51 protein-coding genes and 2 pseudogenes (1 of these 53 cut by a window edge) are annotated in these 57,358 nt (G+C 63.9%); 29 read left to right on the plus strand and 24 right to left on the minus strand.

Features of this window, described 5'->3' with window-relative positions; genetic code table 11:
- The first annotated feature begins 176 nt into the window (after window positions 1-176).
- The 5 genes from mobC to AC1MFL_RS21095 all read left to right on the plus strand — a co-directional run bounded on the left by mobC (window position 177) and on the right by AC1MFL_RS21095 (window position 5,700).
- Window positions 177-569, plus strand: coding sequence for a plasmid mobilization relaxosome protein MobC (gene mobC, locus AC1MFL_RS21075; RefSeq protein ID WP_479815944.1), 393 nt, complete (start codon window positions 177-179; stop codon window positions 567-569).
- On the plus strand, window positions 569-2,128 hold the full coding sequence (locus AC1MFL_RS21080) for a relaxase/mobilization nuclease domain-containing protein (RefSeq protein WP_479815946.1): 1,560 nt from the start codon (window positions 569-571) through the stop codon (window positions 2,126-2,128). Before mobC ends, AC1MFL_RS21080 begins: the two co-directional genes overlap by 1 nt.
- Window positions 2,129-2,145: 17 nt before the next feature.
- Window positions 2,146-2,934, plus strand: coding sequence for a hypothetical protein (locus AC1MFL_RS21085; protein ID WP_479815948.1), 789 nt, complete (start codon window positions 2,146-2,148; stop codon window positions 2,932-2,934).
- A 628-nt stretch (window positions 2,935-3,562) separates the two neighbouring features.
- Window positions 3,563-4,609, plus strand: coding sequence for an adenine-specific methyltransferase EcoRI family protein (locus AC1MFL_RS21090; RefSeq protein WP_479815950.1), 1,047 nt, complete (start codon window positions 3,563-3,565; stop codon window positions 4,607-4,609).
- Entirely contained in the window at window positions 4,606-5,700 is a 1,095-nt protein-coding gene (locus tag AC1MFL_RS21095; RefSeq protein ID WP_479815952.1) for an HNH endonuclease family protein, read from the plus strand. Before AC1MFL_RS21090 ends, AC1MFL_RS21095 begins: the two co-directional genes overlap by 4 nt.
- Window positions 5,701-5,773: 73 nt before the next feature.
- Here the strand turns inward: AC1MFL_RS21095 and AC1MFL_RS21100 are convergent, their stop codons facing one another.
- The 9 genes from AC1MFL_RS21100 to AC1MFL_RS21140 form a co-directional block, all read right to left on the minus strand.
- Window positions 5,774-6,847, minus strand: coding sequence for a DUF3644 domain-containing protein (locus AC1MFL_RS21100; protein ID WP_479815954.1), 1,074 nt, complete (start codon window positions 6,845-6,847; stop codon window positions 5,774-5,776).
- 170 nt (window positions 6,848-7,017) lie between these two features.
- Window positions 7,018-7,407 (minus strand): DUF4913 domain-containing protein, encoded by a 390-nt coding sequence (locus AC1MFL_RS21105; protein WP_479815956.1) that lies wholly within the window; start codon window positions 7,405-7,407, stop codon window positions 7,018-7,020.
- A 58-nt stretch (window positions 7,408-7,465) separates the two neighbouring features.
- Window positions 7,466-9,235, minus strand: coding sequence for a type IV secretory system conjugative DNA transfer family protein (locus AC1MFL_RS21110; protein WP_479815958.1), 1,770 nt, complete (start codon window positions 9,233-9,235; stop codon window positions 7,466-7,468).
- The gene (locus AC1MFL_RS21115; protein ID WP_479815960.1) at window positions 9,235-10,827 is read right to left on the minus strand and encodes an ATP/GTP-binding protein; all 1,593 of its coding nucleotides are present in this window, start codon (window positions 10,825-10,827) and stop codon (window positions 9,235-9,237) included. The genes AC1MFL_RS21110 and AC1MFL_RS21115 overlap by 1 nt, the downstream gene beginning before the upstream one ends.
- Window positions 10,827-12,338: an SCO6880 family protein gene (locus tag AC1MFL_RS21120; protein WP_479815962.1), complete on the minus strand. Its 1,512-nt coding sequence runs from the start codon at window positions 12,336-12,338 to the stop codon at window positions 10,827-10,829. Before AC1MFL_RS21120 ends, AC1MFL_RS21115 begins: the two co-directional genes overlap by 1 nt.
- 1 nt (window position 12,339) lies before the next feature.
- Complete coding sequence (locus AC1MFL_RS21125; protein WP_479815964.1) at window positions 12,340-13,689, minus strand: TrbL/VirB6 family protein; 1,350 nt, start codon at window positions 13,687-13,689, stop codon at window positions 12,340-12,342.
- Entirely contained in the window at window positions 13,689-14,414 is a 726-nt protein-coding gene (locus AC1MFL_RS21130) for a DUF8175 domain-containg protein (RefSeq protein ID WP_479815966.1), read from the minus strand. Before AC1MFL_RS21130 ends, AC1MFL_RS21125 begins: the two co-directional genes overlap by 1 nt.
- Before the next feature lie 14 nt (window positions 14,415-14,428).
- Window positions 14,429-14,716, minus strand: a complete 288-nt coding sequence (locus AC1MFL_RS21135) for a hypothetical protein (RefSeq protein ID WP_330193820.1) — start codon at window positions 14,714-14,716, stop codon at window positions 14,429-14,431.
- 14 nt (window positions 14,717-14,730) lie between these two features.
- Window positions 14,731-15,324, minus strand: coding sequence for a DUF6668 family protein (locus AC1MFL_RS21140; RefSeq protein ID WP_479815968.1), 594 nt, complete (start codon window positions 15,322-15,324; stop codon window positions 14,731-14,733).
- 188 nt (window positions 15,325-15,512) lie between these two features.
- On the opposite strand from AC1MFL_RS21140, the gene AC1MFL_RS21145 reads away from it, so the two are divergent.
- From AC1MFL_RS21145 to AC1MFL_RS21170, 6 genes are all read left to right on the plus strand, one after another.
- Window positions 15,513-15,767, plus strand: a complete 255-nt coding sequence (locus tag AC1MFL_RS21145) for a helix-turn-helix domain-containing protein (RefSeq protein WP_479815970.1) — start codon at window positions 15,513-15,515, stop codon at window positions 15,765-15,767.
- A 24-nt stretch (window positions 15,768-15,791) separates the two neighbouring features.
- Window positions 15,792-16,862 (plus strand): CHAP domain-containing protein, encoded by a 1,071-nt coding sequence (locus AC1MFL_RS21150; protein ID WP_479815972.1) that lies wholly within the window; start codon window positions 15,792-15,794, stop codon window positions 16,860-16,862.
- Between the two features lie 11 nt (window positions 16,863-16,873).
- Window positions 16,874-17,389, plus strand: a complete 516-nt coding sequence (locus AC1MFL_RS21155) for a hypothetical protein (protein WP_479815974.1) — start codon at window positions 16,874-16,876, stop codon at window positions 17,387-17,389.
- 6 nt (window positions 17,390-17,395) lie between these two features.
- Complete coding sequence (locus tag AC1MFL_RS21160; RefSeq protein ID WP_479815976.1) at window positions 17,396-18,802, plus strand: MinD/ParA family ATP-binding protein; 1,407 nt, start codon at window positions 17,396-17,398, stop codon at window positions 18,800-18,802.
- A 578-nt stretch (window positions 18,803-19,380) separates the two neighbouring features.
- Window positions 19,381-20,415, plus strand: coding sequence for a hypothetical protein (locus AC1MFL_RS21165; RefSeq protein WP_479815978.1), 1,035 nt, complete (start codon window positions 19,381-19,383; stop codon window positions 20,413-20,415).
- Between the two features lie 454 nt (window positions 20,416-20,869).
- The gene (locus tag AC1MFL_RS21170) at window positions 20,870-21,940 is read left to right on the plus strand and encodes an IS110 family RNA-guided transposase (protein ID WP_479812340.1); all 1,071 of its coding nucleotides are present in this window, start codon (window positions 20,870-20,872) and stop codon (window positions 21,938-21,940) included.
- Window positions 21,941-21,957: 17 nt separating this feature from the next.
- Here the strand turns inward: AC1MFL_RS21170 and AC1MFL_RS21175 are convergent, their stop codons facing one another.
- The gene (locus AC1MFL_RS21175; protein ID WP_479815980.1) at window positions 21,958-22,665 is read right to left on the minus strand and encodes a hypothetical protein; all 708 of its coding nucleotides are present in this window, start codon (window positions 22,663-22,665) and stop codon (window positions 21,958-21,960) included.
- Between the two features lie 235 nt (window positions 22,666-22,900).
- Here AC1MFL_RS21175 and AC1MFL_RS21180 point away from each other — a divergent pair.
- The 5 genes and pseudogenes from AC1MFL_RS21180 to efeB form a co-directional block, all read left to right on the plus strand.
- A pseudogene (locus AC1MFL_RS21180) lies at window positions 22,901-22,990 on the plus strand (adenylate kinase); the annotation flags it as partial.
- 399 nt (window positions 22,991-23,389) lie between these two features.
- Window positions 23,390-25,603 (plus strand): catalase, encoded by a 2,214-nt coding sequence (locus AC1MFL_RS21185; RefSeq protein WP_479815982.1) that lies wholly within the window; start codon window positions 23,390-23,392, stop codon window positions 25,601-25,603.
- Window positions 25,604-25,838: 235 nt separating this feature from the next.
- Complete coding sequence (gene efeU / locus AC1MFL_RS21190) at window positions 25,839-26,702, plus strand: iron uptake transporter permease EfeU (protein ID WP_479815984.1); 864 nt, start codon at window positions 25,839-25,841, stop codon at window positions 26,700-26,702.
- Window positions 26,703-26,740: 38 nt separating this feature from the next.
- Window positions 26,741-27,928, plus strand: coding sequence for an iron uptake system protein EfeO (gene efeO, locus AC1MFL_RS21195; protein ID WP_479815986.1), 1,188 nt, complete (start codon window positions 26,741-26,743; stop codon window positions 27,926-27,928).
- Window positions 27,925-29,238 (plus strand): iron uptake transporter deferrochelatase/peroxidase subunit, encoded by a 1,314-nt coding sequence (gene efeB, locus AC1MFL_RS21200; RefSeq protein ID WP_479815988.1) that lies wholly within the window; start codon window positions 27,925-27,927, stop codon window positions 29,236-29,238. Before efeO ends, efeB begins: the two co-directional genes overlap by 4 nt.
- A gap of 317 nt (window positions 29,239-29,555) precedes the next feature.
- Here the strand turns inward: efeB and AC1MFL_RS21205 are convergent, their stop codons facing one another.
- From AC1MFL_RS21205 to AC1MFL_RS21215, 3 genes are all read right to left on the minus strand, one after another.
- On the minus strand, window positions 29,556-30,041 hold the full coding sequence (locus AC1MFL_RS21205) for a cupin domain-containing protein (RefSeq protein WP_479815990.1): 486 nt from the start codon (window positions 30,039-30,041) through the stop codon (window positions 29,556-29,558).
- A 614-nt stretch (window positions 30,042-30,655) separates the two neighbouring features.
- Window positions 30,656-31,063 (minus strand): hypothetical protein, encoded by a 408-nt coding sequence (locus AC1MFL_RS21210; protein WP_479815991.1) that lies wholly within the window; start codon window positions 31,061-31,063, stop codon window positions 30,656-30,658.
- Window positions 31,064-31,214: 151 nt separating this feature from the next.
- On the minus strand, window positions 31,215-31,643 hold the full coding sequence (locus AC1MFL_RS21215) for a Fur family transcriptional regulator (protein ID WP_479815993.1): 429 nt from the start codon (window positions 31,641-31,643) through the stop codon (window positions 31,215-31,217).
- A gap of 428 nt (window positions 31,644-32,071) precedes the next feature.
- On the opposite strand from AC1MFL_RS21215, the gene AC1MFL_RS21220 reads away from it, so the two are divergent.
- The 3 genes and pseudogenes from AC1MFL_RS21220 (at window position 32,072) to AC1MFL_RS21230 (ending at window position 37,047) form a co-directional block, all read left to right on the plus strand.
- The gene (locus AC1MFL_RS21220) at window positions 32,072-32,644 is read left to right on the plus strand and encodes a recombinase family protein (protein WP_479815995.1); all 573 of its coding nucleotides are present in this window, start codon (window positions 32,072-32,074) and stop codon (window positions 32,642-32,644) included.
- Window positions 32,645-32,722: 78 nt separating this feature from the next.
- A pseudogene (locus tag AC1MFL_RS21225) lies at window positions 32,723-35,680 on the plus strand (Tn3 family transposase); the annotation flags it as partial.
- 74 nt (window positions 35,681-35,754) lie between these two features.
- Complete coding sequence (locus AC1MFL_RS21230; protein WP_024366175.1) at window positions 35,755-37,047, plus strand: IS256 family transposase; 1,293 nt, start codon at window positions 35,755-35,757, stop codon at window positions 37,045-37,047.
- Between the two features lie 67 nt (window positions 37,048-37,114).
- On the opposite strand, the gene AC1MFL_RS21235 is transcribed toward AC1MFL_RS21230, so the two are convergent.
- Window positions 37,115-38,185 (minus strand): IS110 family RNA-guided transposase, encoded by a 1,071-nt coding sequence (locus AC1MFL_RS21235; RefSeq protein WP_479812340.1) that lies wholly within the window; start codon window positions 38,183-38,185, stop codon window positions 37,115-37,117.
- A gap of 369 nt (window positions 38,186-38,554) precedes the next feature.
- Window positions 38,555-38,836 (minus strand): hypothetical protein, encoded by a 282-nt coding sequence (locus tag AC1MFL_RS21240; RefSeq protein ID WP_479815997.1) that lies wholly within the window; start codon window positions 38,834-38,836, stop codon window positions 38,555-38,557.
- A gap of 387 nt (window positions 38,837-39,223) precedes the next feature.
- Between AC1MFL_RS21240 and nrdH the strand changes: the two genes are divergently transcribed.
- The 6 genes from nrdH to AC1MFL_RS21270 all read left to right on the plus strand — a co-directional run bounded on the left by nrdH (window position 39,224) and on the right by AC1MFL_RS21270 (window position 42,708).
- A complete protein-coding gene (gene nrdH, locus AC1MFL_RS21245; RefSeq protein ID WP_479815999.1) occupies window positions 39,224-39,493 on the plus strand; it encodes a glutaredoxin-like protein NrdH in 270 nt (89 codons plus the stop codon).
- Window positions 39,494-39,522: 29 nt separating this feature from the next.
- Complete coding sequence (locus tag AC1MFL_RS21250) at window positions 39,523-39,927, plus strand: hypothetical protein (RefSeq protein ID WP_479816001.1); 405 nt, start codon at window positions 39,523-39,525, stop codon at window positions 39,925-39,927.
- 54 nt (window positions 39,928-39,981) lie between these two features.
- Window positions 39,982-40,938: a DUF3560 domain-containing protein gene (locus AC1MFL_RS21255; RefSeq protein WP_479816002.1), complete on the plus strand. Its 957-nt coding sequence runs from the start codon at window positions 39,982-39,984 to the stop codon at window positions 40,936-40,938.
- 143 nt (window positions 40,939-41,081) lie between these two features.
- Window positions 41,082-41,897, plus strand: a complete 816-nt coding sequence (locus AC1MFL_RS21260; protein ID WP_479816004.1) for a ParA family protein — start codon at window positions 41,082-41,084, stop codon at window positions 41,895-41,897.
- Between the two features lie 4 nt (window positions 41,898-41,901).
- On the plus strand, window positions 41,902-42,315 hold the full coding sequence (locus AC1MFL_RS21265; protein ID WP_479816006.1) for a hypothetical protein: 414 nt from the start codon (window positions 41,902-41,904) through the stop codon (window positions 42,313-42,315).
- Between the two features lie 27 nt (window positions 42,316-42,342).
- Complete coding sequence (locus AC1MFL_RS21270) at window positions 42,343-42,708, plus strand: hypothetical protein (protein WP_479816008.1); 366 nt, start codon at window positions 42,343-42,345, stop codon at window positions 42,706-42,708.
- A gap of 19 nt (window positions 42,709-42,727) precedes the next feature.
- Here AC1MFL_RS21270 and AC1MFL_RS21275 read toward each other — a convergent pair whose 3' ends face one another.
- The 8 genes from AC1MFL_RS21275 to AC1MFL_RS21310 form a co-directional block, all read right to left on the minus strand.
- Complete coding sequence (locus tag AC1MFL_RS21275) at window positions 42,728-43,666, minus strand: DUF4238 domain-containing protein (protein ID WP_479816010.1); 939 nt, start codon at window positions 43,664-43,666, stop codon at window positions 42,728-42,730.
- 261 nt (window positions 43,667-43,927) lie between these two features.
- On the minus strand, window positions 43,928-44,239 hold the full coding sequence (locus AC1MFL_RS21280; protein ID WP_479816012.1) for a thioredoxin family protein: 312 nt from the start codon (window positions 44,237-44,239) through the stop codon (window positions 43,928-43,930).
- On the minus strand, window positions 44,236-44,637 hold the full coding sequence (locus tag AC1MFL_RS21285) for a hypothetical protein (RefSeq protein ID WP_479816014.1): 402 nt from the start codon (window positions 44,635-44,637) through the stop codon (window positions 44,236-44,238). The genes AC1MFL_RS21280 and AC1MFL_RS21285 overlap by 4 nt, the downstream gene beginning before the upstream one ends.
- 56 nt (window positions 44,638-44,693) lie before the next feature.
- Window positions 44,694-45,464 carry a MerR family transcriptional regulator gene (locus AC1MFL_RS21290; protein WP_479816015.1) on the minus strand — a complete coding sequence of 257 codons (771 nt, stop codon included), beginning with the start codon at window positions 45,462-45,464 and terminating at the stop codon, window positions 44,694-44,696.
- Between the two features lie 82 nt (window positions 45,465-45,546).
- Entirely contained in the window at window positions 45,547-46,542 is a 996-nt protein-coding gene (locus AC1MFL_RS21295; RefSeq protein ID WP_479816017.1) for an arsenic resistance protein, read from the minus strand.
- A 249-nt stretch (window positions 46,543-46,791) separates the two neighbouring features.
- Window positions 46,792-47,682, minus strand: coding sequence for an AAA family ATPase (locus AC1MFL_RS21300; protein ID WP_479816018.1), 891 nt, complete (start codon window positions 47,680-47,682; stop codon window positions 46,792-46,794).
- 18 nt (window positions 47,683-47,700) lie between these two features.
- Complete coding sequence (locus AC1MFL_RS21305) at window positions 47,701-49,152, minus strand: transposase (protein ID WP_479816019.1); 1,452 nt, start codon at window positions 49,150-49,152, stop codon at window positions 47,701-47,703.
- A complete protein-coding gene (locus tag AC1MFL_RS21310) occupies window positions 49,149-49,736 on the minus strand; it encodes a recombinase family protein (RefSeq protein ID WP_479816020.1) in 588 nt (195 codons plus the stop codon). The genes AC1MFL_RS21305 and AC1MFL_RS21310 overlap by 4 nt, the downstream gene beginning before the upstream one ends.
- 650 nt (window positions 49,737-50,386) lie before the next feature.
- Here AC1MFL_RS21310 and AC1MFL_RS21315 point away from each other — a divergent pair.
- The 3 genes from AC1MFL_RS21315 to AC1MFL_RS21325 all read left to right on the plus strand — a co-directional run bounded on the left by AC1MFL_RS21315 (window position 50,387) and on the right by AC1MFL_RS21325 (window position 55,895).
- The gene (locus AC1MFL_RS21315; protein WP_479816021.1) at window positions 50,387-51,676 is read left to right on the plus strand and encodes an MFS transporter; all 1,290 of its coding nucleotides are present in this window, start codon (window positions 50,387-50,389) and stop codon (window positions 51,674-51,676) included.
- 5 nt (window positions 51,677-51,681) lie between these two features.
- Window positions 51,682-52,530 (plus strand): amidohydrolase family protein, encoded by an 849-nt coding sequence (locus tag AC1MFL_RS21320; RefSeq protein ID WP_479816022.1) that lies wholly within the window; start codon window positions 51,682-51,684, stop codon window positions 52,528-52,530.
- A 521-nt stretch (window positions 52,531-53,051) separates the two neighbouring features.
- On the plus strand, window positions 53,052-55,895 hold the full coding sequence (locus AC1MFL_RS21325) for an FAD-binding and (Fe-S)-binding domain-containing protein (RefSeq protein WP_479816023.1): 2,844 nt from the start codon (window positions 53,052-53,054) through the stop codon (window positions 55,893-55,895).
- A gap of 142 nt (window positions 55,896-56,037) precedes the next feature.
- Here AC1MFL_RS21325 and AC1MFL_RS21330 read toward each other — a convergent pair whose 3' ends face one another.
- A complete protein-coding gene (locus AC1MFL_RS21330; protein ID WP_479816024.1) occupies window positions 56,038-56,748 on the minus strand; it encodes a GntR family transcriptional regulator in 711 nt (236 codons plus the stop codon).
- 48 nt (window positions 56,749-56,796) lie between these two features.
- Here AC1MFL_RS21330 and lhgO point away from each other — a divergent pair, with 48 nt between their 5' ends.
- Window positions 56,797-57,358, plus strand: partial view of an L-2-hydroxyglutarate oxidase gene (gene lhgO, locus AC1MFL_RS21335; RefSeq protein WP_479816025.1) — the 5' end (the start) only. The gene runs 668 nt beyond the window's last position; only the first 562 of its 1,230 coding nucleotides appear in the window; it begins with the start codon at window positions 56,797-56,799; its stop codon lies off the right edge, out of view.

Raw genomic sequence — 57,358 nt, forward strand, 5'->3', positions numbered from 1 at the left:
CCTCACCGTCTAGACAGGTGAGTTTCCTCAGCTCTGGCCACCGGACGGAGCAAGCTATACATTTATGTGCCATAAGTGGGCCTGATCCTCGACTTCGTGCTGAGGATGCGTCACACTTGACGTGTGATCCCGGAGATTCCGGGGCGCTGCGCTGGGCATGGAAAGGCGGTACTGCAATGGCTGAGGAACGGAGTTCCAGCCGTCGCTTGAACCGTCGTCGTCGTGCGAACATCGACGGGGAAACCCAGTACGTGCGTGTCTCCATGTCGGAGCAGGAGCGGACCCGTCTTTACGTACTGGAAGAACAGACGGGGCGCAGCCCATCCGAGATTCTGGTCAGTGCTGCGCTTTACGCCCAGTCCTCCGATTCGCTCGCCGAGCGTCGCGCTCTGGCTACCGAGTTCATGGCGGCACGCCGCTACCTGGCTGCACTGTCCAACAACGTGAACCAGCTGGCGAAGCATGCCAATGCCACGGATGAGTTTCCCGAGGAAGCCCGCGTAGCCCTGGCACGTGTGCGTGCGATTGCCGAACGCATGAATGGCATCATCGACGGACTGGCCGGCTGATGATTCCGAACATCACCAAGGGCGACCGCATGGCTGGTCTGTTGGTTTATCTGGCCGGTCCTGGCCGGTCCAACGAACACACAGACCCGCACCTGGTGACCGGCTCCGCGCCCATCATGGCGTGGCACAATGACGACCAGCTGAACCGCGATGCAGCTCTGTCGATTGCGCATCAGCTCGACCAGGCAAAGAACGTTCTTGGTGTGGAGGTCAAGGGCGGCCATGTCTGGCATTGCTCGCTGAGTTTGCGCGCGGAGGAAGGCGGCCTCACCGACCAGAGCTGGGCCGAGATCGCCAACGAGTTCATGGATGAAATGGGCTTCACCGAGGCCAGCGGCAAGGCCCCCGTGTCATGGGTGGCGATCCGCCACGGGCATAGCAAGGCCGGCAATGACCACATTCACATTGCGGCTTCCATGGTGCGCGAGGACGGCACAAAATGGAGCAGCCACCTGGACTACAAACGTGCCCAGGAAACGGCCCGTGCGCTGGAGAAGAAGCACGGCCTGGAAGAGCTTTCTCCCGTCTACGCCATGCGTGGACTGCGTCCCGGTGAGCGCGAAGCAGCCGAGCGTCGCGGAGTGGAGGAACCGGAACGCCGTTCACTTGCCCGCAAGGTTCGGGCTTGCGCCACTGCCGCCCAGGACGAGGCTGAGTTTGTCCGTCGCTTCCGGCGCACGGGTGCCATGATCAAACCGCGTTACGCAGCTGGTCGTGATGACGTCGTAGTTGGCTACTCTGTTGCCGAACGTCCGCCCAAGGGAGGCCGGCCCGTATGGTTCGGCGGGGGCCACCTGGCCAAGGACTTGACCCTTCCGCGACTACGCGGAGCGTGGGCCGACAGTCCCGAGCTGGCAGACGGAGCTGTGGCCGAATGGGGAGCAGCCGCCCGTGGCCGGCGGCCCATCAATATCGGCCGTGAGGCGCACGAGCCAGATCCCCAGATGTGGGAGCAGTACAGCAACGAAGTAGCCCGGCTGCGGGAGAGCTTGCGAGCTGTCCCGATGGATGACCACGCGACCTGGGCGCAGGTTGCCAGGGAGACGTCCGGGGCGTTTGCAGCCTGGTCAACTGCCACGGAATCGACACCTGGACCGCTGGCAGCTGCGGCCGACGAATTGTCCAAGACGGCACAGCTGCGGCGATACCCCGCGCGACCGGTCCGCAGCGTCGGCCCGTCCGCCAGGGGCGCGTCACTGGTTCTCATGGCGGCCACCATGGGAGGAACCGGAACGGACGCGCAAGCGATCATGCTGCGCCAGCTGCTGAACGTGGCGAAGGCCGTCCATGACATGCACAAGGCGTCCAACGACCTGCGCAGGGCACGCCAGATCAGTGACCTGGTGAAGACGCAGCTGAGCCAGGTGGCAGCCGCGCTGCCTAGCGTCCCCGCATCAATGCCGGCGGTAGGCGGCGAGGCGGCGGAAGCTGTGCGGACGAGCGCGGCCGGCCAGACTCCGGCACGCTCCGCTGGCTCGGTGCTGCCGCCGAAGTACGAGCAGGCACGCACCCACGCAACCACCCGTGGCGGGACCACCCGCCCGGACATCGAGAGATAACACCAGGAGGGGGAACCATGAGTGAATCTGACGGCATTGACGAGGCTATTGAGGGAATGTCGCGCGTCGGGCTGACTGTCGCCGGCCGGCTTGGTGAGCAGGTGGCCAGGGCGCGCGAGCAGGCCTTGCGCCGCGCCCAGGCGATCGAGGAACAGCAGGCCCGTGAGTTGCAGGCCCGGTTCGACGCAGAGCGCGCAGCAGCCCGTGCACAGCTTGCACCAGTGATGGACAACCGGTGGTGGGACACGGCCAGTGGCCGCGACGTCGAGAGGGTGCACGAGGCGGCCACCGCGTGGAAGGACCACGACCCGGCGGCGCGCAGCGCGGCCGAGGTAATCCGAGACCAGGTGCAACGCCGCTACGGCTTGGACGTGGACAACCTGGGCGCCGACGATGTGTCGGTGGCTGCTGCCCTGGCGAAGGCCGAACGGGACCGCGAGCAGGCAGAGCAGGAGCGCAGCGCCGGCCGTGACGAGAACACCGAGGCCGCGCAGCTGCTGGCTGAGGCCGCCCGGGAGGACCAGGACCGCGAACAGGACGCGACCGAAGAGAACCAGCGGCCCGAGGCGTCGGCCGAAGAGGCAGGCATCAAGTACGACTCGGCCGAGCGCCGGCAGGAGCTGGCCGCCAGTCTGGAAGGCGTGGCCGACCGTGAGGCGGTCCAGGCACGGCTTAGCGCCGACCAGGACCAGGGCACCCCGCCCAGCGCGGCCGTGGCCACCGCACCCGGGCGCAGCCCGAAGGCCCGCAAGACGCGTGGAGCCAACGGCAAGACAAAGCTCTTGCAGAAGGGCCTGAGCCGCTAGGACTTCAAGGAGCAGGGGAAGGGGCCGGCACCCCCTTGGTGCCGGCCCCTTCTTGCGTGTCTGTCGTTGTTACGTCTGGTCCGGGACGTTCGTGGCTCTATCAGTCGCGTCCTTCTTGATGCTCCTGAATGTGGCAGCCATGGCCCGCATCGCCTCCGGGTCTTCGTCCCAATGGCGTCCGTTCCGGCTACAGGCACGGAAGGAGGTCACCTGGGACTCTTCCATAGCCTGGCGCAGTTCCATGCGCGCCGCCTGCAGATCGGCCTGCTGCTCAGGCGTCAGCGGTTCGCGTGGAGTGGCCCGAACCGCAGGGGCCGCTACTACCGCAGCTGGCGTCCGACGCCTTCTGAGCAAGTTCCGCAGCCCCATGTTCACCTCTCCTGATAGCAACAGCGTCCCGCCTTGGGATTAGGGAAACCATGCGGGACAACCCACACACTAGCAATCCGCTCTGACAACGACTCACCCCTTACATACACCGGAGCGCAGAACGCGTGGGGCCAAGGGCCAGACAAAGTTTCTGCAGAAGTGCATGAGTCGCGGAGGCTAACCGGATGGGCCGATGTTGACCATTAGGGTAGGAGAGGGCATTCCATGTGGGGAGCGCCTTTGTCAGGACAGGAGTGGAATGGCCACCAAGGTGTTGAACAGCAACCTCGCTGCTGCCAGGAAGGCACGGCAGGACGAGTTCTACACTCAGTTGCCGGACATCGAGCGCGAACTCAAGCACTATCGCAAGCATTTCAAGGGCAAGGTCGTCTACCTCAACTGCGACGACCCACGCGAGTCCCAGTTCTTCCAGTACTTCAGCTTTAACTTCGAGAAGCTCGGGATAAAGAAGCTGATCGCCGCGTGCTACAAGAGCCAAGACGTGGAGCGGTTCTCGAAGAGCGACAGCGAACGAGCCGTCTACTTGGAATACAGCGGAGACAAGGACGGCAATCGGATCCCCGACCTCGATGAGGTCGAAGTGAGGCACTTTGAGGGCGACGGGGACTTTCGCTCAGCGGAGAGCATAGCGCTGCTCGAGCAGGCTGACATCGTCGTCACTAACCCGCCGTTCTCGCTATTCCGGGAGTACGTCGCGCAATTGATCGATCATGACAAGAAGTTCATCATCGTTGGCCCCAAAGGCGCGGTGACGTACAAGGAGATCTTCCCCCTCATCATGCTCAACAAAATGTGGGTTGGTTACGGGTTCCAGTCGGGCAATGCCTACTTCAAGACTTCGCACTCGACCGACTACGCTAAGGGCGTCTTTGACGAGCAGACCGGGCTTGTGAAGTTCCGAAACGTAACGTGGTTCACCAACCTCGACATCTCCAAGCGACATGAAGAGCTCACGCTGTTTAAGCCCTACGACCCCGATCAGTCGCCGATGTATGACAACTACGACGCTATCGAGATCAGCCGAGTAGCTGACATTCCTGCCGACTATGACGGCGTGATGGGTGTACCGATCACCTTCCTAGACGCCTACAGCCCAGCACAGTTCGAGATCGTTGGGATCACCGACCGGGGAAACGAGTTTGGCCTCAAAACCAGGGAGTACACCAAGGCTGATACTCCCAACGCCGGTGATCTGAACCGACGCGCAGCGATCAAGCAGTCCAATGGCGTCCTCAAGAGCACTTATGCTCGGCTTCTCATCCGCCGCAAGGGAGCGACAGCATGAAGATCGAACTCCAGAAGATCCGGGTCCGAGACCTCGTGGAAGGCTACGAGGACAACGATGAGCTTGGCGTTCGTGCGTACGAGGGCAAGCTTGATGTGCGACCGCCTTACCAGCGCGAGTTCGTCTACAAGGACCATCAGCGCGACGCAGTCATCGAGACACTGCGTCGTGACTTCCCGCTGAACCTCATGTACTGGGCGGTTCGCGAAGACGGAACGTTCGAGGTCATTGACGGCCAGCAACGCACGATCTCGATCTGCCAGTACGTCGAGGGCGACTTCTCTATCCCAGTGAACGGGCATCAGCTCTCGTTTCACAACCTGCAGTCCGACCAGCAGGATCAGATCCTGGACTACGAACTCATGGTCTACCTGTGTGAGGGCAAGGACTCGGAGAAGCTCGAGTGGTTCAGGACCATCAATATCGCAGGCGAAGAGCTCACGGACCAGGAGCTGCGAAACGCGGTCTACCATGGCCCGTGGGTATCCGCCGCGAAGAAGTACTTCTCAAAGAACGGCTGCCCTGCCTATGCCATCGGCTCTGCCTACCTGACCGGAACTCCCATCCGCCAGGACTACCTCGAAACCATCATCAAGTGGGTGAACGGCGGTGATGTCGATGGTTACATGGCTGCGCACCAGCACGACTCGAACGCCAACCCGCTGTGGCTGTACTTCCAGAACGTCATGGCCTGGGTGAAGGCGACCTTCCCTAAGTGGCGCAGGGAGATGCGTTCGGTGCCGTGGGGGCTGCTCTACAACGAGTACAAGGATGCCAGCCTTGATCCAGTGAAGCTCGAAGCCGAGGTTGCCGCGCTGATGGCCGACGAAGACGTGACGAAGAAGCGCGGCATTTACATCTACGTTCTCAACGGCGAAGAGCGCAACCTGAGCATCCGCGCTTTCACCGATAACCAGAAGCGCGAAGCCTACGAGCGGCAGAAAGGCGTCTGCCCCGTCTGCACAAAGCACTTCGAGCTTGCTGAGATGGAGGCCGATCACATCACGCCATGGCACGCGGGGGGTAAGACAGAGGCCTCAAACTGCCAGTTGCTCTGCCGTGATGACAACCGCCGCAAGGGCGGAATCTAGCACTCTCCTGAGAGCTGTTTATGAGTTGAAGGCAGGGGTGCTGCAGCGAACACGTGGTCTGCCCTGGCCGTAGTTACTTTTTCTGCTTCGCTAAGGGATGTTGCTTCTGCTTAGGCGGGGAACCGGGCGCCTCCGGAGCCCTTCCCAAGGCAGCTTCGTGCCGGACAGGGTCGCGCAGTTCCTGGATCAGCGCGGCAATGTAGGCCTGCGTATAGACATGGTTGTTGTGTGCCTTGCTGTAGATACACCGTGAGCCGTCGGCATATTCAGCCGATGGACCCTGGCCCTTCTTTGGTCCGACGCTGTCCCTGTGGCGCATCTTGGTGAAGTCGTTAACTGAAAACCTGAACTTGGTTTGTTCTTCAATTGCGGCGGCTGCATTTTTCGGCAGCATCTCGTCGGCAAAGCCGCTGGCTTTGAGTTTTTCAATGATGAGGACTTTGCCCTGTCGTCCCTCGGCGTGTTTCTCTTCAAGTTCTTCCGGTGAGAGGTCCTTGGCATTGATGAACTTGAACGCGAGGTCTGCCTCGGACTTTGGTCCGATGATCGGTTGCAGCTGGATCCTGTATTCATAGCGCGGATCGTCACGCACGTTGTCGGGAAGACGGGCTTCGAACTCCGTGATGTAGGTCATCGCCTCCAGTGGAAGCCCCTTCCGGAGGGCCCGCTGAGCGTCCATCCCTTCCGGTGAGAGCGACTGCACAAAGACCGGAAAGCGGAGTTCCTCTGCGAGGGTTTCCTCCTTCCCGAACAGTCGGGTTAACTCGGCCTCGAAATTGATGACGTATGCATGGGCGAGGGCTGCCGTGGCGAGGACGAGGCTCCGGTCGTACCTGTGTTCCACGGAATTGCGAAAGTTGATGAAAAACTCGATGTTCACCCTGATGGGATCCTCGGGCGCGTAGACCGTGTCTAGGCAGGTTTGGAGGTCCCAAGACTGCTTTTGCCCGTACTTGTCTCGCTTGTAGAGGCGGCTGGCCTTCTTCTCACGAAAGTAGATGTTGGTCTTTTTCTGAATCAAGTGAGCGTGCATGAGGTTCTGCCATGCCAGGTGCATATGCACGACAAAATCCCCGAGGCTCTGGCGCTCACCCGGCCTGTTGTAGAAGTCAACGGCAACACAAGCCTGCCGGCGGGCCTCCTTCATCGTGTGCCACCAGTTATGTCGCGGCGCTATGGTGTCCCCCTCGTCCCAGATGCGGCCCCTTTGGCACCACATCTCTTATTCTCGCTGGTCAGCGATCACTAAGAGCGGATATTCATCACACGGCGAAAAGTACTGGCAGATGACCTCTCCTGGTCCCCGGTGGAGAGGTCCTAGAAAAGGCCTGCGGGTGGTTCCTCACACGGAAGCGGGACGAGCTTGGAACGGTGACCCTCGTCCGGGCTGCAGCCTTTGAATGGCCCATCGGCTGAGAGCAGCACGGACATGTGATGGTCTGCATGGTCGCGCCACCAAACGCTCATTCCCGTGGTTCCGTCCAGGCGCAGAAACTCCCATGCCCGCCAGAGAGCTTCCAGACGGCTGATCGCTTCCCCGTGTTTCCACCATTGCGGGCACCAGGTCACTCCGCCTTGCACGTTGAGCTGCCGGCGGTAGGTGGTAGCCAGCTTGTCCCTGACGAACTCTGCCACGTTCGGATAGAACAGCTCCGGCGCGGCCGCGTCGTCCTCAGATGGCTCGGTGGAGTCCTCTTTGTCGGACATCCCGGGGACGTTCCACAGGGGACCGCCTTCCGCCTCGTCGTCCCACTCCCCTAGGCCCTCACTCATCGGAGGCACCCGCAGCGATCCATCGGTTGCCGGCAGGGGCTGCCGGCCGGTTGGCCGGATCGTGTGCAGCGATTGAGGCCCGCACCGCTTCTGCATGCGGGCCGCTCATCCAAGGCACAGATTCCAGCAGTGCAGCGGGGGCACCCGAGGCGAACATGATTGCGCGGCCCCGAGGGAAGGAGGCCAGGTCCGAAACGTCCAGGGTGCGTTCCTTGCGGTCATCATCGTGGCTGTAGGAGGTGCCCTGCTTGGACCGGCTTTTGGTCATGTTGGAGTACCGGTACTCCCCCACCAGCTGCGCGAGCTCGTTCAGGAACTCGGCTTCGGCAACGCCGCCGCCGTAGACCTTGATGTTGGCTGCGCTCCACAACTTGCGCATCCCATCACGGCCCCAAACCTCCACGCCCTGGGACCAAGACTGGAGGATGGTCATCAGAACGATGCCCCGAGATCCGTAGTGGCTGTAGAGGTTCGGCAACTCGCGCCAGCGGCAGACGTTGGCCGCTTCGTCCAGGACGCCGATCATGGGCGTGCCCAACCGGCCGCCAGTTGAGTAAACGGCCAGCTCTTCGGCCGCCTCGACCGTGGCCACGGTCAGCGCCGTCACCAACGGGCCGGCGGTGCCCTTGCCCTCCTTGGAGAGGCTGTACAGCGTGCCCTTGGACCGGACGAACTCTGCCGGATCGAACTGCGGCCGCTCGTCGTTTTCGCCCTGCGGAGTCACCCACCGAGCGACTTGGCGGTTGGTAAGGCACGATGCCATTTGCAGCGCCGTACCGTACACGCCGCCACGCTGCTTCTCAGGCGCGTTGACGACGCCGCCGACCGCGTTGGAGGTCTGGAGGAATCCGTGGGCCTTGAGAATGTCCACCGCTTCGTCGTCCGCCGGCCTGGTCAGCCAGGTATGAACCTGCGTGATCGGCCGGCCGTCGAGAGCGGCCGCGAGCAGCAGGCCGGCCAGGAGATCCTGGCCGGCAGGATCGAAATAGGCATCCGTTTTTGCATCCGGGCCACGGGAGCCGGCGGCGAAGTGGTCAGCCAGGCGGGCCGCCCGCACTTCGTCCGTGACGTAGCTGAGAGGGTTCCACCACCAGCTGGGTTCCTCGAGGGCGACCGCCTGGGGATCGAAGACCCACACCGGCCCATCAGCGGCCCGGACGTCGCGCGTGCCGTCAACGATGTCCCGCTTGTTCGAGGTCACCAGGGCAGCTCCCGGGGCGGCGAGGATTGCCGGGATTGCTCGGGAGGTTGTCTTGCCCGTCCGGGGCCCCCAGACATCGATGTGCATGTCTTCCCAAGAGCCGTAGACCATCTGCCCGCCCAGAACCGTTTTGCCGACCGGGACACCAGGTGAGCCTTTGACGCCCAGGCGCTCGGCCGTTGCCGTCGCCCCTCGCAGGCTCAGCGCCCGCAGATCCCGGCCCTTGGCCATGTGCTGGGCGGCGACGTCCACCCGCGTTCGCTTGGAACGGCGGCGCAGCACGGCGCGCACCACCAGGACCGCCAGAGACACGATCACGAGGCCGAAGCCGATCAGAACGCCTGTGGCGGCCGCCGGCCAGGTGACCTTGTGCGTAAACAGGCTGATGACCAGTTCAAAGGGGTTGGCAGGCAGCTTCTGGCCGTCGCCAGCAATCATCGACCCCAGGTGAACGGCCCCGGTCACCGAGCCGACCCCCAGCACGACTACGGTGATGAAGATCCAGAGCAGGATCGTCTCACCGGTGAGCTGGGACCGCTTGCCGCTGTTTGGTGCACCCATCAGTTTTCCCCTTCGTCGTGCCAGCGCTTGTTCGTGTCGTGCAGGGATTCCTCCACGCTGGTCAGCTTGAGTGCCACCGGGACACCTGGGCGGCCGCCGACTTTGAAGAGGAACTTTCCCAGGCCAGGGCGGACGCGCTTGCGCGAGCCGCCGACGTCCGTCCACGACCCGGGATCGGCCCAGGAGATGAGACGGGCCTGCTCGGCACGCGAGAGCGTGACGGCCTTGTTCAGCTTCTCCATTTCGCCGCCGGGCAGTGCCCCGCAAACGACCATGCCCGAGCGTTCCACGAAGCCGCGGGCCTTCATCCGCTCGGACTCGCTGGGCAGGGCTTCCAGGTCACTCATGGTGTGCGTGATCATTGCCTGGCCAACGCCCTCGGTCCGGTTGAGGCGCGTCAGCGAGTCAACGCGGTCCACCATGCCTTCACCGGAGCGCAGCGCCCGCCACAGCTCGTCCATGACGACGAAGTAGTTGCGACGTGGCTCCAGGCCGGCGTCGGCCAGAGTGTGCGCTACCTGGACGGTGGCGAACCCGGTTGACCAGCAGGCCAGCAGCGAGGCTGCCTGAATGTCCCGCTGCGTGTCGGAGATCCCCGAGAGGTCGAAGACGACCGGCTTGGTGAGGTCCATCGGCTGGTCGGTGGGCTGGGAGAACATGTCCGAGAACCGGCCCGAGCCGTCCAGCGAGTACAGCGACTGGCGCAGTTGGTCCGTCGCGTCCAGGTATCGGCTCATGTCGCCACGGTCCAGGGCAATTGCGCGCAGCTCGTTGGGAGCATCCTTGATGACCTCGATCAGATCCCCGATGAGGGGCACCCGGTCCAGGCGCTCGTCCAGGATGTGCAGTGCGCGGTCGATTAGAGATTCCTCGTGCGCGCTGGGCTTGGCGTTGCGCACAATCGTGATCAGTGCCGTGATCATGTTCAGGCGACGGTTGTGCGAGTCCGCCATGAGCTGTTCGGCCAGCTTCTCCGCCTTCACAGCTGCAGCGAGCAGCTGCGCGGCCGCTTCCTGGTCTCTGGCCCGGCTGGCTTTTGCCCGGTGTTCTTCGGCCGAGGCGAGCAGCCGGACAGCCGCGCCCGTGGCTTCGCCAGGGTCCAAGACGTTGAGGTGACCACGGCCCGGCCCCAGGCTGATGACCTGGCCGCCGAGCGCACGGATGAGATCAACATAGTCCGGCTTCAAATCGCCCAGGATCAACGGGTTGATCTCCCGACCAGCAAGACCCAGGACGATGTGCCGGACCAACGTGGACTTGCCGTAGTGCGGCAGTCCGAGGACGAACATCGACGGATTGTTGATCATGCCGTGCATGAACCAGCTGATGGGATCTCCCCCGAAGGGCGCCCCGGTGTCGGTGTGGACGCCGATCGGCACGCCCACAATGGGCGTGCCGCTGCCGCCCACGAAGGGCCACAGCCCGCAAACCTGGACGGAGGTGCCGCGCCACTCGTCGGCGGCCGTGACGTATACGGCTTCGCCCTGCCCGCGTCCGCGCCAGCCTCGAAGGCCTGGCCGGCGAACGACGGCGGCCGGCAGAGTGCGGGTGCCGGCGGGAGTGTGCTTGTGCTTGGTCTTGCTACCGAACATCACATGGCCTCGCGGATCTCTTCGGGCACCTTCAAGTGCTTGGGCAGGACCAAGCCAAGCGGCAGGGATGCGGCAAAAGCCGAATCCTGGGAGCCGTAGACCCGTCGCAGCAGCAGGCGGGCTGACGGGCCGAGGTTGCCCTCTACGACGGCCACAGCGTCATCCAGAGCGCTGGAGGAAAGCACCGTCGCCGTGACGACCATGCCGAAGTTCACCAGACCGGCCCCCTTGGCTTCTTCCGCAGCCGTGGCCGTCGCTGCGCGGGCGTCCACGAGAGCGCGCGCCGTAGGCCGGCTGGTCGATGAAGCCCGCGTGAGGGCGTTGGTCTGGTCAGACTCCACAATGGCGGCCGCCCGGCCCGACTCAATGGGCCGGTACAGCAGCGTGACGCGCTTGCGGGCGATCTCCCCGTGAGGGGCGACGAGACGGGCGAGCACGGACGCCAGGACGTGGCCGCGCGGTGCTCCGGTCATCGTCCAGGACACCGAGTGCCCGGAGTCGTGCCGGTAGCTGTCCCAGCTGGCCTGATGTGCCGAAGGCCCGACCTCGCCCCAGGCCAGGTCAACAGGCGTGCCCTGGTAGTGGGCTTCATCAATAAGACGCGCGGCGGCAGGATCGTAAGCGACCCGCACAACTTCGCACAGCTCCTGAGCATTCAGCGGCGCGCATGCGCCGGCACCGGTGGATTCCAGACGTTCCGTCAGGCCGGGAAGACGCGAGGCGAGATCGCGTGCGATCTCATCGGCGGTCCGGCGCTTGCCGCCGGCCCTGGCTGCTGCGCTGAACGTCAGCGCGACCCAAGCGCGGATCGTGGCCGACCCCTGCGGGTACGTCTCCAGGGCCTCTCTCAGCATTGCCTTGGCAATGGCAGGGGCATCCTCATGGATATTCGACTCGACTTCCCGGCGCAGGCGCGCCCCGGAATCCGGCGCGGTCTCTACGGTGACCGATGCGGCTACGACGGCCGGCTCATTCGACAAGGACGCCAGCCAGCCTCCCCAGTTGGCCACCCAGGCATCAATCTGCTCCGGATCGACCAAAGACGCGCCGTCAGGCTGCGTGCCGAAGACCACCGTGTAGTGAGCGGTGGACGGAAGGTGGATCAACGCGAACGGCCGGCCGTAGGAGTCCGCGAACTCGTAGAGCTTGGAGCCGGCGGCGATCCCCGGCAGCTGATACTCGCCCCAGGGGGTCAGACCCAGCGGCCCGGAACGGTAGAGGTTCGCCTTCTTCCGTCGCGCCGAGCGGAACGCCAAGCGGGCAAAGGCTCTTTCGCCCACGGACTTGTTGTGCTTGTCCGTCACCGAGACAGTGGCCAGCGCCATGCCGAGGACGAGCAAAGCCACCAGGCCGGCGGCCCAACCACCGACGAAGAAGCAGATCACCGTGACGATAAGGCCGATGAAAAGGCCCGCCGTGGCAAGACCGCCCAGAGTGCCGATACCGGCCTTGCGCGGCCGACGCCAGTTGCCATAGGTCGGTTCCACGTATGTGTTTTCGATAGCCGCCATGTCAGGCACCCCCCGTTGATTCTTCGCTTATGTTCCTGACGGCCCCGGCGGCCGCCTGGCCGGCCTCAAGGCCTTTCTGGGCTGCCATCACGCCGACGCCCACGGGGCCGGCTGCCGCTGCAGCTCCACCAGCCGCAGCGCCACCGCCGGCGGCCGCGCCACCAGACGAAGCTCCACCGCTGCTAGCCGCAGCCGCTCCAGTTCCTGCCTGTGCCCCGCTCGCGGCGGGCGCTGTTGAAGAGGCTCCCTGGCCACCCGTCTTACCAGCCGTGCCGTTCGTCCCTGCTGTGCCCTGGCTCCCGGTGCCCGAAGGCCCCTGAGAGCCAGAAGACTGGTTCGATGAGCTGCTCGGCGTCGTGCTGGCCGTTCCACCGCCACCCCGACCGGCACTACCCATGTTGATAGCGCCAGAAGCCAGCCCGCCGACAGCACCAGCAGCAAGGGCACCGCCTCCGCCGGCGACGGCCCCAACCATCGGCGTCACGAACCGCATGAGGGCCGGCATAGCGAACAAGGCAATGACCATCAGCGCCAGGCCCGTAACTGTCGTCAACAGTGCAGACCCGAAGTCCTTGCCGTCGCCACCGTTTCCGAAGATCTTTGCCCCGCTGAGGCGGAACGCTGTTGCGTAGATAATGGCGGCCGCCGGCTTGTAGAGGATGAAGGCGATTAGCCAGGCCGTGCACTTCTGGAACCAGCCTTTGCCGGCCTCGGTGTTGGTAAAAGCTGCCGCCGTGGGGAAGATCCCCGTGAGGACAACGAGCAGGCCGCCACGCACGATCATGAGCACGATCTGGAGGACGGAGGCGAGAATCGCAATCAGCCCCAGGAGGATGATCATGATTGAGCCGATCGGGCTAGTGGCCGAGAGTGCCAACATCCCAGTGATGTTGTCGTTGAACGACGTTCCATCCGTGGAGTTGTTGATGATCCAGGCAGAGAACTGATCTGCCGAGACGGTCAGCAACCCGACCGCTGCCACGCCGGCCCCGGAGACGACGATCAGCGTTGCGAGCGAACGGGCGAGATCCCTCAGGGGCGCTCCCCTGCGTTCAATGATCATCTTGGCTGCACCCACCAAGACGGACAGCACAGCTAGAGCAGCCGTCCAGAAGTAGAGGCTGTTCTGCAGGAACAACACCGGATCACTCGCCGTGGATCCACCCGGCACCGTCGTCAGGCTAGGCGTCCCCACGTTTACCCAGAACGTCCCGAGCGTCTTAACGGTCTGTCCTACGGCATCGGCAATCGCCTTGGCCATGTTCTTGACCGAATCGTTCGCGGCATCCTCGATTGCGGCCCCCGCATGGCATAGAGGATTGAATGCGTTCCATCCTGAGCAGTCAGCCATTACACACCGGCCCACTCGATGTAGCCGCTAAGGTCCGCGATCTGCCGCGCCCCAGTGTCCCCGGTGGCAGGAACGACGACCTTCCAATCCCCGCCAAACCACTGCAGCGGAACGGGGATGGATACGAAGGCTCCGTTGGCCCCCTTGAATGCAAGATCAATGACGGTCCGGTCACCGTCATAGGAGCGAACTGTGAATCCCGCGAGCTGGGCAGGAACAGATTCCGGCGCGGCAGTAGGCGAAGACTTCAAAACAGCGTCACGTTCCGGCCCCGGAACAGCAAGCTGTTCGTAGACCAGATTCGCTTTGCCTGATCCTGAGAGCGCAGCTACGTTTACGGCTGCGTACAAGGCCCCAGTTGGTGAGTGCGCAAAGCACGACCGAAGGCCGTTCGGTTCCGTCTTTCCAGGACCGAACTGCTTAGGCGACGTCGGTGCAGCAATCTTTCCGACCAGTTCCCACTTGGCGTCGGCCGGCGCGGTGGCCGGCTTGGCCTGGTCACCGGACGGTAGGCCGCACACGCTGGCGGCCGACGTCGCGCTGGGCTGGCTGCTACCGGTACTAGGTCCGGCGTTGCTCGGCTCAGGTGACGGCGTGCCGCCACCCTTGGGAACCAGGGCCAGGATGATCCCAAGCGCAACAATGATCGCCACGACAACAGCCGAGATGATGAACTTAGGCTTGGTCAACGGGCTTTGTTCTTCGTTCACTGTCGGTTCCGTCATGGCTCGATTCCTCCTTAGACCAGAGCGCCGACGACGCCGCCGGCGGAGGCTGCGAGGATGCAGCCACCCAGGACCCAGGCAAGACGGCCGGCGTGCTCGCCGCCCTCACCACGACGGTTGTTGATCATCATCGCTCCGGCGGTGAGCAGGATGCCGGCAACGGCCAGGCCGAAGACGATCCAGGCCACCCACTTGAGGATCGTCAGCAGGCCGGCGGAGCCGGGAGGGGCTTCGCCTGTGCCCGGGTTCGGGATCTCGGTAATGACAAAGCTGGACCATTCCATGGCCTTGGAGAAAAGCATTGGTTTTCCTCTTTCTAGTTAGCCGGGAGTCCGGCAGCGGTGTTTATTGCGATACGCACCTGGTCAAGCACGGTGCGAGCTTCCTTTGGAAGTTCCTCGGGCAGGACGTCGTGACCGAAGCGCCACGCCTCGATCCACGGGAAATGCCACAGATGCGGTACTCCCCCGCCGACGACCCGGGCGAACTCGCGGATCTCCTTGGGGAGGCGGCCAGGAGCGTCGGCCAGAACAACAAGGCCGGCAATGTGGATTCCTGGAATACTGCCCGATGCCCATTCAGTGGCGGCCAGCTGCGCGGCGCGCAGGCCCGACATGTTGGACCGAGCTACGAGGACGACGGTGGAACCAGTGGCCGTGATGGGCCAGTGGTGCTCAGCGGCCCTGGTGTTCTTGTCCAAGCGTGCGAGCGACGTTTCGCCCGCTCCGCCATGAACGCCCAGCCACCAGTAGTCCGGGGTGATTCCCAAGACGTTCCAGCGAGGCAGCCTGTCCGCGTGGTCTGGCTGCGGAACGCTGAGCTGAGGCCTGGTGGCCCCTGTGGGCGTGAAGGCTGGCGGCTCTTCAACGGCGGTAGTTGGTTCCTCCACAGTCTCAGCGCCGAAGGTCACCCACCGATTTTTAGAGATTGACATTTCACATCCCCCTGTCATTTCCGCAAAGATCGTATCTGTACCACCCGACACGAAAGGCCAACAGTGACCCCCAACTGCAACTTTAATACCTTTCAATCACCTTTAGTACATCACAGTACCAATATCTGGGCTACGATGAACCTATGCGGTGGGACGGACTGAGCGTGGACCCTAAATACCTAGAAGCACTCTTCGCCAAGTACCCGGAGCGTCTTACGCCTCAGGACCTTGAAGAGATCTTCGGGCTGTCCCGAAACACGGTCTATCGGTGGCTCCAGACCGGAGTGATTCCGGCCTACCAAGTCGAGAAAACATGGCTAATCGCCAGAGATCAAGTCAAAGACTGGGTGTGGGAGAACCGGAACACGCTTCGCGACGGCAAGACGCCACGAGCCGGCGAGGACCAAGCCCAGGTATAGCAGCCTTAAATGTGAGGGGGACACATGCAGTATCAAAAGACCGGGCCGGTGCTGGTTATTGGGGCGATTCTCGCCCCGATTGTGCTGGTTCTGTCCATCATCCTGTTCGGCGGCGGCTCGCAAGCCGCCGCCGACGTCTGTTCGCCCAGCGGCGGCAGCGTCAGCGTTGACGAAAGCAAGCTGCCCAAGGTTGCCGTTGCCAGCTACCAGGGCGAACAGCTCAAGAACGCCGCCCTGGTCATCAACGCCGGAAAAGCCCTGGGCTTGTCTGCCCGAGGGCAAACCATCGGCGTCATGACAGCCATGGGAGAGTCCGGCCTGCGCGTCCTGGACTACGGCGACGGCCCTGGGCCGGACTCCAGAGGCTTGTTCCAGCAGCGCGACAACGGCGCGTGGGGTTCCTACCAAGACCGAATGAGCCCCACGACGTCCGCAACCAACTTCTTCAAGGCCCTGCAGAAGGTCAGCGGCTGGGAAAAGCTCGAACCCACCACAGCCGCGCACAGGGTTCAGCGCAACGCAGACCCGTTCCACTATCAGTCCTACTGGCCGGCAGCAGTGGAAGTCGTGGCCGCCCTGGGCGACGTCAAGACCACCGATGCCGGCGGCGAAAGCTCCTGCGGCATCCCCGGTGAGTCCGGCAAGGGTGACGACCTGCCGTGGCGGACAGCCCAGATCTACCAGCCCTCCCCCCTGGGCATGTACAACCGCGAATGCGTCGACTTCGCCCTCTGGCGCGTGAACCAGCAGCTGGGCAGCAACAGTGCGCCCTACAAGATGCTCAACGGCACCTTCCGGCCTGATGGTGGCGTGCTCGGCTCCGCTCTCACCTGGAAGGACGGGTGGGACGCCAAAGGCTGGCCCACCGGCAAGACGCCTCGCGTCGGCGCTGTCGTCTGGTACGCCCCCGGCGCAGGCGGCGCGGACGGCACCTACGGCCACGTCGCCATCGTGAAGGCCGTCAACGGCGACGGCAGCTACCTGGAAGAGGGCTACAACGGCAACCCCGCCCCGAACGACCACACCTACTACACGCGCACGGTCCAGAACGGCACTCCAAGCGCCTTCCTGTACCTGCCTGGCAGCAACTACTAACCGGAGGAACCATGAAACGCGCTCTGACAGCCCTTGCGGCCGTGCTCGTGTGCACGGCCTGCGCCCCAGTGTCCAACACAACACCCGCGGAGACGCCGCAAAGCACGTCCGCCACTGCCCCAGCAACGCTCAGCGCCGGCGGCCAGTCCCAGGCTCCGGGAGGCACCGCCCCGGCCACCCTGGGCATTGCCTGGGACGAGCCAAGCAAGGCCGCCGCCCTGGAAACCGCGACCAAGGCCATGACGCTCTACGCCCGCCCCACAGTCACCGACAAGGTCTGGATCCAGGAACTGGGCCAGCTCCTGACGGCCAAGGCCGCAGCCGATTACCAGTATGTTGACCCGGCCAACATCCCAGCCAACAAGATCACCGGGGCCGGGCAACTCAAGATCGACGAAAGCAACGGCTTCGGCTGCCATGTCGTGTTCCCGACCGATGCCGGCGACTACGACGTGCAGCTGCTGCGCAGCGCGGCCGACAAGCCCTGGCAGGTCAACCGCTTCACACCCCCGAACGGCACCAAGTAAGGACAGATGATGGAAACCCAAGCACTCGACTTCCCTAAGATCGACGCCGTTCTGCGCGCCAACGGAACCGGCGAGGTCACAATCAATGGCACTTCCCACGCGATCCAAGCCGAGGACGAGGCCGCCGTCCTCAGCCAGGCGCTGCAGCTCATCACGGATACCGCCGCTCAGCTTGGCCGGCCTGTAAGGGTCAGTACCACTGACCCGGACGGCCAGGGCCTCATCGTCGTCTCTCCCGAGGGCATTGTCAGCGAGGCTGCCCCTGCCAAGCCCACCCCCCGGAGGCAGCAAGACCCGGCGCAGGCCGCCGCCGCCCCCGCACAGCAGGCAGCGGCTCCCGTAGAGCCGGCCGCCAAGGAAACGCCGGCCCCCGCGGCCCCCGTCACCTTCACCGAAGCTGTCAACCACGTCCAGGAACCCTCGACGGCTGCCACGGCAGCTACCCCGGAACCTGTCACGCGTCGGAGCCTCAAAGAGACTTCGTTCCTGGTCAGCGCACCCGTGCTGGAACCGGCTACGCGCGGCTGGCGCGGTGCGCTCACCCGCCTGGGCTTCCGCATGGAACCGTCCCCCGACGAACTGGCCGAGCGTGAAGATATCCGCACGGTGAGCCAGCACTGGCCCGGCCCCCGCACGGTGGCCGTCGTCAACCGCAAGGGCGGAGCGAACAAGACACCCACCGTCGTCATGCTCAGTGCGATCCTGGCCCGCTACAGCGGCGCGGCCACCGTCGCCTGGGACAACAACGAGTCCCAGGGGACACTCGGCTGGCGGACCGAGCAGGGCAGCCATGACAACAGCGTCCTTGACCTCATCGACTCATCCCAGACGCTGCTCTCCCCCAGCACCAACGCGGCCGAGATCGCTCGATTCGTCCACCACCAGACCTCAGACAAGTTCGATGTCCTGCGCTCAGACGAGAACGAGGAAGGCGACCACGAAGTGACCGCCGAGGAAGTGGACATTGCCCACCAGGTGCTCACCCGCTACTACCGGCTGATCGTCATGGACTCCGGCAACACCGCCCGCTCGGCAAACTGGCGGCGCATGATCCACCACACCAACCAGCTCGTGGTCCCTGTGACAGCCATTGAGGACCGGGCCGAGGCCGCCCGGCTGACCCTCCAGACGCTTGAATCCCGGGGCGGCCACGACGCCGAGCTGGCACGTAACGCCGTGGTGATCGTCTCCGAGTCCACCGACGCCAAGCGCAGCATGAGCGGCGACGCGCTCAAGCGCGCCAAGGACGAGGCCCGCCGGATCGCTGACGGCTTCGCCCCGCACGTCCGCGCCGTCGTCCGCATCCCCTACGACCCCGCACTGGTCAACGGCCCCATCCGCTACGATGCCCTCCAACCCGCTACCCAGCGGGCCTGGCTGGCCGCAGCGGCCGCCGTCGCTAAGGGGTTTTAGATGCGGCTTGAAACGACACGCCGCACCGTATGCTCAGCTCCCGGCGTTTCAGAAACTAACGTGAGGGACATGGCATTTCAGAAACGCGCACGCGGAGGGCGACCTTCTAAAGGGGACCGTCACGTTCTGACTACCCGGCTCCCCGTTGCAGACGCAGAAAAATTGTTCGCTGTGGCAGATCACCAAGGGCAGTCAGCTAGTGAGTTCATTGCTCATGCCGTTGCTGAAAAGCTCGCTGCCATTGATATGGCGTCCGTTACCGGCCAAGGGGAACTGCCTATCGGCCGCATCGCCTCTTAAACGAAGAAGGCCCACCGTGAGGCGGGCCTTCGTCTGAAGTTATAAAGCTCTACACCCACTTGCTTGGCGGCTCTCGGGTGAAGGGCTCCCACAGTCACACCCTCTTTTCAGAAAGGTACTGCATGGGCTCTAGTGTACATGCGCGCCCTTTAAACGACAGTGATTCACGGCCTTTTCCGCGCCAACGCCGTGTCAACCGCGCGCGCGAAACCGACTCGGCAGTGGTCCTGGCCTCAGTACCCAAGGGCAGCGTGCGGGCTGCACATGGCCGGCAGACCATGGGCGCGCTGCTTACACACGAAAAGTTCGCCCTGCGCAACCGGAACGGCCGCGCCACCATCGTCGCGGTGCTCGGGGCCCTCATCGAGCGAGCCGACTACGAGAGCATGACCGCACGCCCGGGCTGGGAAGCACTCATCGAGGCCACGGGGACGTCCAGGACGACCGTGGCGCGTGTCCTGCGCCTCCTGGCCTCCTGGGGCCTGATCGGCCGCGTAGCGTCCGGCAGGCAGGCCAAATACGCCGCAGCCGGCCCGGACGGGGAACGCATCAACGAAGCAGCCGTCTACGTTCTGTGCGCGCCGTCGCCGCTGGCGCTTGTGAACAAAGTTGGCACCCCTCCCGCCCTAGGCGGTTCTCACCTTAAAGAGAAAGAGTTAACCCATACACGCGCGCGAGGAAAAAGCTCTCAAACCGACGTGGCTCCGCCACGGCTCATTCCTGCAGGCGCCGCAAGCGGCGCACCTCCCGCCCAGGTGCCTTGGCGTCCAGAACTGCTGTGGCCAGCTCACCGGACGCCAAACCGCCATGGACAGCGTGTGGCCGCCGCGTCCGAGATCCGCTACCGAAGCTTTCCCCTGCGTTGCATGACGGTCAAGGACGTCGCCAGCTCCTGCCGGGACTTCTTCCTGGCGGGCTGGACCGTCGCAGACATTCTGCACGCCCTCGATTGGCGACCTGACGGCACGCTGTGGCCGCACAGCGGCGCACCGGACACCAAGGACGCCTGGAGGATGCGCGGCTGGCTGAGGCACCGCCTCAGCGCCTGGCGCACCGAGGCCGGCGAGCCGCTGCGCTCCCGCGATCAGCAGGAAGCGGCCCGAGCCGCCGCTCTCCGCCGGGAGCAGGAGGCCGAGCGCCGGCGGATTCTGGAGCGCCAGGCTGAGCGCGCGGCCCAGCTGCACGCCGGCGACTCCCCCGCCAAGGTCACCGCCATTGCGAAGATCCGGGCCATGTTCGATGCCAATAAGCACCAACATTCCGGCCGGCGCGCGGCCGCGCAGCCGAACCAGCAGGGTCTCCTCGATGGGTAGCCTCTCGCCCACATGTGCACAGCAAAAGCTCTATCCTTCGGGCTTTTCCTGCACACATGATGGACGACAGGAACCAGCTGACCGCCTGCACACAACCGCCAGGTCACCACGGGCAGGAACCTCACCCAGGGGTGGCTTGTGAAAAAGTGAAATATCCGACTGTGAGTCTTGATGTGGCTGGTCTGGGACTGGCTGGCAGGGTTGGTGTTGGTTGCCTGTCCCGGTGGTGGCTCGATATCCGACTGGCCGCGCTTCGCGTGCCTTCCTAGCGACTTGCCCGTACCGGGGTGGGCGGCCGACGCCGACCTGGCCCACCTCAATGGCTTGATCAGAGGATTGCCCAACCCTTGGGTTGTGGCCCGTCACAGTACTGCCTTGGAGTGATCTCTTCCCAGTCCGACGTCGGCCGCTTTGCGACCGGACTGTTGCCCCTCATGGAAGGAATCCGATCACCTTGACCATCGTCGCGCACGCACACCCATTCGTCATTGGCGTGGATACCCACGCCCGCACCCACACCCTCGCCGTCGTGTCCGCGTCGACGGGCGAGCAGCTCGCCTGCGAGCAGTTCCCAGCCACTGCCGCCGGCATGAAGCGGGCGATCGACTGGGCGGGCCGCCGCACCGTCGGGGACCTCTCCACGCTGTGGGCGATCGAGGGCATCGGCACCTATGGCGCCAAGCTGGCCCGCATGACTGCGGAGGCAGGCTATCCGACGGTCGAAGCTCCGCGAACGAACACGCGGTCCCGCCGCGGGCTGGGCAAGTCGGACCCGCTGGACGCCCAGGCGATCGCCACCGCTGCCCTGTCGACCGATGTCACAGCGCTGCGTCACCCGCGTCAGGACGATGGGACACGCGCGGCCTTGCGCGTGTTGGTGGCGGCCCGGGACCAGATGACGGTCGAGCGGACCGCGAACGTGAACGCCCTGCTCGCGCTCGTGCGGACGGTGGACCTCGGTATCGACGCCCGCAAGCCCCTCAACGCCGCCCAGATCGACGAGATCGCCCGGTGGCGCGCACGCAGCGAGAGCCTCGCCCCCGCGACCGCTCGGGCCGAGGCCGTCCGTCTCGCCAAGAGGGTCCTCGCCCTCACTACGGAGCTCGAAGACAACCAGAGCCGGACAGCCGAGCTTATCCAGGCCAGCGAGGCAGCGCCCCTCCTGGACGAGACCGGGATCGGCCCGGTTATCGCTGCAGTTGTGCTCACCGCATGGTCCCATCCCGGCAGGGTCCGCTCCGAGGCAGCCTTCGCCGCTCTGGCCGGGGTGAACCCCATACCGGCATCGAGCGGGAACACGACCCGGCACAGGCTCAACCGTGGCGGCGACCGACGCCTCAACCGGGCACTCCACCAGGCCACCATCGTCAGAATGACCCACGACCCCGGAACCCGCGCGTACGTTGAACGCCGCACCGCCGAAGGCAAGACCCGACGCGAGATCCGTCGCTGCCTCAAACGCTATCTCGCCCGCCATCTCTACCGGACCCTGAACACCCTCCACGCTCAATCCACAACGCCTTGACAGATATAGAAGAGTCGCTAAGGTTTTGCCGGGCGTCGTAGTGGCCTGTATTTGCCGGGTTTGATGTGGTTGGCGCGCCAGTTCGCGTGTCCGGCGCCGCCGAGAACACCCAGCGTTCCGGCAATGACGACAGCGATAAGGTAGCGGGCCGCGTGCACCCGCATGGCCCGGGACCGGGCAATATCCACGGTTATCGCCTGCGGTGGCGGGGACCAGGTCCGGTTCCGGACCCACCCTGACACGCCGACTACGATGGAAAAAGCTGCGGAGGCGGCGCAGATGCTTACTGCCAGCCACAAGGGGATCGTTGCCGGCACCGATGCGCAGGCGCCGAGGGCGAAGATCGCGTAGAAGGGCCCGGATGGTCTGAGACCCATCCTGTCCGCGACCAGGGATCCTGCCACGGCAAACAACGACTCGACAAGGACGAGTACCCAGGGCTGGGCCCTGGCTACGGAGAGCAAGACACCGACGGCAAGGCCGGAAGTGAGAAGCAACGCGGCGCGCCCCTGATGGATAAGCCGCGGGCGGTAAGTGTCATTCCGGCCGTACATGGCGGTGAACCCGCCGAAGACGGCATAGATGCTCAGCTCCGGACGTCCGAGGGCGAGCAGAACCAGGAGCGGGACGCTGACGCTAAGGCCAACACGCAGGGCGGGGAGGTGATCACTCTGCGCAGGTCCTATCCGGGCGACTTCCTTCGCGTGTTTAAAGACCTGTCGCACATCGCTGATTTTAGCGGCTAAACCCACCCCGCGTTCGCCGGAACTTCCCGATGCCGTGAGTCGCTCCGAGGCTCTCCGCAAGTGCAAAGGAGCGGTCGCCGTTAGTAGTGCCCCATTAACCTGGTGTAACAGCCCGGGCTCGGTACCGACAGTGTCATCCACCTCGTCTGGACGCCCAAAGCCAGAATTGAAGTAGTCGACGCGTTGACAGCCACGTCGAGAGTCACGCCCGGACGAGTCCCTTTCCGGACGCTTGGGGGTGACAGCGATTTCCACTGGGGATATTTTCCGTGCCAACGTCCGGGACCGGACGCCGCTGAGCCTCTGGTTGTTGGGCCTGGCCATCGCCGGGCATGCCGTGATCTCCTAGCTTTTGTACGCCGGGCTGTTCGTCCAGATACCGGCGCCCCCGGGGAACTGCGCCAGGCAGGCGAGCTGATGTATTACGTCGGCCACCTCGGCGTAACTGCTCCTCGCCTTCGCACTGGTCTCGAGCTGGCGGCCCACCGCCCGGCGCCGGCGACCGCTCCCGCGGCGGAAGTCAGTTCCCAAACCTGAGCATTAGCGCCGATCGGAATTCATGCGGAACCCTGCCACGGCCGCGGAACCAAGCTCTCTCAATAGTCCTTGTCCTCGCAAAAGACCGACTACTACACTACTAAGTAGGCTTCCTAGTTGAGCCCCTTCCGTCCATGCCATCCACAACTTCCTGAGGAGCAAGCCCGTGCGCGAAGAGAGCAAGATAGACATTCCCGGCGCCGCCGCCGTCGAACCACCGACTGTGGATGAACCCACGACGCCCCGCGAACCGCTGCCGCCCAAACCGGACCAGCAAGGCCCCGAAGCCGTGTCTCCGACCGGCACTCCGACCGGCGCCCCGGTCCATTCGCGCGCCCAGTCCGGTCCCTACCTGACCACCGCGCAGGGGCTCCGGCTCGGCGACACGGACCACTCCCTGAAGGCGGGGCGCCGGGGTCCGGTGCTGTTGCAGGACCACCATCTTCGCGAGAAGATCACCCACTTCGATCACGAGCGGATTCCGGAGCGGGTGGTCCACGCCCGCGGGGCCGGCGCCCACGGCATCTTCCGCTCCTACGGCACGGCCGCCAACATCACCCGCGCAGGCTTCCTGGCCAAGGACGTCGAGACCCCGGTCTTCGTCCGCTTCTCCACGGTGCTCGGTTCCCGGGGCTCGGCCGACACGGTCCGGGACACCCGCGGCTTCGCCACGAAGTTCTACACCGACGAAGGCACCTTCGACCTGGTCGGGAACAACATCCCGGTGTTCTTCATCCAGGACGGCATCAAGTTCCCGGACATCATCCACGCCGGCAAACCCCACCCGGACCGGGAAATCCCGCAGGCCCAGAGCGCGCACGACACCTTCTGGGACTTCGTCTCGCTGCACACCGAGGCGCAGGCGCACACCATGTGGAACATGTCCGACCGTGCCCTGCCGCGCTCCTTCCGCACCATGGAGGGCTTCGGCGTCCACACCTTCCGTTTGGTCAACGCCGAGGGCAAGACCAGCCTGGTGAAGTTCCACTGGAAGCCCAAGCAGGGCGTGCACTCGCTCGTCTGGGAGGAAGCGCAACTGATCAACGGCATGGACCCGGACTTCCACCGGCGGGACCTTGCCGATGCCATTGAGGCGGGCGCCTTCCCGGAGTGGGAACTGGGCGTGCAGGTCTTCCCGGACACCGAGGAGGAGTTCTTCGAGGGCATCGACCTGCTGGACCCCACCAAGTTCATCCCCGAGGAACTCGCCCCGGTGCAGCCGATCGGCCTGATGACGCTCAACGCCAACCCGGTGAATTACTTCGCCGAGACGGAGCAGGTCGCCTTCCACCCCGGCCACCTCGTGCCCGGGATCGACGTCACGAACGACCCGCTGCTGCAGGTGCGCCTCTTCTCCTACATCGACACCCAGATCAGCCGGCTCGGCGGCCCCAACTTCAGCCAGCTGCCGATCAACCGACCGCACGCACCGGTCAACGACATGCTGCGCGACGGGATGCACCAGACCGCGGTCCACGGCGGAACCGCGCCCTACCACCCGAACTCCCTGGACGGCGGCTGCCCCTTCCTGGCCGGTGCCGACGTCGGCGCCTTCATCGATGTGCCGGAGGAACTCGCGGCAGCGGTGAAGGAACGGAAGTCACCGGCCTCCTTCGACGACCACTACAGCCAGGCCCGCCTCTTCTTCCGCAGCCTGGCGCCCGTGGAGCAGGACCACGTCATCCAGGCCTACACCTTTGAATTGGGCAAATGCCGCGAGCAGGCGATCCGTGAGCGGCAGCTGCTGGCGCTCGCGAACATCGACGCCGGCCTGTGCGCGGCGGTGGCCGCGGGGCTGGGAATGGAGGCCCCCGCAGCCAGCGAAGAGGTCCCGGACACGGCCCCGAGCCCGGCGGTTTCGCAGCTGGGCGGCAGCTGGCCGGTGGCAGGCCGGGTGGTCGGGATCGTCGCGGACGCGGACAGTGACCTCGACTCCGTCCAGGCGGCCCGGGAAGCATTGTATTCTGCCGGGATCGTGCCGCTGGTGATCGCGCCGGCGGGCGGGTTCCTGGGCGGGCCCGACGGCGGGATCCCGGTCCAGCGCAGTTACCTCACCGCGCGCTCCACCGAGTTCGACGCCGTCCTGGTGGCGGGCTCGGGTGCGCCGGCAAAGGACGCGGCGGCGGGCCGGGACGCCAAGGCCGGCGATCCGGGAGCCGCCGTCGACCCGCGGCTGGTGCTGCTCCTCGCCGAACTGTTCCGGCACTCCAAGGCAATCGGCGGCTGGGGAGAGGCCTTAAGCTGCCTGAATGCGGCCGGCATCCCGCAGGACGCTGCCGGCCTGGCACTCGGAGAGAGCCCCGCGGATGTGGTGCCACGGCTCACTGAGCTGCTGGCGGCGCACAGGGTCTGGGACCGGTTCCCGGCGGCAGGCGCCTAGCAAACAGCTTAACTCCCCACCCTCGCTCGCAGGGACGGGGCACCAGCCCCGTCCCTGCGCAACCACCGGTGTCCCGGCAGCGCAATGCGGATGCCCCCTGCATCCGGCGGAATCCCCGCCGACAGCCGACATCAATCACCAATTAGGTCATCTTTTATTTACGTATTTCCCTCGGTAAGGCTACCCTTGGTTCTTAGGGCCACCTTAGGTCGCAACTATTACCGAGAGAATCCAGATGACCGCGAACTTCCTGATCGGCCTCCGCGAGGGCCTTGAAGCCGCTCTGATCGTTGTGCTGTTGCTCGCCTACGTGTCCCGCACCGGACGACGCGAGCTGGTTCCCCGCATCTGGGCCGGCGTCGGTCTGGCTGTTACGGTCTCCATCGGCTTTGGCGCTCTCCTGAGCTTCGGTCCGCGCGGACTCACCTTCCAGGCGCAAGAAGCGATCGGGGGCAGCCTGTCCATTGTTGCCGTCGCGCTCGTCACCTGGATGGTCTTCTGGATGGCCCGCACGTCCCGGACTCTCGGCAGCGACCTCCGCGGCAAAATCGACAAAGTGGCCGACGGCGCAGCGTGGGGGCTCGTCGCCGTGGCCGCGCTGGCCGTCGGACGCGAAGGGCTTGAAACGGCCCTGTTCCTCTGGGCCGCGGCGCAGGCGACCGGGCAGTCGACCACACCGCTGCTCGGAGCGGTGCTGGGGCTGGCCGCGGCCGCCGGGCTTGGCTGCCTGATCCACCGCGGGGTCCTGCGCGTGAACCTGGCCACGTTCTTCACCTGGACCGGCGCGGCCCTCATCGTGGTGGCCGGCGGCGTCCTGGCCTACGGCATCCACGACCTCCAGGAAGCCGGCCTGCTTCCGGGGCTGCACGCCCTTGCTTTCGATGTGTCGGCATCCGTACCGCCTTCGTCCTGGTACGGCACCCTGCTGAAGGGAACCCTAAACTTCTCCCCCGCCACCACCTGGCTCGAGGCTGCCGCCTGGGTCCTCTACGTGGCGCCGGTCATGGCGCTCTACCTGCGTTCCACCCGGCGCGGCACACGCCGCACCGACGCTGTGGCCGCACCGGCCGGCGGCACGTCGACGTCCGTCACCGTCTGAACCCTCTCACCCTTTCCCGCCGCACTCAAAGGATCCCCATGACTGCCTTCCGTAGTTCCCCGCGCCGCTTTTCCGCCCGGGTGGGCATTGCTGCCACCGCCGCACTGCTGCCCCTGGCTCTCGCTGCCTGCACGGACAACACTGCACCCGCCGCATCCTCAAAGAACGAAGCGATCACGGTTTCCAGCACCAACAGCGGATGCCAGGTCTCCACGTCCGAGGCCCCCGGCGGCCACCTGACCTTCGCGATCAAGAACGACGGCGACAAGGTCACAGAGTTTTACCTGCTGGCCGAGGACGGGCTTCGTATCGTGGCCGAAGTAGAGAACATTGGCCCCGGCATCACCCGCAACCTGGTCGTCTCGGCCCCACCCGGACAGTACTTCACCGCCTGCAAACCGGGGATGGAAGGAGACGGCATCCGCGCCGCGTTCACTGTCACCGGCTCTGGCCAGCCTGTCGAGTCCGACGAGGACCTGAAGAAGCTCCGCGACACCGCCACCTTGCAATACACCGCCTACGTCAAGGACCAAACGGAGCAGCTCGTGGCCGGAACCAAGGCCTTCGCGGCCGCGTTCGCTGCCGGCGAGTCCGAGAAGGCCCGTGGCCTGTATGCCTCCACCCGCATGCACTGGGAACGCATCGAACCGGTCGCTGAGTCCTTCGGCGACCTCGATCCGAAACTGGACCTGCGCGAGGCAGATCTGGAACCCGGAGGGGCCTGGACCGGGTGGCACCGCGCCGAGAAGGACCTCTTCTCCCCCGCCGGCTACGCCGCGATGACCAGCGCGCAGCGCGCCACGCTGGCGAAACAGCTCGTCACGGACACCGAGGACCTTTACCAGCGCACGCGTTCGCTCACGCTGACGGCAGACAAACTGGGCAACGGCGCCAAGGAACTCCTCGACGAGGTCGCCACGGGCAAAGTGACAGGTGAAGAGGAAATCTGGTCGCACACAGACCTCTGGGACTTCCAGGCTAACGTCGACGGCGCCCGGATCGCCTTCGAAAACCTCCGACCCGTCCTCGAAAAGAAGAACCCCGCCCTCGCCAAGGAGCTGGAGACCAAGTTCGCCTCCCTGCAGGCCGAACTCGGGACCCATGCCAAGGGCAACGGGTTCGCCTATTACAACGAACTCACCCCGGCGCAAGTCCGCAAGCTCGCGGCCCTGGTGGACACCCTGGGGGAACCCCTGTCCCGGCTGACTGCGGCCGTCGTACTGTGAACACGGTATCCCGCCGCAGGCTGCTGTCCCTGGCCGGAGCCGGCGGAGTAGGCGCTGCAGCCGGGCTCGCGGCCGGCGTCCTCGGCCATGACGCCGCCAGCAGCCCCGCCGCAGACGAGTCTGCCCCAACGGTACCGTTCCACGGTCAGCGCCAGGCCGGCATTACGACGCCCGCCCAGGACCGGCTTCATATGGCGGCCTTCGACGTCGTCACGGAGGACCGGAACGAGCTGATTGGCCTGCTCAAGGAATGGACGGAGGCAGCCGCCGCCCTGACCGCGGGCCGTGAAACCGGCACCAACGGCGCAGTGAACGGCCCCTACGACGCACCTCCTGAAGACACCGGGGAAGCAATGGGCCTGGCCGCCGGACGGCTGACGCTGACCTTTGGGTTCGGCGCCTCGCTCTTCGGAAAGGCCGGCAAGGCCCGGTTCGGCCTTGACGGGCGGCGGCCCGAAGCGCTCATTGATTTGCCACATTTCCCGGGCGATAAGCTGCAGGACCAACGGACCGGCGGGGACCTGGTAGTCCAGGCCTGCTCGGACAATCCGCAGGTGGCCGTCCACGCCATCCGCAACCTGGCCCGCATCGCCTTCGGCCGGGCGCAGGTCCGCTGGTCCCAACTAGGCTTCGGACGCACGTCTTCAACCTCACGCGCGCAGCAGACGCCCCGCAACCTCTTTGGTTTCAAGGACGGAACCAGCAATGTGAAGTCCGAGGACACCGACCTCCTGGACGACCATGTCTGGGTGCCGGCGGGGGCGGATCCGGCCGCGGCCTGGATGGAGGGCGGAAGCTACCTCGTCGCCCGCAGGATCCGCATGCACATCGAAACCTGGGACCGGACGTCCCTGCGCGAGCAGGAGCAGCTGATCGGCCGGACCAAAGCCGAAGGCGCACCGCTGTCCGGCGGAGCGGAGTTCACCGCCCCGGACTTTGACGCCCAGGGCAGGGCTGGTGAACCGCTCATCGCCCCAAGCTCGCACCTTCGGCTGGCGCACCCCTCGCACAACAACGGCGTGCGGATGCTGCGCCGCGGCTACAACTACACCGACGGCTCCGACGGGCTGGGGCATTTGGACGCCGGCCTCTTCTTCATCGCCTTCGTCAAGGATCCCCGCACCCACTACGTACCCATGCAACTCGCAATGGCCCGGAATGACACCCTGGCAGTGGAGTACCTGGAACACACCGGATCAGGGCTGTTCGCCGTCCCTCCCGGGGTCCAGCCCGGCGGGTATGTTGGTGAGGGACTCTTCGTGGTCGGACGCAGTCTCTCTTCACCGGTGCGCCTGTCTGACAAGCCCTGAAGAGCTGCGGTTGCCGGCCCCCGTCTCGGATTAACGGCAGGTTCAAGCGGTCATCGCAACACATTGACGATTGAAGGATGTTGATGACCGATCATGCCGACCTTAGGATTGCGCGGCGTTAGGTAGCGATCGTTACCGCACCCCGTCCAACAATGGCTAAGCGCTACTTCGTGCGAATTGGCCCCCGGGCCGGGAGCGCTTCATGATCACAGACGCGTCATTACGTCGTCAGCCTGGGCTTGCCTCTATATTCGTTTAAGTCAAGGGGTCGACCCGCGCGGCCCGTCGACCCACTTGTCGTATTCCAGTGGCGCCCATTACCCGTTGTTTGCATGCTGATCGGCGACGGCAGCGGACGGCTGTTTCGTCCAGCCGGGCGGGTTGTCGGTGCCAGCGGTCTCATCTTCGGCGGCATCAGCGGCCGTCCTGTGGATAATGCCAGCCGCGTGGTGGACTGGCGCGTAGACCACGTAGAGGCGCATGGGTTCATCGCCGGTGTTGGTGACATTGTGCCAGGTGCCGGCAGGGACGAGGATGCACCACCCGTCCGCAACGTCCTGCTCGAAGGTCAGGTTGTTCCTGACTGGCCCCATCTGGGCCTTCCCGGTTCCGGCATCGAGGCGGAGAAACTGATCGGTCTCGGGGTGCATCTCCAGCCCGATAGAATCGCCGACGGGGATCGACATGAGGGTGACCTGTAGGTACTCCCCGGTCCAGACTACGGTTCGATAGTTGGTGTTCTCCGTGGTGGCGGCCTCCAGATCGAAGGAGTTGCCCTGGGGGCCGATATCGGTGGGTGTCATGTTGGGGACAGACCTTTCTGTGCGGTGTCGGTTGTTGTTCGGGACGGGGGCGCGGCGGGGCATATTCCCGTTCTACGCCGGCCAGAACCCGTCCGGCAAGCAATAACGCAGGACTACGCGGCGAAGGGCGCCGATAACACGAAGGCCGGGCGGCGCTATCGAACCCATAGTTGGCCACGCCACAGCGGCCGTGATACTCGCTAGGAATACGGTTCCCGACGGAGAGAACGAACTGACGGGCGCATCTCACCGTTGGTGGAGTGGACGCTGCGGTGGCTTCAGGACGCCGTTGGTCTCTGGCCGCTCATGTAGGACAACGTCCCTATAACGATGGTCAGAAGCTCCCACGCAGCGGCAGGAACCTAGGTCCAGGCCGCAAGTTTCAGCTTTCACGTCAATACTGCCGTCGTCATTGCTCATGAGGACTGCTTCGTCGAGCACCACCATCGGCCGAGAGCTGCCATAGAAAAGCAAAGTGCGGGTAGGAAGCAAGGATGAGGCGGCAGCCGGACCGCTAAAAGTTGCGGCCATGCTCTCTGAGATTGCTTTTCGTTTCGTGGGCTGGACCCATTAGATTGTGACTCCCAGGCTTATTTGGCAGGTTTTCCGCAGCGCTAAGGGGCGTTCTGAAGCGTAGTGTCCACATCGGTGTAACGGCCCTCGGTGGTGTCCGGGTAGACGGCCGCGCCGTCCCTGCCGACGTAGTGCCCCCGTGCGATGGCTGTGCGGGGCCCGTCATTGTTCTCCGTATCGTCTCGGGCCGTTCCAGCAGGGTTGTTCCGTGTGAGGGTGTCCACATCGGTATAACGGCCCTCGGTGGTGTCCGGGTAGACGGCCGCGCCGTCCCTGCCGACGTAGTGCCCCCGCGCCATGGTCGTGCGGGGCCCGTCATTGTTGCCAGTAATGTGCCGCCCACCCGGTTGTGAGCCGGGAACGGTGCGCACCGCGCATTCGGCCGGCAGGCCGGTCGGGCTCCGGTCCACGTCGTGGCGAGCCGAGGCGTAACGGTCCTGAGTTTTCATGGACGATCTCCTTCTCTGGGGCAGATTTATCTCGCAAAGTGTGCTGGCGGCAGTGTCGATGGGTCGAGCTGTACGGTCGCCTGCCCCTATCTCCGGGCGGCACCGTTGTGTTCATCGGGGATGCCGCAGTCACCGTCTCTGGCAAGGGGCGTTATAGCTTCTGGCAGCTTGCGCATAGGCCCCAGAAGGTAACTTCTGCGGCGTCGATGGCAAAGCCGTCGCTCGTTGAGGGCGTTAGACAGGGAGCGTGGCCAACAACGCAGTCGACATCCCTAACGGTATGGCAATTCGTGCAAACCAGATGGTGGTGGTTGTCTCCTGTGCGGCGTTCGTATCGAGCCGGCGATCCAGCCGGCTCGATCTTTCGCAGAAGACCGGCCCCGGCAAGGGCGGCCAAAACACCGTAGACCGCCTGCAGAGAAGTGCCCGGCAGGTCGGTTTTTACTTTCCTAAACACCGCGTCTGCGTCCGAGTGGGCCGCCCCATCCAGGGCCCGAAGAACGGTCAGTCGAGATTCTGTGACCTTGAGTCCGGCACGCCGAATGCTCGCACTCAACACCTCTGAGGACTGTTCTTTCATGGATTCAGCATAGCATTTGTTTTTAGCTATTCAAAACAAATGCTATGCGAGCTCCCACACCTACCTGTCACCCCCGACCACGGACCCTTGGACCTGTCGGGGCGCCAATCACCCAGGAAGGCCGCCCAGCTACGTCCCGCTGATGGACTCGAAGTTTGTGTCAAACGTGTGAGACAGTCGCGTCGTTTCATTTTTCAAGACGGCCGCCTGAACAAGCCCAAATTGCGGACAGTCGAACGGCCCGCGCCGGCAAGGCCTTAGCCGGCCCAGAGCAACGGGTGCGTGGCAGGACAAAACATTAGTAACGATCGTTCGCAAGACACTCCAAGTCGAGTTCGAAGAAGTGCGGAAGCACGGGGCCTCATTTGTAATGCTTCGCGTGTACTCTCCTATGTAACGTTCAGCTGGGTTTCTGATACATTTTGGGAATGCGTATCGGATACGGGCGGGTTTCAACCCATGACCAGCACCCCGAAGCCCAGCACGACGCCCTGACAGCGGCCGGCTGCGAGCAGATCTTCATTGATACGGCCTCCGGGAAACTCGCCCGCCGACCCGAACTCGACAAAGCGCTGCTCTCGGCCAACCGGGCAGGTGATCAGCTCGTCGTCACTAAACTCGACCGGCTCGGGCGGTCGCTGGAAAACCTCATCGATTTATCCAACACGCTACAGGTGCGTGGTGTTGACCTGGTGGTCCTGGACCAGGGCATCGATACGTCCACGGCCATCGGCCGGATGTTTTTCCAGATCCTCGGCTCGATCGCCGAGTTCGAACACGCCCTGATGTCCGAACGGACCCGCGACGGCCTCGCCGCTGCCCGTGCGCGGGGCCGGACCGGCGGGCAGAAACCAAAACTCGGACCCCGCCAGGTCAGGCTGGCCCGGGAAATGTATGAAGAGAAGGGCCCCGACGGGAAGCGGGCCCACACGGTTGAGCACATCGCCCAGGAGTTCGGCGTCACCCGGCCCACCATTTACCGGCACCTCGCTAAGCCATGAACGACGGGCCTTGCGCGCCACAGCCGAACGACGGCATGTCCGTGAGGCCCGGCCGTTTAGTAGGTAAGGACTTCTGACGTGGCTCTGCGCTCTTTACTCACGACTGCCGAGCGTAGCCAGATCCTGGCAATACCCACTGGAGCAGAGGACCTTGCAGCCCACTACACGCTCAGTGATGCTGATATGGCGTTGATCCGCCAGCGTCGCGGAGACACGAACAGGCTGGGCTTCGCCGCCCAGCTGGCTCTGCTGCGTCACCCAGGGATCGCGCTGGCTGAAGACACCGAGGTCCCGCCTGAACTGCTTTCTTGGCTGGCCTCCCGCTTGGTCGTCCCCGCCGATGCATGGACAGACTACGGGGAACGCGAGGAAACGCGGCAAGAACACGGAAGAGAGATCCGCGCGTATCTGGGCATGTCTGCGTTTGGCATCGCGGACTTCCGCCAGCTCGTGGAGCACGTTGGCGGCGTGGCTGCCCAAACAGACAAGGGCCTGCTCCTGGTTGAAAGCGCGAGAGACTTCCTCCAGGCAAAGAAGATCGCTCTGCCTGGCGTCAGCGTCATTGAACGGGCCTGCGCCCAGGCCCTGACCAAGGCTAACCGAAGCATTTACGCCACCCTGTGTGAACAGCTGTCCGTGGAACACTGCAAACGACTTGACGGGTTGCTTCTCCGTCGCCCGGAGAGTTCATCGACCGAAATCGGCTGGCTGCGGCAGGCACCCCTGCGCGCCAACGCACGCGCGATGAACGAGCACATCGACCGGCTCACTACCTGGCGTGCCCTTGATCTCCCGTGGCCAGCGAGCCGGCTGGTTCACCGGAACAGGCTGCTGAAGCTTGCCCGTGAGGGTGCCTCCATGACCGCGGCCGATCTGTCCAAGTTCGAACCCGCACGCCGGTACGCGACCCTCTTTGCCATGGCAGTGGAAAGCATGGCAACGGTCACCGACGAAATCATCGATCTGCACGATCGCATCATTGGCCGGCTCATCCGGACCGCGCAGAACAAACAAAACCAGCACACGCTGGCGTCCCGATCCACCGTCACAGCCATGATGCGCCTGCACTCAAGGCTCGGTGATGCCCTCTTTGAGGCCAAGGAAAACGGCGAAGACCCCTTCGCCGCGATCGAAACAGCCATCGGCTGGGAATCCCTGGCCGAGAGCATCGCCCAGGCCAAGGAAATGACCAGGCCGGCCTTCGAAGATCACCTGGCCCTCGTCAGCGCACACTTCACCACGCTGCGCCGCTACACCCCGGCGTTCCTTGCCGTCCTTGACCTCCATGCAGCCCCCGCAGCACAAGACCTCCTGGCAGCGATCAACGTCCTCCGCGCCCTGAACACCACCGGCGCCCGAAGGATCCCCGACGATGCACCGGTCTCTTTCATCAGGCCCCGATGGAAACCGCTGGTCTTCACCGACGACGGATTCCACCGGGGCTTCTACGAGTTCTGCGCCCTCACGGAACTAAAGAATGCGCTGCGCTCAGGAGACATGTGGGTCACCGGATCGCGCCAATTCCGCGACTTCGACGACTACCTTCTTGCCCGCCCCGACTACACGGTCATGAAAACCGCCGGGAAGCTGCCTCTGGTCACGACAGACGGCGGCGAACACTATCTCCAGGACCGCCTGGCCCTGCTCAGCGAACGGCTGCACCAGGTCAACAGGCTTGCGTCCCGCGACGAACTGCCCGGGGTACTAATCACGGACAAGGGCGTGAAAATCACCCCGCTCGAGACGATCGTCCCCGCGCACGCCCAACCACTGATCGACCAGGCAAGCGCCATGTTCCCGCGGATCAGGATCACCGACCTGCTGATGGAAGTTGAAACCTGGACCGGATTCACCCGCCACTTCACCAGCCTCAAATCCGGCCACCCCTCCAAGGACAAACAGCTCCTGCTCACCGCGATCCTGGCTGACGGAATCAATCTGGGACTGACCAAGATGGCCGAGTCCTGCACCGGCGTCACCTACGCCCAACTGGACCGCCACCAAGCCTCATACATACGGGACGAAACCTACAGCGCCGCGCTAGCGGAACTGGTAAACACCCAGCACGGCCACCCCTTCGCCACACAGTGGGGCGACGGGACCACCTCGTCCTCGGACGGGCAGCGCTTCCGCGCCGGCAGCAAAGCCGAATCCACCGGGCACGTGAACCCCAAATACGGCGCCGAGCCAGGCCGGCTGATCTACACGCACGTCTCGGACCAGTACTCGCCCTTCCACAGCAAACTCATCAACGTCGGGGACCGCGACGCGACCTACGTCCTGGACGGGCTGCTCTACCACGAGTCCGACCTGGCGATCCAGGAGCACTACACCGACACGGCTGGATTCACCGACCATCTCTTCGCCCTCATGCACCTGCTCGGCTACCGATTCGCACCACGGATCCGCAACATCGGCGACACCCGCCTCTACACACCCACCAACGATCCAGGACTCCCGGGCTTGGCGCCGCTGATCGGCGGAACGATCAACACGACAACGATCGCCTTGCACTGGGACGAGATCCTACGCCTTGCAACGTCCATCAAAACCGGCACCGTGACTGCGTCCCTCATGATGCGCAAACTTGGCGCCTACCCCCGCCAGAACGGACTCGCCCTCGCCCTACGGGAACTGGGCAGACTCGAACGGACGCTGTTCCTGCTGGACTGGCTCCAAGATCCCGGCCTGCGCCGCAAGGTCACCGCCGGCCTGAACAAGGGCGAGGCCCGGAACACCCTCGCCCGGGCCGTGTTCTTCAACCGGCTCGGCGAAATCCGCGACCGCTCCTTCGAGCAGCAGCGCTACCGTGCCAGCGGACTGAACCTTCTCACCGCAGCCATCGTTCTCTGGAACACGGTCTACCTTGACCGCACCGTCTCCACCCTGGCCAGCAACGGCGGTGATATTGACCCGGACCTCCTGCGGTTCCTCTCACCCCTGGGCTGGGAACACATCAACCTCACCGGCGACTACACCTGGCCGCACGCCAACCACATCAAACCCGGCAAATACAGGCCACTACGACGCCCGGCAAAACGGGACTGTGTAAATAACGGTGTATCCGGCTCGACACGCCGGGCGGTGAGCCTGGCGGGGAGGAGCCCGATATGGCCGCAACACTTGAGGCTGTGCCGAGTACCAAGACCGTTGAAAAACTGACAGACACTTCCGAGGTCGATGCCGCCCGTGAGCTGGTGAGGATGGCCAAGGAACAGGGCCTGGCGCTGACCGGCCCTGATGGGCTGCTCAAGCAGTTGACCAAGACCGTCATCGAGACCGCGCTGGATGAGGAATTAACCGAGCATCTCGGTTATGAAAGGCACGATGCGGCGGCCAAGGACACTGCCAACTCGCGCAACGGCACCCGGTCAAAGACCGTGCTGACGGAGACGACCGGCCCGGTGCAGATCGATGTTCCGCGGGACCGGGAGGGCACGTTCGAACCGAAGATCGTCGCCAAGCGCCAGCGGCGGCTGACCGGGGTCGATGAGATGGTCCTCTCGCTCTACGCCAAGGGCCTGACGACCGGGGAGATCAGCGCCCATTTCGCCGAGATCTACGGCGCCTCGGTGTCCAAGGAGACGGTCTCGCGGATCACCGACCGGGTGCTTGAAGAGATGGCCGCGTGGCAGAACCGGCCGTTGGATGAGGTCTACGCGGCGATCTTCATCGACGCCATTGTCGTCAAGGTCCGGGACGGGCAGGTCGCCAACCGCCCTGTCTATGCCGCTATTGGTGTCACTCTGGCCGGGGAGAAGGACATCCTGGGCCTGTGGGCCGGCACTGGCGGGGAGGGCGCGAAGTTCTGGATGAGCGTGCTCACCGACATCAAGAACCGCGGCGTGAAGGACAGCTTTTTCCTGGTCTGCGACGGGCTCAAGGGCCTGCCCGAGGTCGTGGCGAACGTGTGGCCGCTGACGACCGTCCAGACGTGCATCATCCACTTGATCCGCAACACCTTCCGGCTGGCCTCGAAGCAGGACTGGGATGCGCTCAAACGGGATGTGAAGCCGATCTACACAGCCGTGAACGCCACGGCGGCCCGGGCAGCGTTCGAGGAGCTGACGGAGCGCTGGGGCAGGAAATACGGGGCGATCGTGCGGCTCTGGGAAAATGCTTGGGAGGAGTTCATCCCCTTCCTGGACTACGACGTGGAAATCCGGCGCGTGATCTGCTCGACCAACGCGATCGAATCGTTGAACGCCCGGTACCGGCGGGCCGTGAAGGCACGCGGTCATTTCCCGACCGAGCAGGCTGCGCTAAAGTGCCTGTATCTGGTCACCCGATCCCTCGATCCGACCGGTGCCGGCAGGACCCGATGGACAATGCGCTGGAAGCCCGCTTTGAACGCCTTCGCCATCACTTTCAGCGACCGATTCCCGGCAGCTGAAAACTACTAAAACAAACCGCCGGATACACCGTTTATGAGATAGTCCCGGCAAAACCTTAGCGACTCTTCTATATCTGTCAAGGCGTTGTGGATTGAGCGTGGAGGGTGTTCAGGGTCCGGTAGAGATGGCGGGCGAGATAGCGTTTGAGGCAGCGACGGATCTCGCGTCGGGTCTTGCCTTCGGCGGTGCGGCGTTCAACGTACGCGCGGGTTCCGGGGTCGTGGGTCATTCTGACGATGGTGGCCTGGTGGAGTGCCCGGTTGAGGCGTCGGTCGCCGCCACGGTTGAGCCTGTGCCGGGTCGTGTTCCCGCTCGATGCCGGTATGGGGTTCACCCCGGCCAGAGCGGCGAAGGCTGCCTCGGAGCGGACCCTGCCGGGATGGGACCATGCGGTGAGCACAACTGCAGCGATAACCGGGCCGATCCCGGTCTCGTCCAGGAGGGGCGCTGCCTCGCTGGCCTGGATAAGCTCGGCTGTCCGGCTCTGGTTGTCTTCGAGCTCCGTAGTGAGGGCGAGGACCCTCTTGGCGAGACGGACGGCCTCGGCCCGAGCGGTCGCGGGGGCGAGGCTCTCGCTGCGTGCGCGCCACCGGGCGATCTCGTCGATCTGGGCGGCGTTGAGGGGCTTGCGGGCGTCGATACCGAGGTCCACCGTCCGCACGAGCGCGAGCAGGGCGTTCACGTTCGCGGTCCGCTCGACCGTCATCTGGTCCCGGGCCGCCACCAACACGCGCAAGGCCGCGCGTGTCCCATCGTCCTGACGCGGGTGACGCAGCGCTGTGACATCGGTCGACAGGGCAGCGGTGGCGATCGCCTGGGCGTCCAGCGGGTCCGACTTGCCCAGCCCGCGGCGGGACCGCGTGTTCGTTCGCGGAGCTTCGACCGTCGGATAGCCTGCCTCCGCAGTCATGCGGGCCAGCTTGGCGCCATAGGTGCCGATGCCCTCGATCGCCCACAGCGTGGAGAGGTCCCCGACGGTGCGGCGGCCCGCCCAGTCGATCGCCCGCTTCATGCCGGCGGCAGTGGCTGGGAACTGCTCGCAGGCGAGCTGCTCGCCCGTCGACGCGGACACGACGGCGAGGGTGTGGGTGCGGGCGTGGGTATCCACGCCAATGACGAATGGGTGTGCGTGCGCGACGATGGTCAAGGTGATCGGATTCCTTCCATGAGGGGCAACAGTCCGGTCGCAAAGCGGCCGACGTCGGACTGGGAAGAGATCACTCCAAGGCAGTACTGTGACGGGCCACAACCCAAGGGTTGGGCAATCCTCTGATCAAGCCATTGAGGTGGGCCAGGTCGGCGTCGGCCGCCCACCCCGGTACGGGCAAGTCGCTAGGAAGGCACGCGAAGCGCGGCCAGTCGGATATCGAGCCACCACCGGGACAGGCAACCAACACCAACCCTGCCAGCCAGTCCCAGACCAGCCACATCAAGACTCACAGTCGGATATTTCACTTTTTCACAAGCCACCCCACCCAACGCAACCGGCGGATGTGCACAGCCTCCTGAAACGGTCTTAAACCTCTGGCACTCCGGCCGCGCGGGCGGTCACGTTCCACTCGTCAATCCGGGAGCCGAGCATGTTGCTCAGTTCCCGTGCGGTTGTTGAGTGGAGGTAGTGCCGGACGCCATGAATGGTGACCTCGATGCATTCCCCCTGGTCGTCACCAGTCAGCGCAACGCCTACATGGCCGTCGGGCCAATTGTTGGGCACGTCCGGCTCGTGTGTCACGGTGACCGGTTCGCGTATCACTTTGACTTGCTGGCGTTCGGCTTTCAAACGGCTTGCTTTCCCCACGTTTCTCCTTCGTCCAAATGGTTCAGCAAGTATCCCCTGACGGCGGCCGCCGGCAGCGGCACAGTTACCCATGGTCCAGGCCTTTGCGCTGCCGTCTCCCCCGCCGTCGTGGTCGGGTTCTTTTCAGCAGGGACGACACACATTCGGTGTGCGGGGCCCCTTGACCAGGCACAGGAACCACCGGGCCGGCCGGGTTCTAAGGCGCTTGGGGGATTTGGGCTGAGGTGCTGTCCGTTCGTGCACCACACCCACTGACCGTCGCGCACGCCAGGAACGAAACCGTCAAGACTGAGCCGAAACCCCCGAGAAATCAAGGAATAACCATTGACCTCTAATGCTTCTAATAGTACTATTAGAAGTGAAAAGGACGATGAGAGGGAGCTTGAGATGAACACGGAAACGGCAGTCGTCACGGTTTACACGAAGCCGGCGTGCGTCCAGTGCAATGCCACCTATCGGGCCTTGGACAAGGCGGGCATCAGCTATGAGTCGGTGGACGTTACCGACTCCCCCGCAGCCCTGGAGTACGTCCAGGATCTCGGCTACTCCCAGGCTCCGGTCGTCATCGTCAACGAAGACGACGAGAACCACTGGTCAGGGTTCCGGCCGGACAAGATCGGCCAGCTGGCCGCCGCGCTCAAGATCCAATGCCCGTAATAGTTCCATTAGAAGTAAAAGAGGTAGTCATGACAGAAACCATGCAGCAGTACAGCCAGGGGGAAACCAACCGTCTGATCCGGGCCGCGCTGAAAGCGTCCTATCCAGGAACCGCATTCACCGTCCGCGCATCTAACGGGGCCGGCATCACTCAGACGGTCATCACCTGGGAGGTCGGCTACCGGCCGACGTCGGCCGACTTTGACGGCTACTATTCCCCCGATACCTGCGAGCTGGCGGCCGGGCCGACCGAGGCTGAGATCGACGCCTTGGCGGGCCGCTACAGCTCCTGGGAATGGACCGACGACGACGGCGTGAGGGACTATGCGCCCGAACGCCTGGTAGCCACCGAGGCCGGCCAGCTCCCACACCTGGTCCATTACGGAGCCGGCAACGTCACGGCCAATCCGAGGTATCGAAACATTGCCCTCTAACAGTTCTAATAGTACTATTAGAACTGTTAGAGGTACTACGAAAGGAGATCGAAAATGACGATCATCACCCACACCCGCGAGACGGGAACCCTCATCGAAGGCACCGCCAAGGGCGACGGCTCCAACACCATCCTCAAGGCGGCTGGCTGGCGCTGGTCCCGGAACCTGGGCACCTGGTACGTGCCGCACACGCGGGACCGCGCAGCGCGCCGGCAGCTGATCAACGACACCGCCGAGCAGCTGCGCGGAGCCGGCTTTGCTGTGGAGATCGAAATCAACGACACCGCCAGGCCTGCGGCCGCCGTCGAGCACGACAAGGCCCAGCGCGCGGGGGAGAGGGCCGAAGCTCTGGCCGCCCGCGCAGAGCGCAGGGAATCGGCAGCGGAGCACGCGCAGCAGCTGGCACGCGCGGCCGACGCGCGCCTTCCCGAGGGAGGGGAACCGATCAAGATCGGCCACCATTCCGAGAGCCGGCACCGCAACGCGATCGCCAGGGCCAACCGGGCGACCCGCCGCGCCATCGCCGCCGATCAGGAAGCCAAGCAGGCGGCCGAACAGGCGGACACGGCAGCACTGGCCACCATCCGGCGCTACAACCCCGTTACCGTCGCCAACCGCCTGGAAACCCTTGGTGCAGATCTGCGGCGAGCGGAGCGCCAGATGAACGGCCACACGCGCACCCTCTACAAGACGGGGGATACCCGCTACGTGGAGGCGTCAGGGCCGGCCCAGGGAGAGTATGCGGAGCGGCTGCAAGCACGTATCCAGGAGCTGCAGGACCAAATCAGCTACTGGGAAGGCGTCAGGGCCGAACAGGTCGCCGCCGGCATGGCCGGCAGTTACGGCCCGGAGTCGATCAACAAAGGGGACCAGGTGAAGTTCCGGGGCAGCTGGTACGAGGTCCGGCGAGTCAACCGCAAGTCAGTCACCATCCCTTCTATGGTCGGTGGCAGCTGGACCGATACGGTGCCGTACCACGAGCTGTCCGGCCACCAGCCTGCAGCGTTCTAAATTTGGCCTCTATCACTTCTAATAGTACTATTAGAAGTGATAGAGGCTATTAAGTCAGATCGTGCGAACTGTGGTGAAATGGCGCGGAAGTGCTGGACAGATTCACCCCTAAAACTACTAATAGAAGTATTGGAGGTATTCATATGAGCGCGCAGATCATCGCCGTGTGCAATCAGAAGGGCGGCGTCGGTAAGACGACCGTCACCGCGGGTCTTACCGAAGTGCTGGCCCACCGCCTGGGCAAACGGGTTCTCCTAGTGGACGTCGATCCCCAGTTCAACGCGACGAGCAACATGGGCGTCAGCGGCCCGGAGTTCACTCTGAACGACGTCCTGGCCGGGGGAGAGGGCAACGAGGTCATCCCCGGAGTCATGGCCGATGCGGCCGTGCCGGCTGGCACGGAGTGGCAGGCCGACGCTGAGAAGGGCCAGGAGTGGCCGGCGGTCCACCTGGTTGCCGCTGAGCGCGCCCTGGCGGGCCGGGAGCAGGACCAGATGATGGGCAGGGAGCACCGGCTCCGGATTGCGCTCGACGGGGCCACGGAGGCCTATGACGTCGTGCTGCTGGATTGCCCGCCGTCACTGGGCCAGCTGACGATCAACGCCCTGGTGGCCGCTCACAGTGCGCTCCTGGTAACGGAGCCGCGCGCATCATCCGTCGAAGGACTGTCCGAGATCGTCAAGACCCTGGGCAGCGTCCGTAGCCTGTTCAACCCGGGCCTGTCATTGGCCGGCATCATCGTCAACCGCGTGAGCAAGCGCAAGAGCGACCAGGCCGAATGGATCGAGAAGCTGGAAGCCGACTACGGCGCCCAGCTGCTGCCGCCATACCTGCCCGAGCGGGAGGCTTTCGCCAAGGCAAACTCGGCCGCCGTGCCGCTGCGCAACTACGGCCCGAACGGCCGCGAGCTGCTGGACCGCTTGGAAGAGATCGCACGCACCATCACGAAGGAGGAATAGAACCATGGCAGAGAACCGACGACGGGGGAGTGCCCCGGACAAGGAAGCCCTGGCAGCTCTAGGAACCGCCGGCACGTCGCGGCTGCGCAAGGCGGCCACCAGTGACGTCGTGACCGAGCTGGCCGGACAGCCAGTCGCCGCCCCGGCCCCGGCCCCTGTTGAGCCAGCCAAGGCGGACCGGCCGGCGAAAGCCACCCCGAAGAAGACCAGCTTCTATCAGCTGGAAGAGGACGCTGACCGGATGCGCGCCGCGTATCTGAACACGCAGCTGCACACCCGCTACCGCTCCCTAAGCGAGTTCATTAACGCCGCCATTGACGAGAAAGTCAGTGCCTTGGAGAAGACTTACAACAGCGGCCAGGCATGGCCGCCTCTGGCCGCCCGCGAGATCCCACAGGGAAAGCCCCTCGGCAGCTGACGCCGACCACCGAGAGAGGAACGCACCATGGACGAGGAAACCCCCGAAGTAATCCGCGCGGCGGATGACGCCTACGAGGCAATCCGTTCAATCAACCACCTGACAATCACTCAGGTGCACGCCGCCCCCACCGTCTACAGCGTCCTGGGTAACCTCAAGGGAGTGGGGCACTTGCTGCCCCAGGCGTGCACTCAGCTGGCCAGGTCTCTTGGCCGCTCCCTGGACGAATACGATGTGTACGAGGACGACGGCCGCGACCCTGTTGCCTCCGTGGCCACTGCCACGGACCATCTGACCAGGGCGGCGCAGTTGGCTGCGGAACTTGGGGTCGAACTGGAGAAGGCGCAGAGCGCTATTTCCCGCCAGGGCTACCGCGAGATGCCAGCTTCCTAACAGCGGGTGAGTTAAGCGTTCAGTCGGCTAAGTCCTGTCCGAGGCCAAGGTATGTGCGCACGGTCGCTTGATGCCCGCTGCCAGGACGGTAGAACACCCTTTTGTGCGACTGCGCTATCTGGCCATGATTTATCGCCAAGACTTCCTCTCGGTCCGTAGGATCAACCGAGAAGTCTGGATCTTCGGCGCCCCTGGGATAGGCGAAGGCCGCAAAGTGCATGCTCAGGGGCATGATGAGAGCTTTTGCCTCGAACAGTGGCGGGCGGCGCCTCGGGTTCATTCCGCGGGCGATACCTACGGCGGGGCAGTCGCCCAGGAGATATTCGGTTCCTGACAATGCCGGCCTGATGGACAGACTGTAATTAGACAGTTGTTGGCGGGTGCGCGCGAAGGCAGACTCAACAAATTCCTGGAAAGGGAGACCCATAGCTTCCTGGTTTTGAATCGGTTCCAGCACGGCTTCCGACATGCTGTCGAGCATCGAAGGGGCTAATTCGAGATTGAGCATTGGGTATCGGAGGGTGGCCAGCTTGAGCTGCATCTCACGGTTTGCTCTGGTCTGACGTTCCATCGTTTCGTAGGAATCGCGATGGATACGTTTCGTTTCCAGGCTTCGGGCGAAGTGCAGCGCGATAAAGTCCGTTACAGCAAGCTTGTGTGGCTCGACGTCTTCTGGCCTTCCATTGACCAGGATGCTACTGACATCACCCATGGGGCCCTCAACTTCTTGCCAGAGCTTCTCCATCCACTCGCCCTTGTGCTTGAACATGTGCCATTCGAATCCCATGGACTTCGAAGGCTTTGGATCAATTATCCGGCCGTCGACGACCTCAATCTGGCAGATCCCTTCATCGCCGTTGGCCACACCGGAGAACTGTTTCAGGAGAACCTGCGAGACATAGTGTTGCCTTTTGGGTGCGGGCCTACCGGGTTTGCTCTTTATGCTTCTGATTGTCACAAGCTCCCTATCGGCCTATGGCACCGAAATTTCGTCATAACCCTTGCCTGTGTGGACGCGGCAGTCGTCTGCACGGAATATTCGAAGTCCTCTGCACTGAGCAGTAGGACGACGTGCAGTGGTGTGGCTCAGGATTGCGACCGAAGCCGCAGTGCGACCCACAGGCCGCACCTTCGGCAAATATAGGCGGGTTCGGTACCGAGGGCATGTAGTTTCTTGCGCTGCATTGTCCGCCCGCAGCAGGAACACTGGCTGTGCGTGTCAGAGGCCATGATTCGTGAGGGCTTTCATCACTTGCTCGACCGTGGGCACACCCGCATAACCGCCGGGCGTGCGGTAGATCCGGCATGCGAGATCACTGCTTGGCGCTCCGTCGGGGAATATGTCGGCACCGTCTGCCGTGATCGTTGGCGACCCGGCAAACCCGGTCCCGACCGTATCTTCTGGAGACCTAATGTGAAGCATATGGACGGGAATGTCTTCGTGCCCCAGGGCGGCCAATGCGGCTTCCACCTGCTCGAGCGCTTTTGCCGTGTTGGGGCAGTCCTCGATGTGGAGCAGTTCTATCCTCATATGGTCATTATCCCGTCCGGTTCCACCGCCCTACTTGCGGCGTCGGTTAGTTTCTGTGGGCTTAGCTGCGTCGTGGTGGCGGAAAGACTGACAACTTTCGGTTCATGACTAGGCCCACAGCCCTCGCCGCAGTCACAGCCTGCGCTGTTCATGCCGGCCTGGTGTTCGCCGCGTCGGCGCCGTAGGTAGAGGAAGGTGATGCCGGCGGCTGCCGCGAGGGCAACGGCAGCGGCGGGCCACCAGCCTGCCACCAATGCACCCAGCCCGGCCAAGGCGCCGCCGGCAGCAAGAAGCGGCAGTGAACAAGCGAGCATGCAGCCGATGACAGCAAGTGTCCCGGTGAGCATGGCGGTCTTGCCCGTGGCTTTGGACGGTTTCTGTTGCTGCGTGGTTGTCACGGGAGTCCTCGTCTGTTGGGGTTTAGGTGTCGGTGGTTGGTCCCGGCCGAGGTCCGTCACGCTGCCGCCCCGAAAACCGTGCGGAGGGCATCCTGGGCATGGGCCGGGGCCCGGACTTCCAGGCGTAGCCCGCCAGCGTTCACCGCGATGGTGAAGTCGAAGAATGAGCAGCACTCGTATTCCTCGGCGGCGAGCCGGGCAAGGCCGGCCGCCAGCTCGGGGTTGTGGGCAAAGTCCAGGGAAATACCGTTATCGAGGGCGGTCCGGCCGGCGGCGTCTGCAACCAGGGCGGTCCATTCGTCCAGCCGGGCCGGAAGGGCGTTCCGTTCAAGCGTGCACGAAACACCAAGGCTTTCCACTGCTGCCGACAGGAGCGGGAACAGCGAAGCGCCCGCAGGCGGCGCTGGCCGGGGTGTCTGGTCAATGCCTACGCAGGCGCAGGCATCGGTGCACGCACCTTCCTGGGGCTTTCCCGAGAGTCGTGCGCGGGCCTGTTCGAGCTGGTCGGCCAAGCCGGTCAGGTCGGCGATGCGTTCCCGTGTCTCCTGCAGCCGGGTGGCGACGATTCCGCTCAGGCGGTGCTGGACGGTCCCGCATTCATCGCTTTCCCAGGCGGCGACGAGATCGCGCACGTCCTCGAGGCTGATGTCCAGCCTCTTCGCCCGGGTGATGACTGCCAGGCGTTCCAGGTCTCGTTCGTCGTAGTTCCGGTAACCGTTGGCTGACCGGACAGCCGGGCCAATCAGCCCGATGTCCTCGTAGTAGCGCAGGGTTGTCGCCGGCACTCCAGTGCGTTCGGCAACCTCCGAAATCCGCAGGGTCGTCATACCCCCACGGTAAACCTTCAACCCCGCTCGAAGGTCAAGTCAGCTTGTTGGGCCTGTTGCTGGAATGGGCGCCGGGTGCGGTTTAGGCGAGCTGTCGGCGGGGTTCCGCGCGGACGATCAGAGGTAGGAACCGGACATAGAGGACCATGCCTATCAGCTCGACGAGAGTCTGGGTCACCACAACCAGCGCGGCAAGGGCCAGCGGCTCGGGCAGCGCCAGGGCTAGCGGGAGCACGACCAGGGAATTGCGGGTCGCGCCGCTGAAGACGACGGCGCGGGTGGCTGCGACATCGAGACCGGCGGGCTTGGCCGCGAGCAGGCCCAGCGGGACCATCACGAGCAGGAACGCCGTATAGATCGGAACCACCGTCAGCAGCGAGCCCAGTTCCTGGCCGACTCCCACGATCTGCGAGCCGACGACCACGGCCAGCGTGGCCATCATCAACGGAACCATCAGTGCCTGCATCACCGCCATGACCGCCCGGCCCAAGGTCGCCCTGCGGGCCAGCGCCTGCGTCAGCGCTGCCGCGGCCAGGGGGACGATGATCAAAACCACCAGCGCCTCAACAAACGGGGCAGGGTCAATGGCCGAAACCAGTTCGGGGCCGACGAAGACAAACAGGTAGACGGGGAGGAGGAGCATCTGGGCCAGCATCAGTACCGGAGCGGCGGCCAAAAGCCGGTCGCTTGATCCGTCGGCCAACCCGGTAAATACGATGACGTAATCGATGCATGGCGTCAGGAGCACGAGCAGGACCCCGACCAGCAGGGCCTGGTCCCCGGCGATGAACCGGGACAGGCCAAACACCACCACAGGAACGACCACGAAGTTCAGAACCAGCACCGTTGCCAGGAACCGCAGATCCCTGGCGGCCTTGCGGATGGATGCAAAGGGAATGCCCAGAAAAGTCGCATACAGCAGCAGCCCGAGGACCGGGTTGATCGAATGTTCCAGCGCCCCGGCAGAGCCCGGCGCCAGGAATCCCACAGCACCGCCGGCCAGGATCGCGATAAGGTACAGGCCGATCTGGTGGCGTTCCATCCAGGCAATGAGGTTCCGGGTGTTCACCGTGTCCATGCTAGGCGACGCGATCCAGCGCCCATGATCCGGACCGGTACTGGGCCTTCAGGGGCGTCGCGGACGTTTTCGGCGGCCAAGTCTCATCTGCGGATGGGAACTTCCGCGACACCTGAACCCGATGCCCGAGCCGTCTCAGTTCCTAGGAAGTGGAACGCCCGGGACCGGTCCATCCAGAAATAGCGACACGCTACCAGATGTAATTCTCCGCGGTATTTGGCGTGTATTTTGCGGCGGTATTTGGCGCGGTCAGGTGCCGATGAGCAGGGTTTCGCGGGCTGCTTCGACGACTTCTTTGGTGATGCTGTCGAGCCGGTTGATGTCGCGGATGCGCGTGATTTGGGTGAAGAGGCGCTGGACGAGGCGGAAGTTGCCGTTGGTGATGCGGGCAACGGCGGCGATGGCTTCGGCGTCGGTGAAGTCCTGGGGGTCGATGGTCAGGCCCAGTTCCTGCCAGCGGTTTGTCAGGACGAAGGTGAGTTCCTCGGTGCTGAGGGTCCGGTAATGGTGGGCGAAGCCGATGCGGCTGTAGAGCTGGGGGTAGCGGGCTAGGCGCTTTTCGATGCCGGGCATGCCGATAAGGATGACGCCCATGGTGTGGCGGTCGTAGTAGTCCCGGACTTGCTCGAGCGCTGGAGGTTTGAGCCGGTCGGCCTCGTCGATGATGAGGAGTTCCGTCAGGCCGGAGGCCCGGGAGTCGCGGTGCTCGAAGACGTCGATGTTGCCTTCCCGGGCGTATTCGGCTGCCCAGGAGATTCTTTGGCAGATCCGGGGCAGTTGCCGGTCGATCTCTCGGGGGCTGATGGTCACGGTGGGGGTCCAGAATGCTGTTCTGGCTTCGAGCACGCGGGCAGGGACGGGCTCGGTGTTGGTTTGGCCGGTCCGTTGCCATTGTTCCCATTCGGTCGCACCGGCGTAGGCGCGTGCGGAGAGGGTTTTACCGACGCCGGGCGGGCCGTAGCAGACGCCGATGTGGCGGTTGGTGCGCACCGCGGTGGCGAACTCCGTGAAGCGCCGGTGCTCCTTGGTGATGAGAAATGGCGGCGTGTCGGGGGGGACCGGTGGAGGGGCGGCGGAAATCTCGCCGAGATTGTTGAAGAGGAAGCGGCGGCCGTCGTCATTCTCGTCCTTGGCGGGCATGGGTGTTCCTCTCTTGGGTCAGTCTTCGGCGTAGATGCGAAGCTGATGCTGCTTTTCGTCCATACGTTGCTGGCCGGCCCTTGCCGGTTCGAGGGGTGCCGGCGGCGCGTAGCGGTCGTCGGTGGGGAGGGCATCGGCGAGGCTGAGTTTGGTACGCAGCTGTTTCTTCAGTTCGTTCCGGCGTGCTGATCTGGCCGCCTTGAGCTGCTTGAAGGTGATGGTTCCGGCGGCGAGTTCCGGGGTGATGGCACGGCAGAGGAAGGTGTCCTGGTGCCAGACGCGGATCTCGGCCATGTCCCGGGGGTCGTAGCGGATGGTGACGGCTTCGCCGACAAAGGCGGAAAGTGTGAGGTCCAGGTAGCGCAGGCCGTTGAAGTGGACGCCGTCGCGGTGGACGGTGCGCTGGTGTGCAACGGTCAGGAGCAGGAGGTCCAGGTCCTCGGACCGGGCAGGCATTCTGGGGAGCCAGCCGCCGGCCTGCCAGCGTGCTGTGGGGATCTCTCCGGTTTCGGAGTGCGTGCGGTGGTTGTATTCGTCAACGATGAACTGCTCGAGCGCGGTGTCGAGCTGTTCGAGGGTCATCGTCGGTGCAGTCACCGGGGTCCCGCGGGTGCCGTGCGGGATGTAACCGGGCAGATGCGGCAGGAGTTCGTCGGTGAGGGTGCGGTAGAACCGCTCGATCTTCCCGCGGCCCTGCGGCACGCCGGGGATGGAATGGATGAGCCGGATGTGGGTGTCGAGGCAGACCCGTTCAAGGTGCGTGCTGGTGAAGTCTGCGCCGTGATCGCTGTACAGGAGATCGGGCAGACCCATGACGGGCCAGGCCGGATGTTTCTTGCGCTGCACGGCCTGGTGAAGGGCCAGTGCCGTCTGGAGCGCGGTCGGCGCACCAGTGAAGACGGTGTAGCCGGCGATGGCGCGGGAGTAGTCATCGAGTACGACGGTCAGCCACGGGCGTGCGCGGGCCCCGGCGGCGTCGACGATCTCGATGTCCAGCTCGGTGTGGTCGCACTGCCACTGCTCGTTCGCGCGGCTAGCTGTGCGCCGGTAGACCAGCTCGAACCGGTCCCGGTACGCGGCGTCGCCCTCGAGCGCGATCGTTCGCAGCCCCGGATCGATGGCGGCAACGACCGACCGAACCGTCGAGTAGCCGGGGGCGGGAATTCCGCGATCGAGCGCCACGTCACAGATCCGCCGGTGGATGAACGCGATGGTCGGCGCCGGCCGTCGGAGCGCGAGGCCTTCGATCGCACCCACGATTTCGGGCGGCAGCGAATGGCTGCCGCGGTCCGAGCGTGGCCGGCGGCCCAGGGCCGCAACTGAGCCGCCGGCGCGGAATCCCGCCGTCCACCGTTGCAGCGTGCGGAGAGGGATGCCGGCCTGACCGGAGATCCTGGCGAGGGGAACACCGTCATCGAGGTGCGGCCGGAGCAGAGCCGCACGTTCTTCGGCCGACAGCCGATGCTTCATGACCGGCGTTCTTCAGCCGCCTGCCGGTGGCGGTAGAGCGTCGCACGGCTCCACCCGACGAGTCTCGCCGCGTCCTCAGCGGAGCGGCCCTTCGCGCGTGCGTCCGAGGCGATCGCGAGCTTGTCGGCGATAACGAGCGGGTCCGACAACGGCCGGCCGAAACGGGTTCCGCCCTGTCTCGCCGCGGCGATGCCCGCGTTGACGCGTTCGACAATCAACTCCCGCTCGTACTCAGCCAAGGTCGCAAGCATGTTCAGCATCAGGCGGCCCGACGTTGTTGTGGGATCAATCCCGTCCGAAATGGACCTCAAGTTCACGCCACGTTCCCGCAGCAGGTTCACCGTGTTCAACACATCGATCAGGGACCGGCCGAGCCGGTCCACCCGCCATACGACGACGGTGTCTCCCGGTTCCACATACGCGAGGAGCTTTTTCATCCCGGGCCGCTCAATCGCTGCCTTGCTTCCGGAGGTGACGTCGGCGAACACGTCCCGCCTCTGCACTCCGGCGTCGACTAATGCATCGAGCTGCAACTTCGCGTCCTGGCCTGACGTGCTCACACGCGTATACCCGAGATGTCTCACCCGGCCATTGTGCCTCAGAAACCCCCGGCCGGCACCCGCCTGAGACGATTCACGGTGAGACATCTTTCCAAGACACGGGGCGGCCCGGCAGGACGCCGATTCCTTCGACCCTCCACAACACGACGCCCGTGTCTCGAAAATCTTTTGCTTTTCGAGACATTGCCGAGTCATCATTCGTGCCTGATTCGACGTTGCTTCGACGAACAAAAGTCGAGTTGAGTTGATCACAGAGCGAAGCGCCGTGCATGAGGCCGCGGGTCCGACGCCGGACGGGCTTGGCGAGTTCAGCTAGGTGGCGGACCCGCCCGCCGGTGTCCCGATGCCGCCACCCACACCCCGACGCCCACTTCTACGGCACCACCGAACTGCCCAACGTGATGGGGAAGGCCGCCCGGAACTATCCAGGACAAGCTCCGCAAGGAATAAGGCCTCAAGCGGCTAAAGGTACCCGACCCGTTCAGGCGGGTCGGTTGCCTGGCTGACTGGCACTGGCAAGGCAACGGGCGATCTCGGGAAGTTCATTAGTGGTCGTCCATTGACAACCGTTGGTTCCACGCCGTTATATGTAACATGCAACTGTGACGCGTCCATCTCGCCCTACGCGATGTGGCAACATCGACCAACCGGCCCGACCACAATGGAGTGAAAACATGGGTGAACAATCGACAGAACCGGCCGAAGCCGGCTTCTGGTTCAATAACCTCAACAAGAAACAGAAAAGGACTTTCTGGGGTTGTTTCGGTGGGTGGACACTGGACGCCTTCGATGTGCAAATCTATAGCCTTGTCATTCCTGGTCTTCTTGCCGTGGGTTTCATCGCAAATAAGGCGGAGGCAGGCCTGATCGCCACCGTCGCTTTGTTGAGTTCTGCGATCGGTGGTTGGCTTGCAGGAATGCTCTCCGACCGCATCGGGCGCGTCAAAACTCTGATGTATACGATTGCTTGGTTTTCCGTGTTCACCGCGCTTTCAGGGTTCGCGCAGAATGCTGATCAGCTGATGCTCGCGCGCGGTCTCATGGGCTTCGGTTTCGGCGGAGAGTGGGCGGCCGGGGCCGTGCTTATCGGCGAAACGGTGCAGGCGAGATATCGTGGTCGCGCAGTTGGATCTGTTCAATCCGGCTGGGCCATCGGATGGGCCGCCGCTGTCGCCGGTTACCTCGCCGTATCCACACTCGCTCCGCCCGAATGGTCATGGAGGATCCTGTTCTTCATTGGCCTGATGCCTGCCCTGCTGGTCTTCTTTATACGTCGTAACATCGAAGAACCCGAGCTTGTCAAAGCCGTGCATCTTGATCCGAAAAGCAAACGAATTTCGGGGTTCGCAATTTTCTCGCCACGCTATCTGAAGTCCACAATGCTGTGTTCCCTGCTCGCCGTGGGCGCGCAGGGCGGCTACTACTCGCTGACTACCTGGCTCCCGCAGTTTCTTTCGGAAGCGAGAGGCCTTGCGCTTTTCGCTATCGGCGGCACGCTGTTCATCATTATCGCCGGTGCCTTCTGTGGCTACCTCTTCGGTGCATGGTTTACGGACCGTGTTGGGCGGCGCAAGGCGCTGATGTGGTGTGCGCTTGGCGCGATCGTCATGGTGCTTCCGTTCACCCTGCTCGACATCCCAACGCCGCTGTTCACCCTACTGTGCTTCCCGCTCGGCTTCTTTTCATCTGCGTATTTCAGCGGTATTGGCGCCTTCTTCAGCGAGCAATTTCCGACGGAGCTGCGTGGGTCCGGCCAGGGATTCAGCTACAACTTTGGCCGAGGAGTTGGGGCGCTCTTCCCATTTTTGGTTGGCTGGTTTGCTTCGTCGATCTCGATCAGCGTGGCCATCGCAGTATTCGCTGCAATTGCCTACAGCACGATGGCGGTAGCCGCGTTCTTATTGCCCGAAACCAAAGGAACGGAACTGCGTAGCGCCACTGTCAATTCTTCCAAAGGCAGCTAGCACTCATGCGGATTGACAATCACTGCCATGTTTTCCGCGTCGGCGAGCTCGAGCCACCTCCCGCGCTTGCAGAAGCAGCGTATGTGTCGCCTGGGGCGAACTTTTCCGACTACCGCACGCACTTAGCTGAGATGGGATGCACGCACGGAGTGCTCGTTCAACCGTCCTCCTACGGCACGGACGATCACAGCATCCTGCTCGGCGCTCTCGCCACCGACCCGGCGCACCTGCGGGGCGTAGCATGCGCCCCGGTTGAGTCTTCTGACGCGGACCTAGCCGAAATGGATGCCGCCGGCGTCGTCGCAACGCGGGTGCAGGACGGGTACCCCGGAGGCGTCCCGGTCACCAAGATCGAGGAGGTGGCTCAGCGGGTGCGTCACCTCGGCTGGCACATCGAGGTGTGGAGTGACATTCGCCAGCACCTTCCCTGGTTCGCGAAGGTCGTGAGTGATCTCGGTGTCGACATCGTCATTGATCACCTCGGGTACGTGCCCTCTAATGTGCGGCTAGATTCCCCTGAGATGAGCGCACTAGTTGAGTTACTGACTCTTAAGAATGTATGGATCACGCTGTCCGGCTCCGAGCGGTTGATGCCACGAGAAGCCGATCCGCGTGATGTTCGCGCTGTCGCCAACCACGAGGCCGCTATCACAGATAGGGTGCAGGCGTTCATCGACGCAGCCCCCGAGCGGGTGCTCTGGGGCTCGGATTGGCCCCATGTGGGGTTGGCAAAAGCCCCCACATCCGTCGAGATCCTGTCCCGATGGGAACGGTGGGTGCCTAATGCAGCAACACGCCTTCGGATCGTGCGGGACAACAATGCCCGTCGATACGGTTTCCTGCCACCGGCATGATGATTGGCGGAAAGGCTTCCCAGTTCTGGCCCTGACTGTACTAAGCGAACTCAGTGAGTAAGTGATTACGAATACTGTTTCCTATTCACAGCGGTCTTCATCATGTTGCCACCATCGAAAGAACGTCTCAAGCGAAATCCGAAACATACCAGTTGTTTTCTTAGCAGCAGCTTGGGTTGAATTTGTCGTGTTTATCTTAACGCTGTACGTATTATCAATACATCCCCATAGAGACTGTAAATGAGGGCGCAGCTGAGGTTGGGTCAACTGGGGGCACCGAGATCCGCTTGACGGACCCAGAGGTGACATCCATCTTTTATCGCCTGTTTCACGGTACGCACCAAGATTAAAAGAATGTATCAGTTATTCAGATAATTATCCTGGTGATCCCTCGGGCTCGTGCGGGTGCATGATAATTATGCGAGTGGAAGCCAATTCAATGCCTGGGTCGTGATGCCACTTATTTCGCATTCACCGTTCGCTCACCTCGATAGTGAAGTTTTTTGAAAGGCCGCGTAATCATGACCGCTATACGTGATGACCTCACGACCCGCGCTGCTTATGTCTCAGACGCATCGATCTACCGTCGGCTGCCGGCCGCGGTGGCTGAACCGTCCAGCGTGGAAGAGGTCCGGGAACTGCTGGCCCTAGCCCGGCACCGCGGCTGGCCGGTGACCACCCGCGGGGGTGGCACGTCGGTGGCGGGCAACGCCATCGGGGAGGGCCTGATCATCGACACGTCCCGGCACTTCAACCGGATCCTGGCCATCGACCCGGAGGCGAGGACCGCGACGATTGAGCCGGGCGTGATCTGCGACCAGCTGCGGGAGGCGGCGTCCAGGTTCGGGCTCACCTACGGCCCGGACCCCTCCACGCATTCCCGTGCCACGATTGGCGGGATGGTGGCCAACAACGCGTGCGGCTCCCATTCCGTAGCGTGGGGTACTTCCGCGGACAACCTGGTAGATCTCACGGTCATGCTCGCCGACGGCCGCGAGATCGAGCTGCGCGCCGGCGGCACGTCTGATCCGGTGCTTGAGCGGGCGCTGACGAAGATCCGGGACCAGCACCTGGCGATGCTGCGCACCGAGCTGGGCCAGTTTCCGCGCCAGGTCTCCGGCTATGGCCTGTACTACCTGCTCGAGGAAAACCGCTTCGACACCGCCAAGGCGTTCGCCGGCTCCGAGGGCACCTGCGGGATCATCACACGGCTGACCGTTCGGCTGGTGGCCAAGCCCGCCCACACTGCCCTGGCCGTACTGGGCTTCGAGGATGCCTTCGAGGCCGCGACAGCAGCCCCGAAACTACGCGTCCCCGGCGTCTACACGATCGAGGGCATGGGCTCGGACCTGGTCGAAGCGCTGCAGACACGCCCGGGCCAGGAGGAGTCCGGCTCCGAGCTACCCCGCGGTGGTGGCTGGCTGTACTGCGAGGTCGGCGCGGACACTCTCGAGGAAGCCGAAGCGAGGGCGAGGGAACTGCCAGGCCTCGTCCCGGAAAATGTCGTCGACTCGATCATCGTTACCGAAGCGCCGCTGGCGCGGGCCCTGTGGGGAATTCGGGAGGCCGGGGCGGGCATCGTAACCCGCCTGCCCGACGGTGGGGAGGCTTGGCCGGGCTGGGAGGATTCGGCTGTGCCGCCTGCACGGTTGGGCGAGTATCTGCGCGACCTCTATGACCTGCTCCACGAACTGGGCCTTACCGGCATTCCCTTCGGGCACTTCGGTGAGGGCTGCGTCCACATCCGCATCTCCTTCGACTTCAGCACTGACGAGGGTGTGGCGGCGTACCGCACCTTCGTTGAGCGCGCCGCCAAGCTCGTGCACCGCTACGGCGGTTCCGTTTCCGGTGAACACGGCGACGGCCGCGCCCGCTCCGAACTTTTAGCCACCATCTACTCCCCCGAGGCACTGGCGTCGTTCGCCGCGTTCAAGCGCGCATTCGACCCAGAGGGTGTGTTCAACCCCGGCCTGCTTGTGGACCCGGAGCCAATCGACCAGGGCATCCGTCCCGGTCCTGGCGCCCGAACCTTCGAACTCACCCCCGTACATGCCTTCTCCCGCGATAGCGGCTCGTTCTCCAGCGCCGTCAACCGGTGCGTGGGAGTAGGCTCCTGCCGGTCCGATTCCGGAGCGATGTGTCCGTCCTTCCAAGCCACTCATGATGAGGTGCATTCCACCCGTGGCCGCGCCCGGTCCCTGGCCGAAATGTTACGCGGGGAGTCCATCACCGACGGGTGGAAGTCGAAGGAAACCCTCGAGGCCCTCGACCTGTGTCTGTCGTGCAAGGCGTGCGCTACCGAGTGCCCCGTCAACGTCGACATGGCCACATACAAAGCTGAGTTCCTGCACCACCACTACGGTCAGGGCCTGCGCTCCTTCATAGGCCGGAACCGGCGCCCAATGGCGCATTTCACCATGGGCTGGATGCCGCTGCTGATGCGCGTGACGGAAAAAATACCCTTCGCGTTCCATGCCATCAACCTCCTAGAAAGCTTCCGCCCCGTCGAAGAGCTGACCAAGCGGTTGGGTGGGATCGAGCCGAAGCGGCGAATGATTTCCTTCGCGTCGCAGCCACTGACTGGGTGGCACCGGCAAAAGGCGTCCCGGCGGCCTGGCAACGCCGAGGGCAGGGAAACGGTGGTGTTGTGGCCCGACACTTTCACCAATTTCTCGGCGAACGCCCCCGGCAAAGCCGCCGTAGAGGTTCTCGAGGCCATGGGCTACAGGGTCCTGCTGCCCATGGGCAACGTATGCTGTGGACTGACCTGGCACTCCACCGGCCAACTCGATATGACGAAAAAGGTTCTGACCGACACCCTCGACGTCATGGAGCCCCTACTGGAGGCCGGCTACCCGATCATCGGTCTCGAGCCCTCCTGCACAGTCATGCTTCAGGACGAGATTACCGAACTGCTCCCCAACGACCCGCGTGCCCGGCGCGTAGCAGAACTGACCATGACCCTCGGGGCCTTCACTGCCCGGCACGTCGCAGACAAAAAACCCTGGCCCTTCCAAAATCTGTCCACGGAAACCGGCCCAGCCCAAGCCGTATGCCAGGTCCACTGCCACCAGCAATCCATGCTCGGCTACGAACCCGAACTGGAGGTACTAAAAAAGCTCGGCGTGCACACCGCCGTCGTCGGTGGGGGATGCTGCGGACTGGCAGGCAACTGGGGCTTCGAACCGGGCCACTACGAGGTCTCCCAAACCCTTGGTGAGCGGGAACTGTTCCCCACAATCCGCAACGCGGCCGACGGGACCATCGTGCTCGCCGACGGCTTCTCATGCCGCACCCAGATCACCCAAGGTACGGACGCCGTCGGCGTCCACCTCGCCGAAGTAATGCACAGGGCACTGCCCTGACGGCACCCCCGAGGACCACCCACCGATGAATACCCACCCAGCCTGAGCGCATGGAAGCAGAAGCCTTTGAAGACGACTCAGCCAACAATTTTAGTATGTAACATGCAAGCCCGATAAAATGTGACGTCGCATTAGAAAGGATTCAGTGAGTCAGCCAGTCCAGCCTCTCAGTAGCATCGGCTCCGGCGAATTCCGGGCGGCTTCGAATCTCCTGAGCAATGAGCATATGGGCGGTGTGAGTGATGTGGCGGGTCATGGCCCGACCGACGCCTTCAACGTCACCCTTAACGAAAGCGCCATGAATGTCGATGTGGTCTTCAAAGCATTCGAGGGCGCTGCGAGAGGTTGGCACTGTCCCGACCCCACCCATCAGCACCAAATTGCGCTGTTCATGCAGAAGCCCCACAGCCTTAACGTTTCTACTGCCCAGCAACAAGGTGCGGTGGAAGTCACGGTCAGCACGCAAGGTGGCCTCGGCATCATCCGCCATGGCGGCCTGGCGGAACTCCTTGAAGGTGCCGTTCACTGCAGCGATTGCCGTGTCGTCCCGCAGCTCCGTCGCCCTGCGTGCCAAAGGAACCTCCAACATCAATCGAACCTCGAAGCCCTGAACGAGGCCTTCAATGTCGGTAGTAACCACCCGCATTCCTCGGTTCTTCACAATCTCAACCAGCCCAAGTCGGGAAAGCTCAAGCAAAGCTTCGCGGACCGGCGTACGCGATACGCCAATCTGCTCGCCCAACTGGCCGGCTGTGTAAAGCTCTCCAGGCTTGAGATCCCCCGAGACAATCGCTTTGCGCAACAACTCGAACGCTTGATCGGTCAGATTTCTGGTACGGCGAACGTTCTCCACAACTTCAGTATGTCATTCCACTTCACTCCCCGAACGAGGTAGGTACCAGTGTCAAACAACCAGTCATTCGCCGTGGTGGGCGCAGGAATCATAGGTGCTGCTGTCGCCAGAGAACTCACCTTGCGGTTTCCGGGATCTGCCGTAACCGTGTTCGAGAAAGAGGCTAAGGTGGCGGCCCACCAGACTGGTCATAATTCCGGGGTGGTCCACGCCGGGCTCTACTACGAGCCGGGTGGGCTAAAGGCACGTCTATGCCGGCGCGGCGTCACCCTCCTACAGGAGTTCAGCGCCGAGCATGACCTCGCCTATGAGGAATGCGGGAAAATCATCGTGGCCCTCAATGAGGTTGAGGAGCAGAGACTACAGGACATCTACGCCCGCGCTACAGCCAACGGGGTACCTGGTGTGAAGCTACTAGACTCGGTCGGCATACGCGAGGTCGAGCCCAACGCGGTGGGACGCGCGGCCCTCCACTCCCCGCACACCGCCATCATCGATTATTTCAAGGTCACCCAAGCCCTCATTGACGAAGTGCTGGCAGCCGGGGGGACCCTGTGTCTGAACACCGAGGTCCACAAGGTCACCAACACTACCTCCGGGGCCGCCGTCC

The organism is Arthrobacter sp. BG3, assembly GCF_056680185.1.

What these genes read in the sequence shown, in the direction of transcription:
- AC1MFL_RS21095 (WP_479815952.1), top strand. Translation starts at nt 4,606, where the DNA reads ATGAAGATCGAACTCCAGAAGATCCGGGTCCGAGACCTCGTGGAAGGC.
- AC1MFL_RS21130 (WP_479815966.1), bottom strand. Translation starts at nt 14,414, where the DNA reads ATGACGGAACCGACAGTGAACGAAGAACAAAGCCCGTTGACCAAGCCT.
- AC1MFL_RS21160 (WP_479815976.1), top strand. Translation starts at nt 17,396, where the DNA reads ATGATGGAAACCCAAGCACTCGACTTCCCTAAGATCGACGCCGTTCTG.
- AC1MFL_RS21165 (WP_479815978.1), top strand. Translation starts at nt 19,381, where the DNA reads ATGGGCGCGCTGCTTACACACGAAAAGTTCGCCCTGCGCAACCGGAAC.
- AC1MFL_RS21115 (WP_479815960.1), bottom strand. Translation starts at nt 10,827, where the DNA reads ATGTTCGGTAGCAAGACCAAGCACAAGCACACTCCCGCCGGCACCCGC.
- AC1MFL_RS21325 (WP_479816023.1), top strand. Translation starts at nt 53,052, where the DNA reads ATGACCGCTATACGTGATGACCTCACGACCCGCGCTGCTTATGTCTCA.
- mobC (WP_479815944.1), top strand. Translation starts at nt 177, where the DNA reads ATGGCTGAGGAACGGAGTTCCAGCCGTCGCTTGAACCGTCGTCGTCGT.
- AC1MFL_RS21260 (WP_479816004.1), top strand. Translation starts at nt 41,082, where the DNA reads ATGAGCGCGCAGATCATCGCCGTGTGCAATCAGAAGGGCGGCGTCGGT.
- AC1MFL_RS21090 (WP_479815950.1), top strand. Translation starts at nt 3,563, where the DNA reads ATGGCCACCAAGGTGTTGAACAGCAACCTCGCTGCTGCCAGGAAGGCA.
- AC1MFL_RS21155 (WP_479815974.1), top strand. Translation starts at nt 16,874, where the DNA reads ATGAAACGCGCTCTGACAGCCCTTGCGGCCGTGCTCGTGTGCACGGCC.
- AC1MFL_RS21215 (WP_479815993.1), bottom strand. Translation starts at nt 31,643, where the DNA reads ATGAAAGAACAGTCCTCAGAGGTGTTGAGTGCGAGCATTCGGCGTGCC.
- efeU (WP_479815984.1), top strand. Translation starts at nt 25,839, where the DNA reads ATGACCGCGAACTTCCTGATCGGCCTCCGCGAGGGCCTTGAAGCCGCT.
- AC1MFL_RS21270 (WP_479816008.1), top strand. Translation starts at nt 42,343, where the DNA reads ATGGACGAGGAAACCCCCGAAGTAATCCGCGCGGCGGATGACGCCTAC.
- AC1MFL_RS21300 (WP_479816018.1), bottom strand. Translation starts at nt 47,682, where the DNA reads ATGCCCGCCAAGGACGAGAATGACGACGGCCGCCGCTTCCTCTTCAAC.
- AC1MFL_RS21150 (WP_479815972.1), top strand. Translation starts at nt 15,792, where the DNA reads ATGCAGTATCAAAAGACCGGGCCGGTGCTGGTTATTGGGGCGATTCTC.
- AC1MFL_RS21250 (WP_479816001.1), top strand. Translation starts at nt 39,523, where the DNA reads ATGACAGAAACCATGCAGCAGTACAGCCAGGGGGAAACCAACCGTCTG.
- AC1MFL_RS21305 (WP_479816019.1), bottom strand. Translation starts at nt 49,152, where the DNA reads ATGAAGCATCGGCTGTCGGCCGAAGAACGTGCGGCTCTGCTCCGGCCG.
- AC1MFL_RS21125 (WP_479815964.1), bottom strand. Translation starts at nt 13,689, where the DNA reads ATGGCTGACTGCTCAGGATGGAACGCATTCAATCCTCTATGCCATGCG.
- AC1MFL_RS21320 (WP_479816022.1), top strand. Translation starts at nt 51,682, where the DNA reads ATGCGGATTGACAATCACTGCCATGTTTTCCGCGTCGGCGAGCTCGAG.
- AC1MFL_RS21080 (WP_479815946.1), top strand. Translation starts at nt 569, where the DNA reads ATGATTCCGAACATCACCAAGGGCGACCGCATGGCTGGTCTGTTGGTT.
- efeO (WP_479815986.1), top strand. Translation starts at nt 26,741, where the DNA reads ATGACTGCCTTCCGTAGTTCCCCGCGCCGCTTTTCCGCCCGGGTGGGC.
- AC1MFL_RS21280 (WP_479816012.1), bottom strand. Translation starts at nt 44,239, where the DNA reads ATGAGGATAGAACTGCTCCACATCGAGGACTGCCCCAACACGGCAAAA.
- AC1MFL_RS21230 (WP_024366175.1), top strand. Translation starts at nt 35,755, where the DNA reads ATGGCCGCAACACTTGAGGCTGTGCCGAGTACCAAGACCGTTGAAAAA.
- AC1MFL_RS21085 (WP_479815948.1), top strand. Translation starts at nt 2,146, where the DNA reads ATGAGTGAATCTGACGGCATTGACGAGGCTATTGAGGGAATGTCGCGC.
- AC1MFL_RS21315 (WP_479816021.1), top strand. Translation starts at nt 50,387, where the DNA reads ATGGGTGAACAATCGACAGAACCGGCCGAAGCCGGCTTCTGGTTCAAT.
- AC1MFL_RS21290 (WP_479816015.1), bottom strand. Translation starts at nt 45,464, where the DNA reads ATGACGACCCTGCGGATTTCGGAGGTTGCCGAACGCACTGGAGTGCCG.
- AC1MFL_RS21135 (WP_330193820.1), bottom strand. Translation starts at nt 14,716, where the DNA reads ATGCTTTTCTCCAAGGCCATGGAATGGTCCAGCTTTGTCATTACCGAG.
- AC1MFL_RS21205 (WP_479815990.1), bottom strand. Translation starts at nt 30,041, where the DNA reads ATGACACCCACCGATATCGGCCCCCAGGGCAACTCCTTCGATCTGGAG.
- AC1MFL_RS21100 (WP_479815954.1), bottom strand. Translation starts at nt 6,847, where the DNA reads ATGAAGGAGGCCCGCCGGCAGGCTTGTGTTGCCGTTGACTTCTACAAC.
- AC1MFL_RS21105 (WP_479815956.1), bottom strand. Translation starts at nt 7,407, where the DNA reads ATGTCCGACAAAGAGGACTCCACCGAGCCATCTGAGGACGACGCGGCC.
- AC1MFL_RS21295 (WP_479816017.1), bottom strand. Translation starts at nt 46,542, where the DNA reads ATGGACACGGTGAACACCCGGAACCTCATTGCCTGGATGGAACGCCAC.
- AC1MFL_RS21110 (WP_479815958.1), bottom strand. Translation starts at nt 9,235, where the DNA reads ATGGGTGCACCAAACAGCGGCAAGCGGTCCCAGCTCACCGGTGAGACG.
- nrdH (WP_479815999.1), top strand. Translation starts at nt 39,224, where the DNA reads ATGAACACGGAAACGGCAGTCGTCACGGTTTACACGAAGCCGGCGTGC.
- AC1MFL_RS21120 (WP_479815962.1), bottom strand. Translation starts at nt 12,338, where the DNA reads ATGGCGGCTATCGAAAACACATACGTGGAACCGACCTATGGCAACTGG.
- AC1MFL_RS21255 (WP_479816002.1), top strand. Translation starts at nt 39,982, where the DNA reads ATGACGATCATCACCCACACCCGCGAGACGGGAACCCTCATCGAAGGC.
- AC1MFL_RS21265 (WP_479816006.1), top strand. Translation starts at nt 41,902, where the DNA reads ATGGCAGAGAACCGACGACGGGGGAGTGCCCCGGACAAGGAAGCCCTG.
- AC1MFL_RS21210 (WP_479815991.1), bottom strand. Translation starts at nt 31,063, where the DNA reads ATGAAAACTCAGGACCGTTACGCCTCGGCTCGCCACGACGTGGACCGG.
- AC1MFL_RS21220 (WP_479815995.1), top strand. Translation starts at nt 32,072, where the DNA reads ATGCGTATCGGATACGGGCGGGTTTCAACCCATGACCAGCACCCCGAA.